Source organism: Halorussus amylolyticus (genome assembly GCF_004143485.2).
GTDB lineage: Archaea > Halobacteriota > Halobacteria > Halobacteriales > Haladaptataceae > Halorussus > Halorussus amylolyticus.
Genome location: NZ_ML974131.1, coordinates 117,867 through 175,537, shown reverse-complemented (window position 1 = coordinate 175,537; position 57,671 = coordinate 117,867). Strand labels below are relative to the sequence as shown.

Below are 57,671 nucleotides of genomic sequence, written 5' to 3'. Positions count from 1 at the left end.
TCCTCAGACCTTCTCCCGCAGGTTTTCCGGGTTTCCAGAGAAACCCATATGACCCGAATCGAAGCTTACAATCCGGGTGGCCGAATCGGACCCCGACGCCGTCCCCGGGTTTTAAAACGTTTCAGGCTTACTAGCACTAGAGACAGCCCGACCACGGTTTTCGTGACCCGGGAGGTGAAAGCTCATGGCACAGAGTCGTGACCAAATCGAAGACATCGTCGTCATCCCCGAAGCTACAGAACACTACTTAAATCAGCGACAGCTGGCGGACTACCGGGATCATCGCGTCCAGCTCATCAAGTGGCTGTGCCATCTCGGCAAGGATCCGGAGAAAGCCGAGGGCTACGCCTACGATACGGCCCGGCAACGCGCATACAAGATCGACCGGTTCCTTCGCTGGCTCTGGGACCACGAGGACGGCTACACATTACATGCGACCACCGACCACGCAGACGCCTACACCAAGGAGTTGGTCTACGAGGACCACTCGGAAACCTACAAAGCAGGCATTCAGAAGGCGATCAAGACCCTGTTCAAGTTCTTGACCCACGAGAAGGGCCGCGACATCGACTGGGAGCCAGAGATCAAGTTCACCAACGGCGGATCGCAGACCCACCAGGTCCGCGACTTCCTCACCGGGGATGAGCGTCGGAAGATCAAGCAGGCCGTCCTCGAGCACGGGTCGATTCCGCACTACAACAGCGTTGATCCGCTAGAGCGCGACCGGTGGAAGGCGTACCTCGCGCAGCGCTTCGAGAAACCCAAAGACAAGGTGACCAAGGACGATTGGAGGAAAGCGAACGGCTGGAAGTACACCTCGATTGTCTACGCCTCGATGGACGCCGGGTTCCGACCGAAGGAGGTGGGCCGGGCGAAGGTCAGTTGGCTTGACTTGGAGAACAATCTCTTCCGCATTCCAAAAGAGGAGTCGACGAAGAACCACGAAAACTGGCACGTCGCGATGAGTGACCGGACCGCGAACATCCTCCGGAAGTGGCTTTCGGAGCGCGAGTGCTACGAGAAGTACCGGCGGACGGATGCGCTCTGGCTGACGCGCTACAGCAATCCCTATGGGTCGGAGTCGCTGAATCGTTTGCTCGAAAAACTCTGTGAAACCGCCGACATCCCCACGAAGAACCGCGACATTTCGTGGTACAGCATCCGGCACAGCGTTGGTACCCAGATGAGCCGAGATCAAGGACCAGCAGCGGTACAGCAGCAACTCCGGCAGCGCTCGAAGGAGATGGCAGTGCGATACGACCAGGCACCAGTCGAGGACCGACAGAAGACCGTAAACAAGTGGGATTAGCAGTAGTGATAGCATAGATTCTTTATCCAATCAGGCTCCGTAATTATAGATAACGGCCCCATAAACGTCCGAACAGAGATTGAATGACTCCAAAAACTCGCATTAACAAGTTCAGCTATTGCATCGATTAGTCCAGTCCTCTTGACTTACACAGAACTATTCCGGGGCTATCGCACTCAACGTCGCCAGAGACAGCTTCGAAGAGCAGCATGATCAACCCTCTGACTCGACGGATCCGGCGGTCAGAATCTTGATGCAGTGGTTATCAGCATCTTCAAGTTTGGACTTGAACACGACTGAAGTAGGAACAGAGAGCCACCTTCATTGTGGACTAAGCTTGTACTTTTTTTCGCGCCGGCGGAATGCTTCATCTCCTCCTTCTAGAATATCCTTCGCTTCCGATCGAATATCCGGATTTTCAAGTGCACCAGCCTCGTATTCAATCTGCCCATCCGAGAAGGACGATATTATGACCTGTTCGGAATCAGTATTGACCACTAGATTTGCGTCGTGAGTTGCAATGAATATCTGGCGGTTGGATTTTGCTTTACGAATTGCATCAATCAGTTCATCGTAGATGAATCGGTTATCCAGATTATCCTCAGGTGAGTCAATTATCAATGGGTTCTCGCCCTCGGCAAGATATATCTTCAGCAATACCGTCCCTTTCTGCCCTCGCGAGAGTTGACTCATCGGCGTTCCCTGATAATAGATCTCCTCCGAAAGGGTCAGGCAGTCGTCGTAGAGAAGCCCATCAAACTCGATTGGTTCAACCTCGGATCGCATATCTTCTCGTAGATATTCCATTGTTTCAATATACTCAAACACGGCAGATTCGAGGTCATCGGGACGCTCGCCACTAATGATATTGCGCAACTTGTAGAGTCCTTCTTTCACATCGTCATCATTTACCGATCGTAGGTCGAGCAATTCGGTAAATTCATCAACTCTATCACCAGTTAGCTCTATTTTCGGCTTGAACTCGACATCACCTAGAATATCACCATCATCATCAGCAAACTCGTCTGTAATGGTTCCGTAGTTTGCCCGCTGTTGGAAATAAGCAGCTACATACTTGACAAATGTGTCTTTCCGGTCACGTCGGATTTCAGTAACGGCATCTACTGTTTCCTCAAGTTCTGTAATAGTATTTTCAATTGACTCTATGTCATCCTCAATCCGCCTTTGTTCTTCACGAAGCTCCGAGAGCTGATCCTCAGCCTCAGTCGAATCCTCCATCTGGTCTCTAATTTCCGCTCGAGCTTTGGAGATCGATTGTTGTTTGTTCTCAACCTCTTCGAGCAACGTTTCAAGCGCTGTTTCTTGTCCGTTCAGGTCGATCTTTTCTAGGTTCGGTTGGAGTTCAAACTCACTACATTTTGAGTCGATCTTGTCCACTCGGTCATTGAACGAATTGATGGACTCAAGATCGGTAAGTGCCTCTTTGACCAATTCTTCAAGATCACCCAACTGCTCAGCTTGATCTCGGAGTGCGTCTATTTTGTCTTGCAATTCCTCTACCTCTGTTTCTTCTAGTTCGGCTTCATGCTTCTCCTTGAACTCTTGGATCTCTGACTCTTTGTTTTCTAATTCTGTTTGTGCCTGCTTGAGGCTAGCTCGTTCATCACTAAGATTCGATCGTACTTCCGGCGGGTTGATATTGTGAAGTTTCGAGTTCAGCCGTCGCAGTTCGTCAGTTAATTCGTTGATGAGCACCCAGTGGGACTGGAATTCGTCGATAGCATCGGAGGACTCACCGTCGACAGCACTTGTAACGAGATCCTTGATTTGCTTATGCAATCTATCCCCTTTCTCACAATACTCAACAATTTTTCCTTGTGGGATGTATGATATATCGGGACCCTCGATGAAATCGGGATTTTCAGTTACAGCCTGTTTCGTGAACGGGTCGACATCCTCGAATGTAATCTCCGTTTCAACTCTTGGATCAGAGTCCTCGATTCTCCCTATAAATGAATTGTCGTCATTCACGGCGGTATTTCGCCGATCCTGAAAACAGTTCGCTATAAGATCCAATAAGGCCGTTTTCCCGGATCCCTGGCTTCCTATAACGGTGATTAGATTTGCATTGAACGGGAGTTCATTCTCGCCGATCGACAGTTGTTGGTTGACATAACCATCCCTAATGGACAGTGAACGAATCGTTTGAATCTGAGTGAAAGATTGCGGCGTTGATGCCCCAATCTCCAACCGATCTCGCGGCTCAAATACAACTTGCTTTAATCCTTCAAAATCATGATCGGATTTTAGCCAACAATACCGATCTTGGTCAGGCTCACAAAGTGATTCGAAATCATGGGTATCAGACCCTGAAAAAACGGGTTTCAGTGACCCAAACTCATCTTCAAAGTCATCCGGTGAAAGGTCTTTTCGTCCGGTAGCCCACCTGAGGTCGTCCGGTGCGTTCGAAAAGAGGCCATGACTTTTCGTGAGAAGTTGGCGTTTTTTCTCTGCATCTTGGCCATCCCAGTTGATGTCACCCCACTCGGCTCCGGACAGCAGGATGAGATACTTCCCCTCAAATATTTTAGTTGATTCTAATTCGTTAATAATCTGGTCCAGCTTCACTCTCGCGTACTTACAACCGGCGACATAGTCTGAGCAGTCATCACCATGATAGTCCCTTGCAATGCGACCTAAGCGTCGCAAGGATTCCGGTCGCAACGTCCTCTCATTGGATTGGTCAATCTGGATTTTGAGGTTCCGAAGGAATTCATTTCGAATATCATCTACTGATAGGTCTTCCGAGAAGACGACATGGAGATTGATTCGCTTCCCATCACCTGTGATAGTATCCAGCCGAAATTCGATATTCGGGAGAATCAAATCAAAATTGTCCAGATATCCATTCTCCCGTAATTCGTTGATAAGTTCATAGCCTTCAAGTGAGAAATAGTCAGTTATACCTAAACAGTCAACATGGTCAATGCCTTCCAATTTGTTTATATATTTTTCCCAGAGCTCCGGATCAAGTCTATCTGGTGTCTCGATATCTTGGAGTTCTGGTATTGGATCGACTGCCTCTCGTTCCTCATCGGTAATGCCAAAAGACGATTCAAATGACAATGGGGTGTGAACGTGTAAATCCCATTTTCCCCACTCGGAACCGCGGTCAAGACTCATATGAACAGTTTTCAAGCGGGGGTAATTACTATCTTTCTATCACCCACGAATGGTAATATTGATATAAACCAATTATATTCGAACGCCAAGGAACGTAAATGGTCGTTGCTAGTCGCTGGATGGACTTGGTGGAAAGAACCTGAATGAATCAGTTCGTCTTTTGTCCCATAGTATAGAATTTAGGTCCATTATTATTCCTTCGTGGAACCATGCTACTAACTACTGTTAGGGACTAAGCCCGACCACCGATTCCACCAGGTCAAAAGTCGTAGACAGCGTATAGTCGCTGGCCATTCAAAGCTGATTCAGACCCGTATCCGAACCCAATCGACGACGCTTCTAACCTATTTCAAAACAGGGTCAGACCAGACGGCTCTGAACCATCGTGATCTGGTGGACAATCAATTATTTGGAGGTATAGTCATACGCGTCACGAAGCATTTCCAGTGCCAACTCAGCCAACTCCTCGATCATGGCCAGCTCCGAATCGGCGAGCGTGAACATCCGTGCGTGGCCATCCCGAGCGATTACAGCAGTCCCATCACCAAATACCACGACTCCGGGTCGATCTCTTGGCAAGTCTACTCCCTGCTTCAACGATAATGTTTGAGTCTCCTCGTCCCAATCGCACAGGGTGAATGGGTCTTCCCCCTGTTCACGTGCGTCGGCACTCGGCCACGCTGGAAAACTATCATAGATGACTCGGGCCCCGTAGAGATCCGTCCAAGTATCCGGGTCAAAGCTGGTATCTTCGTCGGTATGGTTTGCGGTTCCCTGGAGGTAGCCCTCGATTCGCCCGCGAACATGGAAGCTATCTGATTCCGTGTAGTCGGTCATCACACCTGGGTTGACGCTAGCAGAACTTAAAGCGAAGCACCGATTCTGCACAGCAACAGGTTGCCCAGCGAAAGTTGAACAGTCGCTTTCCAATCCGTGCAGCTACAGACAGTAGGAGAGCTGTGTTCACCGACCGCTCGATTCTAGGTATTTCTCACCGTCCGGCGTGAGTGAAACGGGTTTCACGTCGAAGACACGTTTCTGCCTGCCCGTGACGCGCTCCACCGTCACCGGGTCGCTCACCTGAATCAGTCCGAAGCGTTTGAGCTTGTCAAAGCTGTAATTAACTTTGTGGGTCGGGAGGCCAGTTGCCGACGTAATCTTGTGTGTATCGTCCTTATCTTCCCTGATACAGGTTAGAATAGTTCGGTCGATGTCTCGAAGCGCGTCGTCCGCCATCTCGGACTCATCAGAATCCATTGATTTGGAATCGGCCTCATCGTAGAGGGAGGCCCCATCTTCAAAAATTTCCAAGATCCGATACTCAGCATCCGCCACTCTGTCAATCTCGGTAAAGGACTCTTCGCCATCGCCGGTATAGTAACTGAACCGTCCCTGCTCGTCTTCGAACTGGGTACCGTGTCGGTTGACGGGATCAGCGACAATCTGCTGTAGCTTCGTCGCATTTCCTTCTTCAACAACGAAGATGCATTCACGATTCTGGTCGACCGCTCGCTGTAGATTCCGAAGGACTTTCGCCGGTTTGGAGAGGGTGGCGTGCTCGGCTTCCAAGTGCGCGATCTCACCGGTCGGAAGATGTACACGACCATCCGGTTTGTCGTCGCCCGCGTCTTGATGCAGCAGTTGAACGCGGAGGCCTCGATCCTCCAACTCGTTTCTCGCAACGGAGAGAAGCCGGGTATGTTCTTCCTTGCCAGCGTTCACTCCCTTCCCGAGTGTGGGTTGTTGTCCGAGACCGGTTTCTGTGGCAACTGTCGCCTTGTCTTTCAAATGATCGAGATCGGAGTAATCGGGAGTCCATGGCGGATACGTATCGACGATGGTAGCAGGGTTCCGCCTTTGTGTCCCCGGTTGCTGGATGACAGCCCGGAAGTCACCTAACCGGGTCAGCTGGTCCCGATCGATCCCGTGAAGCATCCGGGCCAGTTTCGACAGGTCTTCTGAACCAGATGGGTCGAACACGAGCTTGGTCCGGCAGTTGTTCTTGACCGCGTCCCGCATCGATTTGGGGAGCTGAGAGAGATACTGCGTGGTCAGCCAGCAACCTAACTGGTATTCGCGTGCTTTGCTCAAGATCTCCGCGAAGTGCGGTCCCTCACTGGGAAACGTCTGCAGTTCGTCGACGAAGAGGTAGAACGGTGAACAGTCCCGGTTGTGGTTGTACCGTGACTGTGCGGCGGCCCAGAGCTTGGTGATCACGAGAGAGGCCAGCAGCTCTGCGACGATGCTTCCAACCGCTCCTTCGCGGACATCCAGCACCAGGATCTTCTGCTGATTCAAGACGGCTTGGAAGTCGATATCGCTGGTCTCGGCGGCGATGACCTGTCTCACGACCGGATTCTCTGTGAAGTCGTTTAATCGGCGGACCACGGGTTCAAGCTCCTTGTCCGACAACCTGTTTTTGATGTTAACTAGTTGCGACCGGAGCTCCGGATCACGCGTGTGGTCAATCAAGTTAGCGAGCTGGGTAGTGTCGGTGACGCAGTGCTTGATATCCAGAAGCGTGTACCGGGTCTGATGGTCGATGTTGGCGTTGATCCCGGCGCGAAGCAGTGTGGCAAGGACCCGTCCGAATCGGTCACCCCAGTTGCTGCTCCGGCGCTTGAACAACTGAATCAGGTTGGAAACGATTATCTCGACCTGATTGGCTTTCTCGGCGGTTGACGCGGACGCGTCGACGGACGGTTCGAGGACATTGATTCCGGTGACAGGGTCTTCGACCGGGTTGACGTAGATCAGGTCGTCATACCGGTTTTCCGGGAGCTTGGCCAAGAACTCGTCTAAGAGATTGCCTTTGGAGTTGAGGACCGCCAGTCCGTGGCCTTTGTAGACGTCTTGAAGCGCGACGTGGCTCAACTGCTTCGACTTCCCGGCTCCCGTTGCCCCGGTGGTCACCGCGTGCTTCACGCGGTGCTCATCCCGAATTGAGACGTGCTCCTCCACGCCGAGGATGCTGGTCCGCGAGCCCAAGTGCGTTTTTGAGGACCCGGTGGAGTTCGTGATCAGGTTCTGGGTTTCGTTCGGTGTCATGCGTTCTCGAGATTCTCCTGGTCGCGGTCCGGAATGGAGACCAGTCCGGCAAGCTCGTCGACTGTAGCGTGGAAGCGAAGGCTGTACCCTCCAAAGACGCGGTCGCGAATCGCCCGAACGAACTCGAGAAACCGCTTTTGGCGCAGCCCCCGGATCGTATCAATATCGAAGTACTGTCCGCTCACCGGATTCTCGAACACGTTGAACGCACCGGCGATCTCCTTGACCCGGCTCGCCGTGTACTCCCCAGCCCCGATCACTGCAAATCGGATGCATACCTGATACCGTCGCTGGTCGATTTTCGTCTCGACCGCATCAGCCTGGTTCCGCTTCCGCGGTGTCGCGGACTGACTGTCTCGCATCCGTGAGGTCTCCGACCGCAGATGATCCACTGTTTTGTAGGCGTCGCGCTTCCGCCACCACTCACGAATCGACCGCCCCACAACCGGGCGCAGCAGAACTTGAACCACGACTCGTGTATCCCGCATAGCGTGGCGGTGAAGCGCAGCCACGAGGCTGTTGCTTGGCGGCGGGTCGAACTCCGTAGCGAGCGGATATCGATCACGTCTCCCCGTTGTAAGGATCGCACCTCCGATTGAGTCACCTGGCTTCACCGGTAACTGAGGCGTTCCGGATGTAAAGCCAATCTCAGGAATCTCGTTCGAGAGGTGTGTCCGGACCTTGCGTTCCAACCGGGCGTTCGGGACGCAAAACTGGAGCCGGAGCCGGTCGGTCCGTGGCCGGAAGAGTTCGTACGCTACCCATGGCGATGTGTTTCGAACGCCGAGGAATCCGGTTTGGACTTCGAGAATCCCGCGGAGAAACCGTTCAACGGTTGGCGGCACGTCACCGGTACTCGGTGGCTGCACTTCGACAGCGTACACCGGGTTCGCTGGGGTCGCTAAGTCTTCTGCTTGGTCCTCGTCCACCTCCGTATACGCTGGTATGAGCCGGGTCATTCTCCCACCGCTACCGACTCGGGCTGGTTTGGCTCCCCGTCGAAGATGCGGTGCTCAAGCGCGGTCGACCCTATCTTGAGCTTCGTGTGGACGACGTTGGAGACGTGGAGATAGGCTTCACTGTGGCTAGCCTCTGCCCCGCTTTTCAAGCCCTGAATGTCCAGCTCCTCCTGTCGAGAAAGGATCGGGGAGTCCGGCGGCTCTTCATGCCCGAAAAAGAGCTTGCCGGGCACATGATCGAGGATGTCCCGCCCTTTGGAGGAATCGGCGAAATGCGACCAGCTCTGCGTCACTAAGTGGACCGCGACATTGATGTCCCGAGCTTCGAGCACGAACTGATTCAGGACATGGCGTCCCGCATCGTCCTTGAGCAGCAGTCGTGCCTCGTCAATCACCACGATAGTTCGCATTTGGTTCTTCGAGGTCGCGGCGTAGATCTGGCGAACGAGATCAACCAATGCCGCCACGTTCTCGAACTCGCCGCGCTCCTCAACCTCGAAACCGAGGACCTGGCTATCGAACTCGTACTCCTTGCCGTGGACAACGGATCGATGCTCACCGCCGAGTGCTTCGATCGTCTGACGGTACTCCTGCTTCGGATCCACGACGATGAGCAGGAGATTGGGATACACAAGCACCGACCGCAAGCACTCTAAATGAGCCGAATAGCTCTTGCCAGATCCAAGGGTTCCCATCACGGCCATCGAATGAGAGTCCCACCCGAACCGATCAACCAGAATAGGGGTTCCATCTACCGCGTCAACCCCGTACAGCACACCCGTGGTCTCTCCAACTGGCTGATTACCGAAAGGCAGCCCCATCGCGGCCGAGAGCGATGGCATCAGCAGCGTCTCATCGAGCGGATCACCATACAACGGCGAGTCGGTGTAGTACGCGTAGTCGTTCCGAAGCCCCGGCTCTTGGAACGAGAGCTGAAGGGCCCCGAGTTGGGTGGTCACCCGATCAAAGGTGGCGTCCGCTGTCTCGGGGGTTGAGCCGTGAGCCGTGACGTAGACCCCGTAGTTGAGCGGTGTACAGTCGTGCCTCGCCAGCATATCGAGGAACCACTCGGTGTCATCCAGGGACCGTTCAAGCTTGTTGATTCCCTTATGGCCCTGCGAAAGGAACGCAGCGATCTCAGCGTCCATCATTTCCGAGTGTCGTCGTAGCTTCCGGACCGCCGCTCCGATATCCATCGGCCGAAACACCTGGAGCACATCAACGAGACCGTCAACCCGAAGGAGGAAGCGCGGCCAGCCGAACTCAATCTCCGAGGGATACTCATCAACCGTCACCAGCCGCCGGTATTCATCGAAGCCGTCCGTTGCTGTGGCGCAGTACTGCTCTGAAGGCTTCGGAACCGGGTTACCAACCTGTCGTCCGAACTGCGCGAGTGCCTCCCCTTTGAGCTGCGAGACGGCAAACGCACCGCCAGACAGCGCTGATCTCACCTCTTGAACTCGGCGATGAAGCTCCTTCCCGGTGCTCTCGTGGGTGCCAGCAACGACGCGAATAATAACGAAGTGGTCAGTCCGGACGAATCCGTCTGCGGCGACACGCTGGCAGTACTCCGTGTACTCGTCTCGAAGCCTGGAATGGCTGGGCTTGCTAGCAACCCGCTCAACGTAGTCGTCCAGATCTGCCGGTGACTGACGCGAGTAGATGTAGATGGGATACGAGATGGTATCGAGAACCGTTTGGTAGACCTGATGAAGCGCTTCCTGGTCCTGGTCCGTCTTCAAGTCGAGATTGACCGGGGATACTCGCAGCACAGCTAGCGCAGCATTTCGATCAACGACAATGGCTGGCTGCCGGATCGTGAGCGCTGGCGGATCGATGGTCCGCTTCATTGCTGGTCCTCCCCGCGGACAATCCACCGGAGGAGATGGTAGAGGTGGACCTCGAGCGGTTGGCCATTTGGACGCACACCGAACCAGATCAACCCGAGGAGCCCGCCGACGAAACTCGCGCCCAGCGTCACCGCGGCTGACTGTCCCACGGTCATCCAGGCCAGCACGGTGCCCGGAAGGCCAAGCCGGAGCAGGTCTTTCCACGTGAACCAGCCGAAGTACTTGATGGATCGGTCCGGATTGCTTGACATTCGTTTTCGCATCGGTCACCACCTCCCGCCGCGATCACGGTCGCGACGTCGCTGATTACGCCGTTGGCGACGCAGCTCCTCATCGCTCAGTCCACCGCTGCTTCCCCCATTTCCACCAGGCGGCCATCTCCGTCGCCACGACCCTTGAATACGACCTGCGAGCCCACGGCCGCCAACAATGCCCTGCGAGACAGCGATCAACTGGTACGGAATATATAACATCAAGCTGAAAGATGCAACTCCCCAGATCCAATCCGGGAACGGTCCCTCCAACAGTGCGAGACTGAATCGGAGGACGAGCGCATCTGCCGGCGCAGTAGCAAGCAGGGCAAACCATGCCGACGAGAACGACCGGGCGTACGGCCGCGTTGCCGGCAATGCCCAACCAATTGCAACTAAGGGAGATACTGCTGCTATAAAAAGCAGGTACACATTTCTGAATACAAATAGTATCACCAAGGCAGCCAACAGAAAAGCGTTTATCACCACCACCAGTCCAAGCCCGGCTGTCAACCCTGCTAACTCTTCAATACTAACCGAACCACTTGGCCGGAACACCTCTACAAGTGCGTTGGCGATGTCCGCAGGGATTTGTAAGAGTGGCAAGGCAATCACCGCGCCCCCGAGTCCGACGACGAGAATTGGGACGACTTGGCGGGGCTCTCCGAATGAGAAACCGAATCCCTCAGTAACCTGAGACACCCCGGCGAGGACGACAATCACTACTGTGGCAGGCAGGGCTACCATCAGTGTCAGTCGGTGAATTGACGTGACCGGGGGATTCGGATGAATCGTCGCGGCTTGAAACAGGACGTCGACGAAGACGTTGATCATTTCCTCTGCCAGGTTCCGAAACGGGCCGAATATCTGAAGAGGAAGACTGATACCCAGGTCATCACCGGTTTGGGTCAAGAAGGTATCCGGGAGGAACACTAGGACACCGAGACTGACGAAGGATAGTTTCCGGGACACCGTTAGACACCTCCGGTACAGACATTAAGCGGGATCAGCAGGAACGCGATGATGAACGGTCCAGTCCAAATTAATCCAATAGCCATCAACACTCGTTGCACCCGGTGAATGGCTTGCCGTTTCGCATCCTCACTGCCCCACAACGTTTGGACTCCCGCATACGTGAGGGCGGCCGCAGCAAGCAGCCCGCCGACGCTGAATATCAGTACCACCACCTGGTGAATCAGCAGGTAAATCGGTTCCAGCGTTGATTGCCCGTTACAACCGACGATTCCGTGAATTGCTAGGGCCGGTTGGACTGTACTCGTGAGCAGGACCGCAATTGCGGACAGCCTTGCCAGTATTCGTGTTGTATGTTCGGTCATCGGTATTCTCTCTTAGGCAAGCCCCGTTGGTAGTCGAGGTTTCAGGGCTCCCCTACGCCGAGTTCAGGTGGCGAATAACAATAGTCGCTTTCGCACTCCTATACGAAAATGCCACAATCGATGACAGAACAAGGGAATGGAAATATCACATATCATATTGAACCAGTACATAAGAAGGATGATAGAAAGAGCGGCATATACTACACCGTTGGTCTACCTTCCCGAATTACCGAGCTTGATTTGGGCCCCAAATCAAATATATGGATCGATAAGCGTAACGTCGGAAAAGATTCTGCATACATCTACGGAGAGCCGACCAAAAAAGATGGATCCTATCTCCTGGGATACTATTCAATTCGTGGAACAAAGGAAAGTCCAGCACTCACCATTCCTAGTCGGTGGGAGGACGATATCCTCAAAAATCCATCGTTTCCGTTAGTAGCTGAAATTAACCCTAGCGCCAATCAGTTCCGGATATACAATGTGGATGATTTCTTCGACTATCGATATCCTGAACTCAAGGACGATGGGGGAGCGGATCAGGGTGAGCCGGTTGTCTTCGGTACTACTCTCGGCACCGCCCAACCATCGAAAGTCATTGATCTGGCTTCAAACACTCCCTATCCCGGACAGCGTGTCAATGTAGTTCCAGTATCTCCGGATTTTCCACCGTTACTAGAAGAAGCTCAAGAGGGTTCAAAGGACTCTATTACTGTCAATACGGACGATGTAGAATCCATTACGCAAACGCATTCCCTGCCGCCGAAGCCTATTGAGAAATTTTGGGTACTGTGGGATCCAACTTGTACTCTAAAAGAAGTAACAACCAAGCTCCACAAACCTGGATACAAAAGAGAGGATGCTGACACTAAGTTCACAAACATCTCGGCAGGAGCCCAAACAGTAATACTCCCGAAAAAGGGCGGGTTCAAGTTTTGGGCAAGCGATGGAACAAATATAGGAAATACATGGATGAAACATCTTGGCCAGTACTTAACTGGAGATAGGATACAGCACGGGACGAAGGTTAATTCTGAATGGCAAGCCAGACACTACGATAGTTCTGAGACGGACCGTTCTTGTGTTACAATATATCTGCCTCTTCCATCGATCAAAAGAAAGGACCCGAAAGTGTGGTGGTCTTAGCATATACTCTACACTATATTATTATTTAATCACGGAGCGTGATTTTACCAGTAGGGGGTGGCCGGCATCGAATTCTTCACTAGAGATTACAAGGAAGAGCTAGTCAAAGGGTTAAAATCCGGCGGGGAAGCGGTTACAGCGGAAGGTTACAAATTACACGGCTACCATTTCAGAGCCTCACGGAATGACGACTTTCAAAGCACTGATGTTGATCCTAAACCTGCCTTAGAGAATCTTCTGGCAGAAATGCACGGAGAAAACTTTCTAGGACCAATGCATGGTGAACCGATCACAGCCCTTTTTGAATACGGACCTCAGGACGGTCATGAGTTATTGACCAACCAGATACTTCGGCAGGTAGAAGGACAGTTAGATATTGAGCCCACAGATTCCCCAGTTCATCCTGGCTTGCTCGAAGTTGTGTACCGCGTCCGTACAGACGGCAACTATTTCGAACTAGATTACCGAGGAGGAAGAGACAGCAGAGAAACAATCAGCGATATCAGGCGAATTCTTGAAGACGAAGGATTTGATGTCATCTGACGGCTCTGATACCAATGAAGATATGTATCTAATTGCATCCACCGCTCCCAACTCATTCCTATCAGATCTTAATCTACGTAAATAACTCTCGGCATCAATTTCCATCTGAAACCCGGTCTTCGGAAACCGGTTTGAGACTTCTTGATAAAAGCCAGCCCGGCGAATTGCGATGGTCGCAGATTATGAAGACGAGGAACCGCTGGCAGTCTGGGAAGCACTGCTGCTCCCGAACTGGCGGTGGGAAGCCTATGGAAAAATAGATGAAAACCTGTACTATGGCCGGGTTCGAAGCCCGAGCACCTTTGATCGGTGGGAATACGGCTGCTTCAGCACTGAGCAACTGGAAACCGTCGGCGGATACAGGGTGGACACCGATCTCGGTGACGAGACACTGTTTCCGGACGGTGGCTACGACCTGACCCGGGTGATCGAAACCGAGTTTACAGTGCTTCAAAAGTCAGGTGATGGCATATTCGGGAGATAGCTGACCTGCTGGAGTACGCAACCAGACTGGACGCAAATGACGGCTCCGAGCTCTATGGTGACCGGAGACGAGACACGGTGTACTGCTGGTTTAACCCGGATAGTGGCGACGCGGTTTACCGGGCGGATAGCGCTGACACAGACCTGTTTTTCAGTTCAGTCGGTGACGCAGAACGATTCCTGAAGCAGCAAGCCGTCCAAGATGCGGAGAAGGACTACACCAAGATGTGCCTGTACGAAGTCAACGTTCAACGGGTCGAGTACGCAATAACCGTGTTAATGGACCAGTCCGGAATCGATGATTTCCAGTAGAAAACACATCGGAGCGCCCCAAGTGTAGCGAGGCGCTCACGTATTCATAAAGCCCTCACGTTCGACAAGCTCCAAAGGGTGAATCCAAGTGTCAATAAACGAACTAGCGGAAGCCGAAGCTCTTCTCGCCGAAGTTGGTTCCTGGTCAGAGGAGGAGGTCCAGTCGCTTCCACGGTTCTACCGAGAGGCTGCTGAACGGTATCGCAAGCTAGTGAATCAGGGCGACAGAGAAGCCACGTAAGTCTTCACCTCGGTCGACAGGTTGTGGAGAACCTTGCTATGCGGTATCCGGACTACGAAGACCTCCTGGCAGACTCACGGCCCAGCCGTAGCAATCCCTCGGCTGGCCAGCAGGACCTCGTTTTTGACGGCCCAGAATTGGAAGCATTGCTGACTGAATCGCATGAACAGGAACAAAATCGGATCGAAACCGAACTCACCCAGGTGGAAACCCGGCTCCAACACCGAACCGAGATCCATGACCAAACCATTGCTGAACTCAAGACGGCAATCCAAGAGGAACAGGACCGGTTAGAACGGTTACAACGGCCGTCCATTCCCATAGACCGACTCACTGATCAGAAGCGCCGAGTCAGAGAGCTTGAACAACAGCTCCAAGAGGCCAAACGAACCCACTGGCGTGACCGTGACCAGCTTGAACGAGAACGACGGCACCTCCACCGAGAACTCCGTGAACTAACCGAGACTGATCTCTCAGCGTTCTTCTGATGAGGAATCACTGGATGGGGTGTCCTCGTCCCAGTCCACGAGCTGAAGTTCCCTGGTTTTGCCTTTCCGACCGCCGTAGTGGTAGGTTGCTTCGATTAAGCCCAGGAGTTCGAGATGGGTTAGGAAATCGCTGATCCGGCGCTCGCTTAGCGGTTCGACACCGGTGTCAGCGCACCGGTCGCGGTAGGCCTCGTACACAGCCCCTGAGATAACCGGATTCCGGTCGCGGTCCAGCAACTCAATCGTGTCGTAGAGCCGCCTGTGATGCGGTGTGAAATCCGCCAGCAGTTCGGTGACGTACGCCGCATACCCTGTGGACTGAACCTCGTCGACCAGACTCCGCGTCACTGCGTCGTCGGCTGCCTCCGCGGCTGTTCGAAGCCAGCATAGCCCGATGGCGATGTTCGAGGTGGTTGCTGCGATCCGGGAGAGCGCGGTCCTCTCCACCGACTGCGGTTCCAGCGCGCGCCGGGCGCGGTCAGCAAGGATCTGCCGGACTTGGCTCGGCGTGTACGGGTTGAGCGTCAGGACCCGAGGCTGAAACGAGCTGTAGGTCCGATCATCGACCTCGGGTTCGAGACTTCGGTGAGTCGCTGACACCGTAATCACGGCCGTGTTCTCCAATCGGGTCAGGAAGTACAGCAGATCATCGCCATCGTTCAACAACAAGAACTCGACTTCATCAATGACGACCACGGTTTCCAGATTCACTGCGTCTCGAAGTCGGCGCTGCAGGTCAGCGATGTGGTGACCGGTTCCGACGTGTTCGCCGGTCAGCTGCTGGAGGAGTCGCTCAAGTACTTTATACTGCGTATCGTGCGGTCGCCCGGAGACGTAACATGTGGTCACTGTCGATGGAAACGTCGTGAGAAACTGCTTGACCAAGTGGGTTTTCCCCGTGCCACGAGGCCCGTAGAGATGGACGTGCTGAAGCCGGGTCTCGGTGTCCGCCGCAAACGCTTCGGATAGCGTTTCCTGTTCGGGTTCTCGATCAATAAGTTGGGCCGGGAGGTAGGTCCGGGTCAACGGGTCAGGAGTATCGATGATATCGGTCATAGGCGTAGCTTGGGGCGTGAGACTCACACGGATTTTCGGACCCCGGCCTTCAGTTGGGAGAACGCACGATGACGACAGGTGAACCGGAGCCCCTCATTCACGACGTATGATTAGCGCTGAAGCCATTCGAACACCTGTACACTGCGGCACATACGAAACACCATCCCGGACTCCGCTTTTGAATCCTCACTGATAGACAACGATGGTGAGCGTGATCCACCGATGTTCGACAACAACACCTCCCCTCGTAGTGGCATCATTCATGCGGAGCGCTACCTGAACGGTGAAGCCAGTCTTCCGCCAGTCGGTCGCGACAGCGAAGTCCATTCAATCCGGGACGGTATCCGACCGCTCACCAAACGTGATACACCTGAAACCTTGCTCATCCACGGTCCACCCGGCACCGGCAAAACCGTCTGCGTCAACCACGTCCTCGACGCCCTCACGGAGGAAACCAGCGTGAAAACGATCCGGATCAACTGCTGGCAGTACTCCACGCGCCCCGCGCTGCTCACCGAACTCCTCATCCAGCTCGGCTACCCCGCTCCACGGAAAGGCAAGCCGGTCGACGAACTGCTCTCTAAACTCCGTGAATGGCTCGAGAAAAACCGGAGCATCGCAGTCTCGCTCGATGAGTTCGACCAGCTCCGAGATAAAACTGAGGTTGCCTACGATCTCCATATGCTCAGCCAGCAAACCGGGAACAAACTCGGACTCGTGATGATCTCGAATTTACCGCCTGACGCACTCGTGCTTGACTCCCGGAGCTGGAGCCGGCTCAACTGCAGACCCATCGAGTTCGAGCCCTACACTGCTGACCAACTTCAGCAGATCCTTGAGAAGGCTGTCGAACAGGCATTCAAACCCGGGACAGTCGACAGCGACGTGGTTGAAGCCATCGCGGAGCAAGTCGCAGAGACCAGTGGAGACTGCCGGGAAGCACTCGAACAGCTTCTCCAAGCTGGCCGCCGAGCGATGCGACACGGTGTACGCGAGGTTACGGAGCGAGATCTCGCCAATGGAGATCGGTGAACTGTCTAAAAATTGTCTACAGAGAAGTATTCTCCGTTTATCGAAGCCCTCAATTAGTGACTGTTTTAGCGACCCTGCTGGATACGAGGCGCATATCGGGTAGAGAAAGCAGTCGTCACTGACTCACAGGAGAATGGTACTTCGAGAGAGGCATACTATTTTGTCACTACCGGGACTGGAGGGTACTATGACGGGATTTTTGATTCAGGCGAGTGGCCATCCCATCGAGGAACAGGCTGCTCCGGCCTATATTGCGGGCGCAAATGGTCCACGATTCTGTGATGAACCCCTTCGTCACGGAGAGTATTTCAATGCGAGTCCGTTCTGGAAGCGAGAGGGATTCGGGAGATACGACGCCTGGCAGACGCTTACCTCTGGTGACGAGGGCCTGCTCTATTGTACAAGTAGTGTCGACGAACATGGCGCATGCCTGAGTCACCTCCTGACCGTCAATGAGGTACACCGCGATGACGAGGAGGGTGCTCGCCTTGAATTTTCGGCGGTCCGGGAACTCATCCCAAAAGTCCCCTACAGCGATATCCAAACAGAAATCGCCGTAGGCCGACTATCAGAACAAATGAAGTATTGTGGGCAAGAAGGCTTCAACATCACGCTGATTCCGGAATCAGATGTCAGTCGAGTTCTTGAGCTTACGATGCCGGAAGATGCGAACAGCACCGTGACTACTTCTCATCCGAATGAGTCACTCGAAGAAATTGCGGAGGACTATTTCGGCAGTTCGTAACCGCCGGTCCACAATCTTTGAGTATAGACCTCAGCCCGTGGTCATCTCAACGGGGTTCTACAGGGTCGCTTTCCCTTCCTTTGTCAACTCAAGTGAACCGAGGTGTCCCGTCGGCTACTACTCTTTTCAAAACCGGAACTACTGGTATAAGGTGAATTGCCAGATGGAGCAAACCTACACGTTCGACGATTTAGACGGACTTTACGAAACCGCGGAAAACCTTCCTCAGGTTGAGCGCCACGATGTCTACGGCCGAAACGAGGAGCTTGACGAATGGAAACGGGTGCCCTGGAGAGACAGCCTCTGGACGGACACCGGCGAACTCGCCGGCGAGGTCTCCACGTTTGAGGACTTCTACAACGTGATCCAGTATGGCGAGATCCTGGATGCGGTCGGCCGCCAGTTGGAGCACCACCATGTTGAGCCGGAGGGCCGTGTCTCGCTCTCACCGAACAGCCACAAGATGACGGCGAAAATCGGGTTAGACGATGTTATTGAGCCGCGAGACGGAGACGAGGTGGCGTTACAGCTTCACACGCGCAGCGGTCACAGCGGCTACCACGGATTGACGTACAGCCTCGGGGCCGAGCGCCTGGTCTGTAGCAACGGGATGACCAGCTTCATCACGGAACAAAGCTTTGAGCAGACCCACAGCGAACCGTTCAAACCACAGCTAGCCTACCACGCCGTCGACTCGATGATTAATGGTGCGGACACCGTGGAGAACCGGCTGAAAGAAGCCCAGGAAGAACGGTTGCTAAACCAGGATGAGGCGCTGCTAGTGCTTCACGACCTCGGCTTGGACCGGTACTTGGAGAATCCGACCGCGGACCTGGTGAACGCGCTGTACACGGAGGTCGAGGATCCGGAGAATCCATCGCTCTACGAAACCTACAACGCCGCGACCTACGCCTTGACGCATCTCTCAACCGATGTTCCGGAGTACGTCTTGGACGACGGTCTTGATCGTGCCGCAACGCTTCTCGATCAGGAAAACCGTGTCCCCGACTCAGCGGAACTTGGAAGAAACGTGGTGGAAAACCGGGTTCAACACTTGGTGGATGCGGACAATCCCGACGAGGAGGAGTACTGGGAAGGAGAGACAGACAGCCTTCGGGACCTCATGGAGAAACACGAGATACAGGCTTGAATTCCTTGTCGAATCCAGGCACGCAAACCACAATCATCCAGGTGATTACAGAATCGATCCGGACAGCGTGATAGACGACTATCTCGAGGAGAAGGAGTACGTCGAAACCAGGAAGCCCGACTGGCTCTTTGTTGACGCAAGGGACCGCTTAAAATACGGGTTGTTCAACTACTTCCCTGAAGCGCATTACAAAGCCGCTATCGACAACGCATTTGAACAGAGCGCCGAGGAGAAGGTGCGAGATAGCGGACCAGACCAGTCCCACGATGAATAAGAATAGAGCGGGGGACGTGTTCTTGGCAGCCCTCGATTCCTTGTTTTTCATCGGAATCCCGGTGTTTGCCAGGGTAGTAGAATGGTTCTCACTCATTCTTTGAGTGTATGGGTCGATCTGCCGGGAAGCGACTTTTCGATTTTGCGGACCAGAATGAGGTTCTTGATGATCCAACGGTTCAGCGACTGATCTTGGCGTCAGCGGCTTCAGAAAACGAATATCTCTCGAATCTTGTTGAGAAGACCATCATTGGAAAGACGGTCCAGCAGCAGCAACAGCCATTTGATTCCCGATCTACTGATGGAACTCTGGAGATCGGTGAGACTGCTACAGGTAATCAGGTCCAGCTTTCAGCAGAGGATTTAACGAAACACCTGTTGGCGGTCGGGCAGTCCGGCGCAGGGAAGACCACGCTGTTCTACACGTTGGTGTCACAGCTAGAGGTTCCGTTCTGGAGTTTCGACGTGAAACAGGACTACCGCCACCTCATCAGCGAACTCGATGGCCTGCTGGTGTTTCCGTGGACCGAGTTCGAGTTCAATCCGTTGGTGCCGCCACCTGCTGTGCCTCCCCGTCGATGGGCGCAGGTCTTCAGCGAGATCTTCGGCCACGCAACCTCATTGCTCTCCGGGTCGAAGAATTACTTGTTCAAGTCGATTATCGAACTCTACCGGTTGTACGACTTGTTCGACGAGTGTTCGCCGCCGTATCCGAGCCTGCATGAGTTGGAAGCGGTGTTGGCGTCGGACAACATCAGCTATGTCCGGAAAACTGCGAACTACCGTGATACTGTTCTGAACCGTGTGGAGGCGATGAACCTCGGTGCAGGGACGATCTTCGACTGTAGTGAAGGATACAGCCTGGAAGGGTTGTTACAGCGTGATGTGGTCTTCGAGTTTGACGGATTGAACAGGGATGTCCAGAACTTTTTGATGGAGGTTTTGTTGGCTTGGGTCTACGAGTACCGATTGGCGCAGACAGACCGCGATACAGGGCTGAACCACGTCTTTGTTCTCGATGAGGGCAAACAGGTATTCAGTGTCTATAAAGAGCGTCAGGACGCTGCTGGTATTCCTGCTATCGATGACCTTACTGCAAGACTCCGTGAGTTCGGAGAAGCCCTGATTGTGGGCGATCAGGAAGCCTCGAAATTGACGGACTCGATCAAGGCGAACACATACACGAAACTACTGTTACCGACCGGTGACCGGAAACAGTTCGAGGCGATAGCCGAATCACTACATCTCTCGAATCGACAGAAATCAGTGGCACAGCAACTAGACGTGGGTGAAGCGGTTCTCCAGACTGGAAACAATGATCCTGTCCATGTAGCTCTCCACGGGTTCGAGTTAGCGAAGCAGGTTACGGATGCAGAGCTCCAACAGATGCAGGGCCGGTACTGGACTGAGTTATCGTCGACGTCTCGACAACGACCATCAGGGTTCGAAGACTTAGTCGGTCTCCAGAATAGGGACGAGGAGGTGATTAGCGACCCAAGTCAAACGTTTTCACTCTCGGAGGAGGCCGAGCAACTGCTTAGAGATGTTGTTGAGTATCCGTTCGTAGGGTTGACTGAACGGTATGACCAGTTCTCAAGTCCGCATATAGGATACGATGCGAAGACCGAGCTGGCTGACAACGGAATTGTGGAGGAAAAAAGGGTTCAAACTAGGCCCAAGTCATCGAAGCTTCTCGAGCTAACCAAACGCGGATACTCGTACGTTGAGGACAACTTGGAGTGTGATCCGGAGCAGAAAGGACGTGGGGGAATCGTTCACCGGTACTGGCAGCACCAGGTAAAGAAAACGTTTGAGGACGCTGGTTGGCCCGCCGAGCTGGAACTGTTTGATGCGGATGTCTACGTCAATACTGGTGAACTGGAGATCGTCGTGGAAGTTGCGATGCAGAACACCAGCCGAGAACGGGAACACATCGAGAATCACTTAGAGACCGGGTTCGATGCGATCTGGGTGGTGTGCCGGAACCAAGACATCCGGGAAGGATTGGAAGACCGTGTTTCTAAAGCGGGGTTGGACACCCAACCGGTCGTGTTTCGTGAAACCCGTGATTTCGAAGAGAACTAAGGTCTCATCGATAACCCCTTGGCGAGATTTCTCTCTGTCTACCCTTCAAAACCCTGCTGCAACCGAAATCAGGTCCAGATCCGGGTTAAGCCGCTGTGAATTCAATGGGGAATTGTTAAAATCCGAAACCCTTGCTATTTCCCGTGTTTCCCCCGATTTTGAGCGCAGTACAGGTAGGTTGGTGGGTGTTTACCCTGTTTCCCGAAATCGGAACATAGTGTCTGGTAACTCGCTTACCATCGAGGAAACAGAAGTTTTGGAATCCCTCGGTTGGATTAGAGCTGACTCCGGTTTCTGTTGCTAAGTCAAAGTACTATGAAGAAGCAATCGAAGTAGCGTCATCGGCTGCGCGAGTTACCCGACCAAACCCCGCGAACGCAACGACAGAGAGAGACAGACCGCGGAACGCCACGAGAAGGACCCATCATGGACTCGGTTAACCCGCCAGCACTCTTTCACAAATTTAAATATTGGTGACCAAACTTGTCTTGCAAACCCAACCGAAACGAGGAGAGCCGGAAAGCACGATAGACAGTTGCTCTCGACCATTTATTCCGTGCCCGGCGGCCGCATCCAACTAACCGTTCATTGCGGAGCATCTGAACCGGGGTGGTCAGCGGGCAACCGAAACGATGTGTCTCCGGTCTCTCTTCTCGACTCACGATGTGAACTTACACACAATGTCTACATCACAGTATGTCAATGTCTCACGAACCCTTCAAAACCTCGAAGAAAGCAGTCTCCACCCGGAGAACGTTCAATCGATTCGGGAGTTCATCGATCATTGCGCAGCGGAAGGACTCAGCGATGTCCGCCAGCAACGCCATGCGCAGTCTCTGAAAACGCTGTTGAAGAAGTATGCACCTGCGGACTTTCGGCTCCAGGGAGCAAGCGAACCGGAGCTCAAACAGCTGATGGCCGGGTTGAACCGGAGTGACTACGCTGAAGCTACGAAGCGGACCATGCGTGGCACCGTCAAGAAGTTCTACAAGATACAGAACGGCGGCCATGAGCACCCGGACAAGGTCAACTTCATCTCATTAAAGAAAAAGAAACCAACCCAGGTCACCCGTGAAGACCTCTATACCGATGATGAACTCAAGCGATTGTTCCAGAGTTTCTCCAATACCCGTGATCGAGCGTTTACGATGATGCTGTACGAATCAGCGGCCCGCCCTGGCGAGATGCTTTCTCGAAGCATCGCTGACTTCACATCAAACGAGAAAGGCGACTTCATCTTCCTGGAAGGAATGAAAGACACGCCAGACCGGACAAACCAGTTAGTGCGATCTGGTCGAACCCTGCGCGAATGGCTGGCCCAGCACCCATTAGGAGGTGAACTCGGTGACATCAACGATTCAAGTGCGCCGCTCTGGATAAAAACAGAACAACAACGATGCAAACACTGTGAGAGAAAACGTTATGACCATGATGGAAGCTGTCACTACGAACCCGACTTGGCAGACCCGTTGAAGTACGACGGATTCATGCGCCGATTCAAAGATGCGTGTGAACGAGCGAATATCCCGGAGAACAAGCGCAAACCCTACAATCTGCGGCACACCCGATTGACCGAGGTGGCGACTTTCATGGGGTACGAGCAATTGAACAAGTTCGCAGGTTGGGTACCAGGCAGTAGTCGCGCTAAAGTGTACGTCCATCTGAACAACGACGATGTCAACCAAGCGATTCGTGACCAGTACGGACTCACCAGGAAGAAAACCGACGAGAAATCAGCCAACTGTCCGTTCTGTGGGACAGAGAACCAACAAGGCCACAGTGAATGCCGGAACTGCGGAAGACCACTCAGCCTAAAACAGAAAACCCAACAGAAAGAGAAACAGCAGATACTGGAGCGGTTAGCCGAGCTTGAGGAGCAGGGCGTGTTGGAGAAGCTATGTGAGTTAGAAGGGTGATTTCCCCTTGACTATCTAAGTGTTAGTCACTAGGAGTGGTTTGTGTCTCTATGAGTGACCCGTCCTGTGGACGTACGAGGACCCGTACGTGTGCCCAGCAGAGCTGTTCGAATGGGTGGCCGGGGATCAGGCACTCTGGGTGTTCGCTGGCGGGAGGCCACCCGGATGCCCTGGCCGAGGCACAGAACGTGAAGGGGAGAGCCGTCTACGACGACTTTGGGCACTCCCGCCGGCGGGCGGACTTCTCGTGGAGGTTTTTCTGCCAGAGGTTAAATTCTACCTCCGTTGTCTGAAAGTCGGGCGTGGTACACCTGGCAGTGGGTGTCGGCAGAAAGGGCGGGATCGATTTCGTGAGCGTCCGATTCCGCAGCCGGTTCGATATCTTCATCAAGCGCACCTATGAGTTGATAGAGCCGCTTCCATGCTGATTGGTCATCATATTGATCCGCATCCGGATCCGATGTCTGGAAGATGGCTTCCGAAGCAATAATAATTAATTTCCGCTTCATCCGACTTGCCCCGACATTGAAACGGTACGGACTCAGCAGGAAGTCGCTTAGCATATTCACGTACCCAGCGTCGCTTGCGACCATTGATAACAGAATCAGATCACGTTCACCACCCTGGAACTTCTCGACCGTTTGTGCCTGAACAGCATTATCGAGTTGCCCTTGTAAGCGATCCCGCTGGGATGTAAACGGAACAACGACTCCGGCAGAAATCTCATCATTCTCTAAGTTCTCATCTTCTGGCGCAACCAAGTCAAAGTCTGCCAGTACTTCTTCCGCTATCGTAGCCTCAAGTTCACTTAATCGCTCATCCCGAGAACCCGAATGGACTAATACGGAAACCCACTCGTTTGGATCGATAAGCTCCTCAATTACCTCGTGAGAAGCATCGACAGTAGGTATTGGATCACGATCGTTCCGGCCCGTTAACTGGATACCATCATCATCATAGAAGAGTTCCGTCAGGAGATCCGCAACAGGCTGAGGGAGTCGATAGGTTTCTTCGAGCGGATACATCGGAAGCACTGCGTCTTCTTGTTGGTCGTTCGTGAGACCAACATCCAACTCCGGGGATTCTCGTTCAATGAAGTCGATTTCTTCGATATCCCCTTTCAGGAACCGTATATAATCGAGGGCAGACAGAAACGGAATCGTCTCCTCAATCGTCTCACGCGTTTCACTTTCCCAACCATGATGCTGGATGGGTTGCATCTGGCGATGGTCACCAGCAAGAAGCAGTTGGCCTTCTTCCCGAAGGAACGCGCCAACGAGGAAGAGTTGCGGAAGATCCATCATGCTCGCTTCATCAACGACCGTGAAATCGAAAATGTCTCCCTCTCCTTCTTCTAGAAGATTCCAGACACCCTCAGGATGATCCTGATCGTCTACGTCAACCAGCAACCGGGCGACCTTATCAACGACCCCTCGGATGGAGGTTGGCGGACCACAGATAAGAAACTGGGTCGGATCCGCGTCTTCAGAGGGATCAAGGACATATTCCTGGTAAAGGGTGCGAAGACGGTCAGCCCCCTCGTCCTGATGATATGCGATATGTTCGACTAACTGGTCATCATCACGTTCATCATAGGGGACCGCATTATCAGGGATGTCACTTGGGCGAGCGCGGATGATTTTCATCCGGTCAAAACAACCATCGTCTTGACAGTCACTAGCCACGGCCGCAATCTTGGAGAAGGCTTCATCGACCGCATCATGCGACAACGCTGAGATTCCACCAATAAACGACCGCCCCTCCTGTGCTAGGGCAAATGCTCGGCCCAAAACGGCCGGAGTGGTAGTGTAACTAGTCTTGCCCGTCCCAGGAGGCCCCTGCACTACAGCCAAATGTCTGTTTGTCTCTCGGATTACACGGCGCTGATGAAAATTCGGCTCGAAATCGATGGAATCCGCGTCCACAAAAAACCGGTCGACAAAACTCTCAGGGTCTTCGATTTCTTCGGTTCCCTCGTCTAATTCTTCCGGATCGTGAGCGACGAGATCGGCATTACAGAAGTTGGTCTCCATCTCGTCTCGATCCCCCGATAATAGGTCGTCCAACCAGTGAAGCACATGATTATCATCACTTAGATTTAACGCTCGTGAGCAATGATAGCTGGTCACGTTATCTAATGCGCGATCGAGAACAAACGTAGCCCCCTCGTCCACAACGACTTGGTTTTGACCTCCGCCCTCCTCCATATCAATGAAACGAAGTTCACGGTCCGTACCGCCCTCTATTGGGTCGTAATGGTAGTCGCGGTCTTCGATACTAGGGTCAACAGCGGCTAACTGTGGGTGGCCCGCGGGTAGATACCTATGATGGCCGTTCATGAAGTCATGTTTGGGCATAGGCCAATTCCACTCATCTGAATTCCAGGGGGCAGCAACGCTGATCGTGTCGTCCGTGATATCTGTGATATGGACGAGGGGCATTCGGCCGATGTCAGTTGCCCGGTTAATCCCAATTTCAACGGGTGGATTTTGCGTATCATCAACAGGGGTCATGACCACCCAATCGCCTTCCGAAAAACTAGTCTCGGTTAGCGTATCGTCACCCCCACCGGTATAAGCGATTTCTCCTTCGATCGTATAGGTCCCGTCGTTGTCCTCTGGCGGTGAGGTACAGGTAAACAGGATTGACTGATCCTCTTGAATTCGGTACGGGATTGACTGTCGCCAATCCCGTACCAGCTGCCGTTCTTTCGAACCATGTTCTAAATCCAGATACTCCCGAGCCGTGATTTCCAACAGCGAGTCATCGAATCCTTGTGAGAGAAGGTCGTCAAGCGGTAAGGGTTGTTTCGGCGTCCCTGCGCTTTTATGCCATTCGATAATCGATGCCTCAATATGTTCCACCGCCTCAGCTAATTTCTCGGCTAAAGCACGGAGATGGCGTTGGTTGATACGAATACTGTTTGGGTCGCCACGGAGATACCGGAACCGCCGAACCAGTTCTCGTTGCCGTGCTAATTTATCTTCGTCATCGAAGGCGGCGGGATCAATAGTATCCTGGGTCAGTTCATCAAAACTGGCCCAGATGTATTCCAGTGGAATTGCGTCAGCATGTCGATGGGCAAAGGGGAATTGATCAGCATAATTGTTACTGGTGTCTGTCTGAACAAGGCCATCTTCAACGGCGAGTGGCTCTCGTGCGCCCTCATCATAGTCGACTGCATTATCAAAGAAATGCTCTCTAAAAACGAAGTGTACTGGAGCTAGATCTCCCTCAAATTCGTGCATCCATTCAAATCTCCGGTCATCTTCCCAGTTACGGTAGGTTGGAGGGCCATCATGTTTGGCAGGATCTGGACGTTCGAATTGTTCTACTGTTTGCACTGTCCCGAAGCCCAGGAATCGCAGGAGATGACGAGAAACAAAATCTTCATGGAGAACGGAGACCATTTCCTGGTCGATATTACGCTCACCAATCTCGCCTCGCAATCCAAGGAGTGTTCGAAGCGCTTCAAACTCCTCCCCTTCATCAAAATGCCGCTTCGTAGCCCGAGTGAGAGCATCCCGTTGTCCAGGAGAATAGAAATAGAGATGAACGAAACCAGGATTATCGAGATTATCTCCAAAATCGCCGAGGTCAGCAGGTGCAACTTCCTGAATTGCATCGACGAGCCCCAACTTCTCATCCGTTCCGCGGAGGAACTGCCGTAATAGGTTCGCTTCGACTTCGTCTTTCGCATTCTCCAGTTCGTCGTAACTCCACTCCTCCTCAGGGTCAGCCCCAGGCAGTGAGTCTGAAATCGCTGAAATCCACCGTCGTTCTCCCGTATCGTGATTTGTAACGTGGCCCCCTAGTAGAACCAACCGATCTCGTATATTGTCTTCCTGAACAAATAGATAAACTCGTATCAGTGATTCGTCGGCATAAAACGTAAGGGAATCCGGAAGCGGTGAGTCTTCGACCCTTCCTTTCGGTAAATTAAATCCGCTGTCAGGGATGTATGTCCTTTCTGCTGGTCGATTTGGAGAGTTTTCCGTAGAAAATACGTCGGCTGCAATGCAATATCGTTCAAGATCTTTTATACCGATTTCATCACGGACTTGCTCAAACTGGGGTACATCCTGCACCCAGACCTGATCATCTGTCCGATCCGAAGGGCTCATGTGCTCATCGTATTCTACAAGGCTTCCCAAATCACCGAGCGTTTCAATCCCAACCTCTGCGAGGTCTTCTTGGGTCCCCTCCGGAAAGCCGAGGAGTTCTAATCCGTCTTCCTCTACTGCACGGGTATAACAGACATCGTGGAACGAGCATCCTGCACAGCGGCGAGACATTCGGTTGAACATTTCCCAGGGCTCAACACGGGTGGCATTCGACGGATCGAACTCGCCGTCTCCACTATCGAAGACAATTGAATCGACCCGCCCCCCAGATCGAAGAAGTAATTCAATGTCAGTTTCTGTCGGTTCAAGATCAAAAGGCTCGATATTCCGATACCCAATGCGGTCAATGGCGTTATCACGGTGAACGACACGGCTCTCGATAGCAACGGAAGACTCAATGTCGGCATCAGCCTCGATCGCGTTTTTGATTATTTTGCTATAACAGGCAGCCTGAATCCGGTGGTGAGTTTGTTCTTCTGGTGAGGCTTTGACTTCCAAGATATCAACAATCACAGCACCTGATTCATCTGTCCCCATTCTAGGCGGCCGGACGACGATTATATCTGCTTTCCCCGAAATTGACCACGAACCAGCCTTCCCCAATAAAGTTGGTTGGAAACAAACAATTGGATCGAAGTCCTCCGATTCTATCACATATTTTATTTGATTCAGTAGCGTATCGAGTGCGGATTCCCATGTATCCGGTTCACCCTCTTCATCCGAAGGGGCGTCTTCTTCCCAAGTCTGGTCAGGGGAAACGCTTTCCGGCGCGTCGTCCTCCGGCGTGATTACTTTCTCCGTAAGTTCCTGCTCTAGAAGTGCACATAATTGGTCTGCTTCAAATCGAGTTCCTGTTTCCGAATAAAGAGGACTCAGGATAGATTCCTCGAATCGTTCATCATCCCCCAATAAATCTTCAGCGAGATACTTCCAACCCAAATACTGGTCGCAACGTTCAAGCTTCACAAACGAACCGAGCGCAGTCGGACTAATTGGACCTATTTCTCTCCGCAAATCACTGGCATTTGGCATAACCCCCAATAGCTTGTTGAGTAACTTAGTTCTAGTCCATCTCGTAATGATAACATATAATTTGGGTGGGAGGTCCCTGAATCACTTGTATTCGCGTTCTGACCCGTGAATACGAACTGTCCTAATAGCCAGCTTCTATCTTTTTATGTGACCAGATCGTCGTATCGCTTCGCGGCTCTCGAACTCGATTTCGACGTCGATTGTGTCCGAGTCGGGCCGGACGCGAACATGTGGATGAATTAGTCACGGTCTGGGATGGTCACAGGTTCCTCGACGCCGACCGTACTGATCTGCGTCCCGAGCCATTACTTCCCGGTCCTCTCTGGCAAGCCGATGGAGGATGCATCGGGTGTCATCACCGTGCATACGAATAGCGAGCGGGGTCAATGAGCAAACGTCCCACTGTGCAGTGACAGGCTGGAAACAGAGTACCGGTCTTATGGCATCACTCCGGGAAACTGTGGCAGGATGATTTGACCGTGGTCGGGGCGGCGGAAGGTTGAATAACTCGTTGAGAGACGTGGAACACGATGCTTTCAGAGAAGGTCCGTTCAGTGCCAACCGAGACGCCTGGTGTGTACTGTCTGTTTGATCTGGACGGTGTGCCAGCGTATGCTGGGCAGAGCAGTAAACTCCGGAGTCGGTTGCGACAGCATTTCGTCCGGCAGGACTCGAGTGTCGTGAGCTACGGCCGACTGGATATCTGGGATATCGCGTATATCGAGTGGTGGGGGACGTCAGAGCGAGACAGTGCCGAGCAGGCACTGCTCACCCACCATACGCCATACCTTAATTTCGACCATGAAATTGAGGATGTCCCGACTGCGTCGACGATCAACGTGGACGACCCGGACGGCGAAATTCAGCTAGTTTCGGAGGATGAACGCGAGTTCCGGTCAGAACCGTACAATCGGACAAAGCAGAAGCTTGACCACCTCTCGCGCATGGTGGACAAGATTAAGCTAGCTGGGCACAGTGACGATACGAAGCGGACATTGTACGAACATCATCGGATTTTGCAGGAAAACATCACCGAGTTCCTCGGCGTTGAAGACTTTGAACAGCGAGAGGTTAGTGGCTGGAACAAAAAGTAACAGCAGCATTGTTGTCAATCAACAAATAGGGTGATGTACTCTTCATCTGGTAACCTTTTTGTACCCGTTACAATGAGCAAAGCACATAATGGCTTGCCGAGTAAGTCGTTATCAAATAGATGACTGAGTTCTCTATTCTTCAGGACGGGGATGACGGGTATGGTCGGCTGGGGAGGCTTTCGGTCAGGAATGGAGCAGTGCAGACCCCGGCTCTGTTTCCCGTGATCAATCTCATCGGTGGAACCACGTTGGATTCGGGAAGTTCGTGGCGACATTTCCGGGATAACATCCTTGACGAGGACGATCTCCAGGGAATAATGTTCCAGGCGATGAGTTTCTTGGACTACGGGCTTACCGCCGATAACCTCGCTGACTGGCGGGAGAAGACATTTCGGGAGCATTTCGAGGACCGTGTTGATGTGAACGCCCCGATCTTCATCGATTCTGGCGGGTTCAAGCTGATGAACTCGAAGACGTTTGGCGACCCGCCAGCCGAAGGCGACGAGCAGAATGATTGGCGCCTTTACACGAATCCGGACAGTATCCTCAAACTGCAAGCCGACTTTGGCGCAGACATTATCGCAACTTTGGATTATCCGATTCCTCCGGATCTCAACGTCGACGAACAGGAAGATCGGATGGAACAAAGTATCGAGAGCGCCGTTCGCTGCCTCAAGCTAATCGAGAACCCGGACGAGATTGAGATCCGTAGCGAGGCAGACAAGAAGAGCGTCCAGAATCTCAAGGCACAGAAACAGCAGGATGAACCCGCTGTTTTCGTCGCGATCCACGGCCACGATTACGATACTATCCATTGGTATGTCATGAATTTCTTGGAGCGGATCGAAGAAGAGGGGGTAGAACAACCGTTCCAAGGATTCGCCATCGGTTCCTTAGTCCCACTGCGGAGTAAAGTAGATGTTCTCGTCGATATCGTTCAGGGTGCGATTGACGCGATTTCCGAGGAGCGGCGAGACGAGATTGCCCTCCACGTATTTGGCGTCGGTGGCAAACAGGCGTCTCTTCTATCTTTACTAGGGGTTGATACGTTCGACTGCTCCTCCCATATGCAGACAGCACAGTACGCTAAGTATCTCATTCCCGGTGAATGGAACCATCTCAAGCTCTCCGAGCTTACAACGTATACCGGAGATAATACGTTTCCCTGTGATATTCCGGATTGTCCGCTTTGCAGTGACGATGGACCAGCAACCGATGAAGAAGGGCACCCACTTACACCTGACAAACTCAACGAGTACCTGCAACGCGAACCAACCTATGGCGTAGACGGGTTCACGAAAAGCAAATACTACGGCTGGCTTGCCCGGCACAACTTCGAAGTCTACAATCGGGAAATCCGCGAAGTACAACAGGCAATAGCGGACGGACGATTGCTGGACTATGTCATCGAGTTCGCGCAACAGGACGCTGATATCCGTCGGGGGCTGAAGAAAGCGCAAGTCCGAGATTCGCAGCTCCAACGGGATATTGAAGCACGCGATGCGTACGAACTACTTCCGGGTCCGGACGTCGCGAGTGATCAAGCCAAGCTTTCGGACTTCAATGTGGGTATCGATGAGATAGAGGACCAACGGACGATTTCGCTGGAACACAGCCCGAGTGATTTCAATGTTCTAACGCGGAACTACACACCGCCGGAAAGAGAATATCTCTTGGTTCTTCCGTGTAGCAAAACGAAGCCATACGCAGAGTCACAGACGCAGCGAGCGGTACTCAACAAACTGACGCCGATTCGGGAGTCGGTTCATAAGGTAACCGTATCCGGCATGTATGGACCGGTACCGGAAGAGTTCGAAGAAGAGCCAGCGATAAAAGAGTACGAATACGTCCTCTCTGCGGAAGACGAAAAGCAGGTCCAACTCGTGACTGAACGACTCACAGAGTATCTCAACGTCTTCGGTGGACAGTACGATGAAATCGTCGGCTATGCCACGAGCAAGAACTATCGGCAAGTTATCGAGGATGCGTTCACCGAACATAGGGCTGGAACTGTCTTCCCCCGTGATCCGCGTGCCCGGCGGTTCCGGGAGCACTTCCGGAACGCAAACATCCGTGAACTCACGGATCATATGAACGTCTCAGTCGATGCAACGCTTGGCGACTTAGAGTAGTTCCAACTTCTTCGCGGCTCCGGCAGACCAAAAGAACCAAGATGAAGTGACCGAAAGAGGAACCTATGCCAACCCTCTTAGTCCAGGGGTGCTCTAAGTCCAAAAAACCGACATCTGAACCGGTTGAGGCGTTTGAGTTGTACTCTGGATACTACTACAAAATTATCAAGAAAGCGATTCGACAAGGTGAGTTCGACGAGGACATCGATATCTGCATCCTCTCAGCTGAATACGGATTGTTGGACACAAATGACAAAGTATTATCATATGATAGGAAGATGAGTCGGGAACGGGCAGACGAGCTTCAGTCGGACGTGGTCCCGGAACTGGAAACACGGGTCCAAAACGGTGGGTACGAGACGGTGATTCTGAACCTCGGAAAGACGTATCGCCGTGCTGTCGCTGGTATTGATTCCCGTGTCGATGCTACCGTCAAAACACTTGGTGGTAGTCTTGGAGAGCGTGGGCATGAATTAAAGAACATCATCCGTGGCAACACGGACCGTCTCGCCGGTGAAGCATGAGCCAGTTCGCCAATACTGCTTCGTCGGTCTCATTCGACATCACGGAAACCGCCGGCAAAGCACGAGCAGGCGTATTGTCCGCAGGGACGGCCACCATCGAGACGCCGAACCTCTTCCCCGTCGTGAATTTCTATGGTGGTGGCCGGGCAGAAAGCATGTTCGGGGGGAGCACCCACCGGACAATCAAGGAACTGATGATCGGTGCTGACCGGGTTGATAGCGTTGATTGCAGCGATTACTTCGACGCTGCGATGATGACGGTGTCGTCCCTCACCGAGTACGGAATCAGCCGAAACGTATTGCGGGACTATCTTTCGGAGCCGATCAAAGCCCGGCCTGTCTTCGACAAGTTCAACGGGATGCTCTTCATCGATTCTGGTGGGTTCCAGATTCTCCAGCGCGGAGGGCTTGACGGGAGTGACTTTCAGATTGACATGGACCAAGATGCGGTCTTCGACATGCAACAAAAGATGGGTGGAGACATCCTCGTGAATCTGGACCGGCCGATTTCACCGGAAGATACCTATGAAGACCGTGTCGCAAAGGCTCAACAGACGGGGCAGGACGCGCTCCAGTTTGCGGATCTTGCCGCCGACCATCCGGGTGCCCGATATCTCACCTTCCACGGCTACGATTACTCAATGATCGATACGTTCGTGTCGACGATGCAGGACGAGTTCGGCGATCAGTCCATACACGAGCTGTTCGACGGTATCGCGCTCGGTGGCTTGGTCCCGAAAAAAGACGACCGGGACGCGTTGATTGACGCGGTACTCGGCTGTAAAGAGGTAATGGCGGAGAACGGGATTGCGGACCTCCCGCTCCACGTGTTAGGCATCTCGAACGGAGCGATTCCCTTGTTGGCTGCACTCGGCGTCGACACGTTCGATTCGTCATCGTATCTGCAGAGTGGCATCAACGGGAAATACGCCACATCACTGACGAAGTTCATCAATGTCGACGATGCAGATTTCGGCCAGTGTAACTGTCCGGTCTGCAGTTCGGATGAGCTAGTGAGCCGGATGCAGGGGAATGCCCAGTATCGGAAGGACATCATGGGTCCTGTCGCCGTGCACAATTACATTGTCCAACAGCGCGCCGTCGAGCGCATCCGTGAACTGATCCAGCAGGGTGAGACGGATCCGCTGATTGATTACATCGATGCCACGGTCGGCCGAGAAGACTCGACACGGAGGCATGCGCATCGCGTCGTGAACGAATCACTTGGAGGGTACTTCTAACATGAAACAGCAACCGAAGGTCAACGAGGTTAACGAATTTCTGGAAATCGCGAGCGACTTTGAAGATCCGCTCGAAGTCATCCGCGAATCACTGTCAAACGCATACGACGCCAATGCGTCCCACGTCGAATTCACCATCAGGGAACGGCCCCACGGGTCCGATATCGTGATCGAGGACGACGGTGGCGGGATGAGCCGCCAGGACCTGGAATCGTTCTTCGACTTGGGGAACTCCCGCAAAGAGGATGCCATCGGTTACAAAGGCCACGGGACAAAGATCTTCTACAAAAGTGATGAAATCGTCGTGAACACGTCGAGGGACGGCACGACGCTCCACGCGGAAATGAAGGACCCGTGGCGCAAGCTCAACAACAAGGAACTCCCGGAATACACTGTTACGGAAACCCCGTCACGTAAGGGTAGAGACGGTACGCTTATCAGAATCAGTGGATTCCGCTCCGGCCAAGGGTTAGGCCCCGAATCACTGACCTACAATAAGATAGAACACTATCTGAAGTGGAAGACCATCGCTGGCTCGACTGCGCACTTCTTCGAGGATAACCATCACGACATGAAAATCGAGGTCGATCTCGATGAGGAGATCGATGATACCAAAGGCAAACTCGAAATAGACTCAAACTTCACTTTCCCGGACGAGCAACTTGAGCCCGGAGATGGTGACTTCCCGGCAGAACGGATGTGCAAACATTTCCCGTCGGAGGGTGGCCGTGTTATCGAGGTTGAACACGAAGGCGGGACGTCCGAAGTGGAGATCGTCGGTATGGTCGCTGGCAAGGAGGCGCGGAATGAACTTGCGACGTACGGAAAGCATTCGGCCCAGTTCGGTGTCTGGCTTGCCAAGGACCACATCAAAGTGGAGCAGTTGAACGAGGCGGTACCGGACAACGTTGAACATACCCACTTGATGTTCATCGTGAACTGCCAAGACATCGAACTCTCTGCCAACAGGGGGAAAATCCGGAATAAGAGCAGTAACGTCTACCAACGGTTGGTTGAAGAGGTCCGGCATTATCTCTCGAAGGTGTGCAGTCATCCGTGGTTCCTTGAATATATGGAGGCGCGCCGGCAGGGTGAGCTCAACCGGAAAGCGCAGTCGCAGTCGGACTCGGTGGCACAACGGCGTGAGCGGCTTGCGAAGCGAACCGATTTCGTCCCGGAGAACCGTGCAGAGCTCGTCCTCGCGCTAGAACGATCAAACCGGAAATCTGGGGTGAAAGAAATCGAAGTTGCAGATTACCGGCCGAACGACGAAGTGGCATCTTTCATCCGGGACGGTGATGACCTCAAACCGACGTCCGTCTATCTCCAGGTTGAGGACCACTTTGCCGACGACAAGCCACTCGAAACTATCGATACGGTTCTCGCATGGGAGTGGGGGGACCGGGACTCCCTGCGGGAATACGCCCGGCAAGGCTACCACGATGGAATGCTTTCCGTGGACTTTGCTGAGCAGAAACTGGAGTATGAGAAGGATGGGGAGCGGAAGCAGGTGGATGTCGTACTTGTGAGCAAGCGGTTGCGGCAGGAAAAACCGCTGGCGGAGATACAATAGCCAAAATCGCCACCCAATACCTTGGTGGCGCTGGTCGATGTAGATTTCCGCTATCTTTCACGAACTTAGGTCAGGTGCTGTACGGTATATGAGTACAGAATTGGTTTCACTCTTGTTCAAGCGTTGCGCTACCACCGACGTGCCAACTCCGCTCGACTTGAAAGCCTTCCAAGAGTCTGCCGTCGGGGACCCGATCAATCCATATCGAGTCGTGAGTGTTCGCCGAAATTTTAATGTATACCCATACAACCTGGATTCAACGATAATCCCGTGAAAATCCGCCGCTCAGATTACCGATTAGCTTGACTCGGTGAGATTCAGATATTCCTCTAATTTTGCACTGCCCCCTGCGTGCCAGCTCTGTCGCGGTCGAATCTTGACAGGTACAATTTTTTCCGAATCGTCGTTCATCACGTAGGCGTAGCCAGGGTCTTTAGGAATCTGTTCCATGTAGTGACTTATTTGACGGGTGTTGTGCAGCTCTGAGATACGGTCACCGACTGCTTCAGAGTCTTTACCTGCAGTAAGTCGATGGATGATAAGGGTGTCACACTGGGAGAGAATCCGCGAGTCGAGAGCGCCTGGCTGTTGGGTCGCCATGACGAGTGAAAGCCCTGGACGGCGGCCCTGTCGTACCCATTCGACCAGTGGTTCTGTGCTCGGCTCCTTTGAACCGGATGGGGCAAAGAGATGTGCCTCATCGAGGAAGAGCCAGATAAGGGGGAATTCGCTTTCTGAGAATTGGCCTTTAATCCGGCTGACTTCCTCGCGGCTCCGCTCGAAACTCCGCTGGTTGTACATTTTCCGGACCAAAATGCCGGTAAGCATGGTCCGGACGTTCCATGGAAGCGCCCCCGCACCGCTCAGGTCGAGGATGACAAAGTCGCCACCTGTGACAATTTCATCGATACGGCTTCCTGAGGCGCTAAAGATCCCCCATGACTTTGCTTTCTCTAGCCGTCGGAGAAGTGCTTCTTTGACATTGGAGCTTTCATCTGATTCTTCGATTTTCTGCGTGAGATCGCCCAGGCCATAGAAGGAGCCAAACTCATCTTCAGTCAGCTCAATAACCTCAGAGAGTAATCCCGCCTGGGCCTGTGTCTCATCAATGTCGAGAAGATATAACCAATCATCCACTGAGAGTTCTGATGGGTAGAGCTCAAAGCCTTCATGGAAATACTCGCTGACGTCTTCGTATTTTTCCTCCAGTCCGGCGGGGTAGTAGACCGTGACCGGAAAGTCATCTGGTGAAATATCCCAGTCAGCGAGCAGGTCAGGTTCTCTTGTTTCGACCTGGAGACTCCAATAGATCCCCATCGCATCGACGACAAGGCCTGTGAGATTATCCCTCGCTGCGCGGGGAAGCTGCATCAGCTCCTCCATGAGGACACCGAGCGTATGGGATTTCCCGGTCCCACGCTTCCCACACACGGTGATCATGTGGGGCGCGTTGAAATCTAGATGAACCTGTTCTTGAAGAAGTTCATCGGATTCAAACTGGCGGCCGATATATCCAGCTAACTCTTCATTGTCACCGCCAATGATCATTGATCCACCTCAGCTGGTTGTTCAAGCTCTTCATCGTCCTGCTCGTCGTCCTCCATGCGTTGAAGCACGCGTTGCGCCACAAAGAAGGCTTGGAGTTGCTCATGAGTCGTTCCTTCTAGTAGCTGTTTGAACTCCTCATCACTTAACTGGTTGATCACCTCAGGGACATCGGTATCGGTTGCACGAGCTATGTCCTCTCCGTCAATGTCCTCAACGAAGTCGGGGATTCGACTGATGACCGTATCGTTCTCTAAGAGATCTTCTTTGATCTGCTGTTCCAGTTCTTGCCACCGCCGCCAGTTTTGGCTAAACGTTTCTGCTTCCGGGAGCTCATCGTTAGAGACATCCAACGCATTGTAGCACTGGTCAAGATTGCTGCGAGCACTTCCAAGTCGACCAGGTTCACTGAGGAACTCTCTTTGCAGATCGTTCGCCCACTGCTGATCATCTTCCACCTGTTCGTGATACTGTGATCGAAGCGCCTCTATCCGTGTATCTACTGTTTCAATATCTTCTTCGAGCTGTTTTTCTAGTTCATCGTAATCGGCCGCCTCATCGTCTTCGTCTGACGTATCTGGAACAAGGTTATTGATTGTCTGTTTGAGGCCAGGCAGTACATCGTCGACAGTCGTCTCCGAACTATCGTCGAAGAGTGCTCCAAGATCCTCTTGAATCGTGGCATTCGCAATAGTATTGCGAGGATCACTGGATTCGGTATGCGACGCCACCTTTGTCATGATCGGGATATCAGGATTCTCTAACTCAGACCGATCAAAATCGTCAGGGAACGCAGTTAGTACATCAAGGTGGTCGTGGAGCTTTTTCCGTGTTCGAATAGCTGACTGCGCGTCTTCGAGTTCACTGAGCAGGGTACGTAACGGCTGCTCAATCAAATACAAGAGGTGCTTGTCATCATCGGGTAGTTCTTCAGCAAGGATGCTCAGATATTGCGAAACCGGGGTATCCTCATATGCATCGTCCGACCGCACGTCATCGATACGGTCAATGATCTCTTCGTAGTCCCCCTCCCAGGGCACGACGTGTTCTTCTTCAATACGACTGAGGTGGGCGATTTGATCGTCTGGTGAAATTTCGCCTAGTTTTGTTTGGAGATCATCGATATTCGATTCCGCGTCGTTTTCAGCTGCTTTGTCGAGGACTACTTTCTCAATCGTGCCTTGGAGGCCGTCACGAACGTCTTCATATTTAGCTTCAGCATCTAATGGCGGTTCAACGGTGATCTCTGCTGCTTGGTCAACATCGTCGTTGATCCTCCACCGGCCTTGTTCCAGTACATCCCCTATAGCGAGGACGAGATAGATGCCGACCTCTGCATAACTCTGGAGACGACTGAGATCACGGACACCGAAGATCGTCTCAACAACATCGGCATACGTCACTGCTTCATCGTCCTCGGTCTGGTCAACATTCTGTGCGATCCGCGTCATGATCGCATCCATGCGATCCGTATAGTCTGGTTGTAACGTATCGCCGTTCACGAACTGCTCTTCACTCAATTTGTTATCGACAAACGACCTGAATTCCTCTGGCGATTGTCTAGCGCGGCTTATGCCAGCATCAGGGCCTTCCTCTAACATAGCCTCATCATAGTAGAGTGAGTTCCCAAAGTCACCGTAGTGGCGGACTGCGTAGACGGCATCTCTAAGCTCACCGGCGTTGTAGTCCTGATATTCGAACCCGAGCGTCCGGTAGCAGAATTGCTTGCTTCGGGTTGCGGTACGACTCAGTCCGGAGAGATCGAAGAGACTTCGTTGGACGACCTGTTGCCGAAGTCGTTCGGACAGGGAGTCTTCAAGCAACTCATTCTGCAACCCTAGCTTCAAAAAGAGCGTGTAGGCCTCAAATTCAGAATACTCGTCGTATTCTTCCTTGATCGCATCAAGAAGTTCGACATAATGATCCTCAGTGAAATGCGTCTCAAATTCGTCCTCGAAGAAGGAGACGAAGTTCTCCTCAATTTCAGGTGCATTGAGTGACAGAGGCTCACAATCCACGGTTTCACAGCTCACCTCAACAGGGAGCTCATTGTCATCTTCGGCAGGCGTGAAGGCCAAAACCATCTCAAGCTGCGGTTCGTCTTCGATGGTTTTCTCATCTAACGATGGAGGCACTGATTCGCCGAATGAAATATAGAGCGTCTCTAGGAAATTCCCGCGATCCGGATTGTATATCAGGTAGTCGTCTTCCTCTGCTGTGGTCACTTCCCCGCCCGTTTCCGAATCCAGGAACTGACTCCATAGTGAAAGCAAGGACTTGGACGACAATTGATGATCTTCGACATCCAGCTGGACTTGCTGTTCCAACGAACGCGTGATTTCTCCTTTCGATGTCTCGATAAACCGTTCTCGATTGAAGAGCAAACGATCAGACTCCAATGAGTAATAATCTCGTGCAGATGCAGTTTCCCATACCTCAGCTACCTCGTCCTCATCAGTAAGGGGCACCCCTGCTGACTCGGCGATTTCAATAGTCCCATCCAAAGTAAAATACTGCTGATCTTCGTCGATCGAAGGATCAGGGGACTCTTTGAGCATCCCCGCTTTTGTAAGAATCTTTATAACGTTCGTGTGGTAATCGGATGCCTGCTGATAGTCACTTTCAATAGTTGTAACAACACGCTCTGAGCCAGGGAAGTTTTGGAGATTGACAATGTTGTTCCGAGCCGAATTTCTAACTGTGTCCCCGTTTTGATAGAGGAATTCCATATCGATGATACGGTCACTCTCACAGTCCCATTCCCGAAGTAACTCCACAAGAATATCCTTCACGTCACGGAACGACTGGACAACCTCGATATCTCCCAGCTCCACTGTATCGACGAAGCTAACGACGAACCGAACTGTGTTTTGTGTAAATGGATAGATGTAGTCGTCAGAATCTTCATCAGCGCTACTTAACGTGGCGAGCCACTCCTCCGTAGCCGAGTAATCAGGAAGAATCTGCTGGGCGTACATCCGGTAGAGTTTGTTAAATAGATCGACCGTTTCATCGAATGTCAGGTCGATAGGATAATGGATGGCATCTTGAGCACGTTCAAGATCGTCGCGCTCGATACCAAGGTATTCTCCCATTCTATCGAACTTGAACGTGTTTGCAAAGAGAATATACGGAACTTCCGAGTCTGGATCTACTGCATTTCGAAGAAGAATTTGGCTGATTCTGAGCGTGCGGGGATCAAATTCATCGTCCGGCCTATTTTGACGCTCCCGGTGAAGCTGCTCGAATTCATCAACATAAATTCCGGGAACATGGCCCTCAATGTCCTCGTACTTGGAAGTGAACCATTCAATTGTTTTAACAGCCTCTCCAGTCTGTAATTCCTTGATCAATTCAGCAAGTTCCTCAAGAGACTGGGGATCTCTCCAAGTGTCAATGTACTCGTCCTGAATCTCTTCTCTAAGAGCATGGAACGTCAATCGTCGGCGGTTATCAGTATACGCTTCTAACAAATCCTCCTCACTAATTGAGGAGCCGGCTTCAACAAGCCCCTGATAAATCGATTGCAGGAAGTCAGCCGGTGTCAGGTTTTTATGAACACTGACCTCAATGCAGTCAATCTCTTTGCGTCCATATTGGATCTGCTCGAAGTCCTCGCCATCAAATGTAGCAGGCCCTTCACACAGTGACTGAATAGCATAGCGAAGCAGCGTCTTACCCGACCCGTATGCACCACTCAAAACAACGCCACTAGCCTCTTCATCAGCGAGTTGCTCTGTGATCCCGTTCAGCACCTGCCGTCGCGTCTTCGTAATGATGACTGGCGATCCATCTTGACGAAAAGCCTCAAGCGTGGGAAGATCTTGTTCTTCACATAGCTGGTCAGCTTCATCCTGAAAGCCGTCAATCGTCGTAACCTGGAGAAGTCGGAGAGTATTCTCTTTTGCTTGGGCTTTAGTCATTGTCTATGGTATATCGGACGAGTTCTCGTTTGAGGTTGTTAGTATTATCGATGAGGTAAACTGTCCCTGGCGCTACGTTGTCCTCGCTCAACTGAGATTTGTCAGCCACAAACACAATACTAGGAGCATCAGTAGTATCCCTTTCGGACGGTCGAAGTAACCGTACTTGATACGATGGGAAGAGCTCTCGTAACTCTCCAATTAGGTCGAAGACTGTGTACTCGTCATCAACCGAATCAAAGCCAATAATTGCCATCCTCTCGTGCCGGTCATGCACATGTGCTTCTACACGCTCGCTCAGGTCTGTCGGATTCATATTAGCCTTTAGACGTTATCCAATTAGTTCCTTCCGCTCGTTGATGCTCGATACGACGATTCTCTTCAAGTGTTGTTATAGCCTGCTCGACCCGGCTTTTGGTCCACCCAAGCTCATCTTGAAGATAGTCTCTAAACTCATCGCTGGCCATTCTACCATTATGCTGTTGGAGAACCCCGATAGCCATCTCTTCATCATTACGCCGAAGCTTAGCAAATCTCTCGGGGTCAATAACCCATGTTCGTCCCTCCTTTCGTATGATACCAAACTCTTTCAGAAAATTAGCTGTGAGACTCGCTGAATAACTATTTGGCTCTGTCAGCATCGATTCAAACTTACTATTCCGGGAGGTACCTATCTCTAACCGGCCATTCTCAACTCGCCGGCTTATCGCTTCTAGAATCTCGTGATAATCGGTGATTTGTGTCCGTGAGCGTTCTTCCAGCAGATCAAATAATTCCTGCTCAAAATCCCGAGCATTGACTAACCGCTCACCATTCTCCGTAAGCTCATATTTGCCTTCGTCATTAGGCACAATCGCCTGCAACCACCGTTCTTCAGAAGAAAGAAACTTGAACGCTGGATATTCATCATCCTGTTGAATATAGACCTGGCTACCGTGTTCACCGTTGATCCGCTCCATTTCGGCTAGAAGCTCTTCCTTTGACATCGGCCCTCCAAACCGGATCGCCTCCACGATTTCCCGCACCGACTTCAGTAGATGTGATTTCCCCATCCGAGGGAACGACTTATTCGTCATTATTCACCTCATATCGGAGAACTGGAATAACCATCTCACTGGCCGATGTTCCGCCATGGAAACCGTGCGCCCCACTATTCTGATTTTTCCAGTTATAACGAGATACCAAGCCGATCTGTGGCGTATCGAAAATACCCTGCTGGTTTGGTCGCATCACATCAAGTCCTGGCGTTGATTCGAACTCAGATAACAGGGTAGAGGGATCATCATCAGTCCATGCCCAGACAAATTTCGCTCCAGAAGCAAGATATGGGCTTGCAGATTTATCACTGTCAGTTGTCATGGTTTCGGCTTCATCTGGTGGATATATACCGATTACGTCATCATCCTCATCGGTAACTGCTTGATAGCACGATACATTCTCAGTGAGAAGCCCATTTTTGAATTCGTCTGGGCTCTGCGATTCGAGCAACTCTGTCTCTTCTCGTGTAATTCCCCCGTGGTCTGCAGTCACAATTATTTCGGCGCGATCACTAAGTGCGTCCTTGGCTACTGATTGACACCGTTGGACGAGATTGGCGAGAAAGTCTGCTAACTTACGATAATAGTTATCGAACTCAGAGCTCGATAGCTCGTCATGGAGGAAGCTGTCAAACTCCGGAACGTAAATCACGAAATCAGACTCGAACGCTTCGCGGGCTTCAGGGCGCAGTTCTCCATCTAAGGCTTGTTGGTACCGTTCAAGTTCATTCCGTAAGGTCTTTTCAAACTCTGTTGGGAATTCGTCAAGCCCCTCATATTGGATTGCTTCTCGCCGCATGTTCTGACAGACAGCATCAGAAAACATCGTGATACCACTATCCCCGTAATCAGGTGATTGGAAAAGCTGGAAGGCATTGACACACTCGCGGTTGACAAAGTCTAAATCTGCCTCAGTCACAGTCTGACGCGTCATCAGAAGACTCCGCCCGTCATTTTTCACTTGCCGGGCAAAGATACCCGTTTCCCGTGGTCGAAGACCCGTGTAAAACGTCGTCATAGCTGACGGCGTATATGACGGGATATTCGAGTACCCAATATCAACCGTATCGGGATCAATACTTGGTCGATCTGTAAACTGAAGCATCCGATAGTCGGTATACCCGAAGCTGTCGACTAGAATTATTATTCGCGTATGCTCAGCAGGCGACAGCAGATTAGAGAGATGAATAAACTGATCATCTTGCTCAATCGTATCGTAGTTCTCGACGATCAGATCCGAGAACTCATCGTATTTCGTAGCGAACGTTGTTGCCAACGCATCATCAGCGACGTCGATATCCTCACCGATCTGTCGCTCTTCAACCACCTGGGTCCAGACGAACTCACACCAATCGCTCAGAAATTGGTCTAAATCTTCAAAGGAAACAGGTTGTGACTCAATATCAGCCTGCCGTTGGTTCCGTTCTTGCTGGACAGTTGCTTGATCAAGCGCCTGATTCACCGGTGTGAGTGTCCGGTATGGTTCGAACTGATGTCGCGCTCGCGGTAGTGCCTCTAACGTGTCTACAAAGAGCTCCTCCCATAGCTCCAGGTTATCAAAGAAGGCTGTCTCCAGCTCCTGACCAATTAGAGATGCTTCAGAAACACCCTGGAGGAAAACACAAATGGTACTCTGGATGATACTCGTCGCCGTATCCTCATCCATACTATCAAATTGATCAGCATAGTTGTCGAACCGCGTACGCGCCGTATCAGCAAACCGTTGACGTGCATCTGTGGGGAGATGCGTAAGCAACACCCCAAAATACGGTTCAAGTACCTCGATATCTTCCAATGGCTGTCCAGCACTCAGTGACTCACCGTTCGTCAAACGTTCAAATTCCAGCTGGACTTCCTCAAGCCGCGTACGATCCAGCTCAATCGGTGACAGTGGCTCCAATTCCGAGTTGTACTGTGTAGATCGTCGGACGATCCGTTCTAAGAGCAGCGTACTGAACAGATCAATACAGCCCGGATCTCGAGTTGCCAACCGGTGTAACTGGCGGTCGACAACCGGGGCCTTTGTCGTCGGCTCTTCTTGCCATGCCTCATCTCCATATACCTGTGCAAACCGTGCTTCGATAATACGTCGCTGCGATTGTTCTGGCAACCCATCAAATAGGTCTATATTCTCAATCCCCAGAACGTCAAGATACTGCTGCCGTAGTGGTGCAGCCGCCTCAAATAAAGATTTGAATGGAATATACAGTGACTCCCAATTTGACGTCCGCCGCAAGGGGTCAGGATCAATCTGGACATCGAAGCTGATCGACAGCGTGAGGCCGAGTAAGAACTCATCGATTGATGGAGCCTCGTCTTCTTCGTATGCAAGATTCGATATGTTATACACCGATTGTCTATCGGTGAAATCAGCAAGCTGATGCTCTAAAACAGTATAGGGAACGAGGTCGGCACCCGGAATATGCGTGTTTGTCATCGTATATGGGCAAAAGAACAGTACTCTAGCCTCACCATCGTACTCAAGAAGAAACTCCATCCCATCGTACACTGTTTCACGGACTTCGCGGGTGGATGTCGGCATCTCATACACCTGCACTGGATTAAAATTTTCGGTCAAGCTCTCTAGGATCTGTTCACCCGCTGGGATAGGATACTGTGTAGGGATAAGAATGATCTTGCCCTCCCCGTCGCGTAATACCGCTTCAAACCGATTCAACTCTTGTAGATGCGAAAAATCAAAAGAGTCCCGAAAGCGCTCTTCGAGATATGTGAGCATAGTCATGCGGTAGGTAAGAACAGTCCTTGAAAGTTTGCATTGAATGGCACCTCCTAACAGATGAACATGTTCAAACCTCCGCATCGGCATTGAACCACGCTACACGAGCCCAAAATGAGCTGCAGGGACCAGACCACTGACGAGCGAATCCGCTCAAATTACCCGTGTAAGCCATGCACTCACAGCGCGCTTTTTTATATACTCGACGGTCGTAGTTCGCGACGGGAATCCCCCGACGGCTGACGCGGGAAAATACGAGACAGTGCGCTGGTGCGAGTCGGCCCACCCTGCACCCAAGTCTACGACGGGTCGACTCCTTTGGGTGCGGACAGGCTTTATGACAACTCATAAACATAACACCTTCTCAAACTCATAGCCCGGTTCAATTCTGACCGATGTCCTTTACCACGTGACGACCGACCTCGCGGATGCGACCCAGCCAATCGTATCTGTTATTATCCTCTTAGACGTATCGAACGTCCAGCGGACGAAAGACTATTTTGTATCTAAGCTGGGAAAATAAAGGTTGTTATGTGAGTCTATATACGGCGTTGGACCGAGTCAAGGCCCTACGAAGTCATTTCGGATGGCTCTCCTCGGACATGAGCACTACCCGAGACGATCAAGCGTTCGACAGCGCAGATTGTGCGTATCGACGAGATCGGTTCCGACCTCGTCCTTTGCTGTGAAGTAAAGGATTTGCCAGCCGTTTTCAGCGAGTTCGCGAAGGACGTCAAATCCGTCCTGAAGCCGGGTCCGATCTGCCGGGAGGAAGGCGTCGTCCATGATAAAAAACCCTGGTTCTGAACTCAGCAGTTGCTCTGCAAGTCCGACTCTGGCCGCAAGATAGAGTTGCTCCGTCGTCCCGTGGCTCAGTTGCTGCGGTGTGAGGACCTCGTTGCTGTTGCGTTGCACCTGTAGCACCTGTTCTACTGCATCGTAGGTAACGCCGGTGTAGCGGTCATCCGTAATCCTCCGGAAGACGTCTGCCGCTCGACTGTCCTCTCCGAAGAGGTCAGTGATTTTCTGTTCTTCCTCCATCTGTATCTCGTCGAAGATATCAAGCGCTTCCCGTGCGATATCTGCATCACGCTCAATCCGATTCACGAGCTGATCCAGGTCGTGAGCGACCTCCTGCAGTCCCTCGACCGAGCGTGATTGAAGTGTTACCGATGTATCGAGGAATGGACGGGCCGAAATGGCCTGAATCCGGTCGTCGAACTCTCGAAGACGTCGCTCGTGAGCCTCGAGTTGGTCCTTCAGGTTGTCACGGCGTTGTTGCAGTTGCTCGTATTCCTCACGGAGGTCGGCTAATTCGGTCGAGTCGTACTCATCCGCGGTCACACTCTCATCGAGTTCGGAGGCCATCGCATCCAGCTCCGACTCCCAATACCGGATCTTGGCGTCCTCGGTCGGGTCATCGCCAGGGGGTATGCCGAGCGCATCTGTGAGGCTCTGAGCGGCTTGAGCACGCTTCCGTTCGAGTTCTGCAGACGTGTTCACCCGCTCACGGTATTCTTCAATATTAGCGACATCAGCCTGCTGGAGCAATTCCTGTTTCTCCTCACGGTTCGCTTGGCGGTCCTGCCGTTCGGTTTGCAGCGCCTCGTCACATTCCGTGATGAGTTTCTCCTTTACCTCGATTTTCTGCCCAAGTTCATCGCGACGATTCTGAAGACTCTCCAATTCGTCGTGAAACGCTCTCACTGCCGTCCCAATCTCGGCAACTGCGCTGACGTCAAGGCCCGCGTCTCGTGCCTGCTGGAGTACCTGTTTGCGTTCCCGCTCAGCGGCAGTTATCGACCGATGCTGGAGGCCGTACCACCCCGCACCGACGCCACCGATTACTGTGAGTAGCACACCTGCGACAGTACTTCCGAGAATGGCCGCGACGCCACCTAACCCGATCCCGGCAAGGGCAACGTACCGCGCGAAAGCCATCCCACGCGATGCGCCGATTGACTCGCCGTGCGTGTCTCGGAACGAATCGAGTGCCTGCTTGACGCTGTCGACGTCATCGGTTCGCTTTTCCAGCGGCGTTACCTCAGCGTCGACGGATTCTTTCTCGGTTTCAAACTGTGTGCGCTCCTCGCGTAGGGCACTGCGTTTGTCTTCAAGATCGTTGATCTCGTCGTCGGCTTCAGCAATCTCACGGTCGAACTCTTCCAGCTGCTCGAGGGTCGATTGCGAGACCTCGTCGTCGAGTTGTTCTGTCGCTTCTGTGTATGTTTCGAGCCGCTCTGTGAGCGTCGAATGCGTATCCCACGTCTCGGCGGCTTCTTGGACGGTGAGGGCGCTTTCACACTGCTGAAGCTCAGTTTTGACCGCGACGAACTCTCGCTCGGTAGCTGCGATATCGTTTGTTTGGGCCTCGGTGACGTAGTCACGAATGTCCGTTGCGAGGTCGGTAGCGTTGTCCCGGACGTCTGCGGCATCATCACGGGACCGTGCCGACGAGAGGCCCCGTCCTTCGACGCTGGTCAGTCGACCTGTATCCACTAGGTTAGACTGGATTGTGTCGATTTCGTTCGTGTGGAGGTCACCGATCTGCTGGGTGACAGAATCGTAGAACTCGTGTTCGTCCTGGAGCCGTAGATCACTGTCCCGGACGACGAAGATATTCCGCAGGTGTCGGGGCGAGAGATCAGCAATATCTCTCAGAACAGTGTCATCTCCGAGCTTCTGTTCGGTGCCGTTCGTCTCGACCACGACGTGTCCGGTCGGAGATTCGTCAACGCGAGACACGTGGGGGAGTGTCGAATCGATATCTGGTGCGAGTAGTTTCAGGACGGCCTCCAGTAGTAGTGTTTTCCCAGATTCGTTCGGGCCGTAGAACACCTCAAAGTTGTCCTTACACTCGTGCGCCAGCCGGGGGAGTGGGCCATACCGATCAACGTGGATGTCGGTTAGTTTCATGTAAGCTTGCCCTCCGCGGACAGGTCAGCGAACACTGCCAGGGTTTCTTCCCAGATTTCGTCCTGGAAGCTCTCGACGTCGTAGTCATCGCGCTCTTCGACTGCGTTTAGTTGGTCCCGCTCCTCGAGGCGCTGTTGAAACGTCTCGAACAGCGGATGCGATAGGATATGTTCAACTGTCCGGGTCGTGTTTTCGACGGGCACGTCGCCACTAACGTCGGTGAGCATGTCGTTGAACGCTCTTTCCCCCATCTCAGTGTATCCGTCAACGGTAATCTCCAGTGCGACCTGCTGTTCGTCCCAGTTGGCCACCTGTGAGCGAATCTCCTCGATGACGGTGTCTTCTCTCCCGGGGGTTACGCGGAGGTCGAGTGAGTCGTAGTGGAACGAATCAAGATGCTGTAGTTGGACGTCCTGTGCGGCGTCAGTGTCGATGACGACGCTTGTTCGTCGCCCGGTTTCTTTGCGTGTGACTGACGCTGGCGTTCCTGGGTAGACGAACGTGCCGCCGTTCGAGAGTTCGGTGTGATGCTGGGAGTGATAGTGCCCGGCGAGGTAGTAGTCGAACTCCAGTTCGGCGAGCTGTTCTTTTGTGATCGGAAAATACCGTTGCTCGCCTTCGTCACCGACGCCGCCTTGGATCGGTGCTTCGAGACTGCAGTGCAGCAGGAGAACCTCTGTGCCGTCGAAGGGCTCGCGATTCTGGAGGTCGATGAGTAAGTCGTCAGTGGCTTGTGGTGTATATGGAAGGTACGTGACGCGCAATTCGTCATCGACGACGAAATGGTCAAATGGCGTCTCGGTCGCTGGTATGAATTGCTCGCCGAAAAAGAGATTGCTGTGGAATGCATCAGCGTCGTGATTCCCTGGAATGGTCAAGATGGGATACAGGCGGTCAGAAAACAGTTCCCGGAGCGTCTCTCTGAGTTGTTCAGCCGCACCCTCGCTATCGAACAGATCCCCGCCAATCGCGACCAGATCAACGTCTTTGGCGTCTGCTCGTGAGAGAACTGTGTCCAACGCTGCCTCTCGCTCGTCGGCGTCAGGTGCCAGATGGACGTCGGCTGTGTGCAGAACCCGCACCATTATTTATACTCTACCATCTGCATCCATATTCCAGGACCTAAATAGTCGTTAGGGTGATACTCGTTTTTGTCTCAGGTGCAATGCCATTGGAAAATCAGCTGGTAGATTAAATGGTTACGATAGAAACAACTAGGGATATTTAATATGTATGGTGGATAGGTAGTGAAGAGTAATGGCTGCATCGGAACCCTTGGGACTACTGAGAATCAAAAATATAAATACAATTATAATTCCTGGGGATTTCTCTGGAACACTTCTTAGTAAATATCGATACGGCAGCTAACGAGGGCTAAAGAAAAGAATGGACAAATAGAAATTAAACTTGATAGTGCTGTGTGAACGAGTATTATGCGGATGGAGATCAACGATCCAAAGCCTATGGCCAAGGAAATATGCTTTGAATTGGATCTCTCGGTTGTAGTTCTAGTGAAAGCAGAGAAGTTGATTGACTGTAGCGCGGAACAAGGCTTGCTATCTGGAAGATCTCCTAGTGGTGTTGCCGCAGGAGCAGTTTATGCAGCTTCTCTTCTGACAAATCGTAAAAGAACGCAAAGTGAGATATCTAATGTAAGTGAAGTAAGTGATGCCACTATTCGAAAGCGGTACCAAGAACTTCTTGAGGCATATGGAATTGTCGGGGACTGGTCGCCGCATCTTGATAAAACCCGAATAGGTTCCGTTAGATGGTGATAACTATTCTATCGTCGCTCTCTTCGTTTCTCAATCAATAAGTGATAGATCTGGTGTTTGTCGAGGTGGGTGTGAAGCTGATTATCCACATCTTCAATTTAGGTAACACATCTGTCTGTCATCTGAAGCACCTCCTCTGGATCATCCGTTCCGAATAGTTCAATCGATTCGTGGACAAAGTCACCCCGGACGTCGCGGACTTGATTCAGAGCCCACTCCGTCTCCTTATCAAGCAACCCGTTCTCACTCAGTAATCGCTTGTAGAAGCGACACCAACGCCGTAGCCATCTTCGAGTTGGGCTGAGAACGCAACCGATTATACCCCCGTGGATAAGGTGGGAGCTTATTCAGCCGGTATTTTTTCGTAGAATCTCGGAACGCAATTTCCACGAGTAGGGAGTCTCCGCCGGTACAGTAGCCATCTTCGACCTAGCACCTACTTCAATTATTTCGGTGGAAAATGGCGCCATACAGAACAATATAGTCTGGTAACAGGAAAATCCGGGATTTGTCTAAGATTCTGGCTTCAAATCAGAGATCGATCGCTGCAAATGAACTCGGCTTGAGCGAATAAGCTGGGAGTTCACGGCGCGGGTCTTTATAAAATCGGGGATAGTACTACGAGCCGAGGAGCTCGGAACCGCCAACACGGGAGAATGCCAGACGGAACGGCGATGTTGGGGAGGTTGCGTGTGAAAAGTTGCTGGAAGGATGATGGTTTGCGGGGTGGGTGACAGGAAATTTCGCACGTGTGACACGAGGTGCTTCCCAAGCTCATAGCCCGGGTTCGACTCCCGGTCGGCGCATCCTGCTACACTTTCAAATCGCACGAGAGCGATTATTGCGGTAGTTCGTACCCACCGTCCACCAATCCCAACACCTCGTCAGTTTCCACCTCACCGAACTTCATCGGCCGCCGCCACCACGGACCCTTCCCCGAGTCACTCGACAGTTCAGTCACGACCCAATTAGCCTCGGACCCCTTCTCGGCGGCACTCAGCGGAACCGCAGTTTCGTAGAGACCCGACTCCGCTTCGTCACCCGACAGCAACACCGCGGCGTCGAACGCCGCGCGCTTGCAGTGGGCGTTGGTCTCGAACGCCGAGCGAGCGTCCTCGGATAAGCTCGCGTACTCCGAACCCGCCACGGGGTCGCGTGCGAGGCGGAACTGGCCGACGAGGTACGCGCCCCAGTCGGGCGAAATCCACGGCTTCTCGGGTTCCCCGTGAGTCGTCAGGGTGGCGTAGAACAGCGCGTAGTCGCCCGCCTCCAACTCCAGCAGCGGTCGGGCTTTCACGCCGTGCGGGTCGCCGTAGGTGTACGCCTCGCACTCGGGATACTCCGCGAACTCGGGGTCGAGGTGGACCGGCGACTCGACAGCGCTCGCGGGAATTTCGGTGTCGAGGTCCAAATCGGCGTACGTCGGCACGTCGGCCGAGTCGCGTATCGGTTCGGTCTCGGGGATGGGAACGAACTCGAACGAACCGTCGGGGCGAATCGGACCTCTGACCCCCGGCGCGTTCGTGTTGGCTCCCACGTTGATTGCGACGGCGCGGGCCATACCCTCTCTCGGTGGTTCGACGCCAAAAAGCCGTGCTTCCGCGTGCGAGTCACCGCGGAGTCATCGGATTCACGCAGTTGCGACAGTAGGTGTAGCCGGTCTCGTTCTCGATGCCACACTGCGGGCACATCACGACCGAGGGGTCGCCGCTCCGACGCGAGTCGTCGAACTCGGCGAACTCCTCGACCGTCGCGAGTTCGCCGTTCGGTAGCGTGGACCGAGTCAGCGCGCCGTCACCGTCGCCGTGCAGATACCGGTAGACGAACAACTGGAGGAGCGTGAACAGCAGCACGCAGAGGACTATCCATCCCCACACGCCCATATCGTGGTATACGGTGTCATGGTACTTTGGTCTTCCGTCGGCGAGTCCGTCCAGTCGAGCACGAACGAGACGAGTTCGCAGCAGCGCGTCCCGACACGACCACAGCCGTCCGAGACGACCACAGCTTTCACGCTCGGCTTCCTACGCCGACGCATGACCGAGCCGTTGCGAACCGAACTCGACTCCGAGGTGGTCGCCGTCATCGAGCAAATCGAAGCCCAGGGCGTTCCGGAGTGGTCGGCCATGTCCGTCGATTCGGCCCGACGCGTCGAGGACGACGTGTTCTCCGGGGGCGACCCGCCCGACGTGAATTTCGTCCGCGACCTCTCGATTCCGGGACCTGGCGGGAGTCTTCCCCTCCGAATCTATCGCCACAGTGACGCCGAGGGCACCGACGATTTCGCCGAGAATCCGGTCCCAGTCCTCGTCTACTACCACGGCGGCGGGTGGGTCCTCGGCACGCTCGACTCCATCGACGGCGTGTGTCGGCGACTCGCGCGGAGGGGCGAGTGTGCGGTCGTCTCCGTGGACTACCGACTCGCGCCCGAACATCCCTTCCCGGCCGCACTCGACGACGCCGTCACCGCGCTCCGGTGGGTCGCGGAAAACGCTCAGGCGTTCGGGGGCGACCCCGGCCGACTCGCCGTTGGCGGCACCAGCGCGGGCGGAAATCTGGCGGCCGCGACCGCGCTCCGGGCGCGAACCGAGGAATTGGACCTCGACCGCCAGTTCCTGTTCTACCCGATTACGGACCACGCCTTCGACACCGACTCGTACGCCGAGAACGCCGACGGGCCGCTCCTGACGCGCGCCGACATGGAGTGGTTCTGGGACCAGTACCTTCGGAGCGAAGTGGACGGCGCGAACCCCTACGCGTCCCCGCTCCGCATGCCGGACCTCTCGGGAGTCGCTCCGGCGACGGTGCTCACGGCCGGGTTCGACCCCCTGCGCGACGAGGGTATCGCCTATGCCGAGCGACTCGTCGAGGCTGGCGTCGAGGTTCGCCACGACCACTACCCCGAGATGCCCCACGGCTTCCTCAGCACGAGCGAGGCGGTGACTGCGGCGGACGAGGCGCTGGACGAACTCGGTGCGGAGCTACGGTCGCTGTGAAATCGGAGACGGTCGCTACGATTCGTCGTCCATAATCGGTTTGCCCTCCTCGGTGGGCGGCGCGACGAAATCCACGAACTCCTCGACAGTCGGCTCTTCGACGCGGACCCGGACGTGGATGTCGCCGAGTTCGTCGGGCGCGCCGACTGCGAAGTTGACCACGCCCTGAAACGCGGCCTGCTTTTTGAGGTCGAACGAGAAGGTGTCGCCCCGGCGGTTCTCGAAGAACTCGCCGCGCGCGGTGTCGAGAATCTCCTGCCGGTGGAGGAGTTCCGAGAGGTGGTCGAGCGAGTGGGCTTCCGCGAGGAGTTCACCATGGCGCTCCTCGACCTCCGCGCCGGGGAAGATGTTCGTGACGGCGTCGGCGACTCTGTCGCCGAGTTCGGTGTCCTCGACCGGCGCGGTAATCTGAACGTCGATGCTGTAAATCATGCGGTCTCCACCCGTTCGAGCGCCTCGACGCCCTCGGTCAGGAGCGCGCGAATCTTCTCGTGGAACGCCGCGAGCGTGCCCGTGTTTCGAATCGTCGCGTCCGCGCGTTCGATGGCGGCGTCCATGCCGAATCCGCGCTCGCGCTCGTCGCGCTCGCGGAGCGATTCGCTGTCGTCGGTGCTGTCCCGACCGCGTTCGGAGACGCGCTCGGCTCGAACCTCGAACGGCGCTTCGATGCTGACCAGCGAGAACGAGTCGCCGAACGCCTCCTCGAACCGCTCGACTTCCACGCCCGCTCGGATGCCGTCCACCAGCACGGTGTCGCTGTCTTCGAGCGCCTCCTCGATGACGGGAAGCGACCGCTGTGCGATGGCGTCCAAACCGTTCTCCTCGCGGAGCGCCGACGCGATTTCGCCGTGGTGCTCGGCGGGGTCGAGACCCCGGTCTCGGCACTCCTGGCGGATGACATCGCCCATCGTCACGACCGGAATCCCGAGTTCCTCGGCGACCGAGGCGGCTTCGCCTTTGCCGCTCCCCGGTAGCCCCACGGTTCCGATTACTCTCATTGGGTTTGGATACTGGCGAAGCGCGCTTAAGCGCTGTGTTCCTCGGAGCATGCGAGTGGTCTCGAAACCTAAGCTCTTTTGGCACCGAGGGGTTTAGGTGTGGTCGAGGGCACGTAGCTCAGTCTGGATAGAGCGTCGGACTTCTATCCCGGTCGGTTCGCTCCGAACGGGGAAGACATCCGACGGTCGTGGGTTCGAATCCCATCGTGCCCGTGCAACGAGTCGCAGAGCGACGAGTGAACCGGCGCGAAAGGGGATTCGAACCCTGCAAGTCGCATGCCCGGAACGGCCGGTGCGAGGCGCGAAGCGCCTCGACAAGCGAGCGGTGAAACCGCGAGCAAGCGCCGCACGCCCCGACCGTCTTGCTCCGGTTCGAATCCCATCGTGCCCGCTGATTCTGCCGCGAGCAATCGGCGAGCAGTTCATCTGCTCGCCACACCGCGAGCGGCGAAGCGAGTCGCTCGTGGGATTCGAAGTAGGCGAGTCGCACGCCCACGAGCGAAGCGAGTCGGAACGTCTCGACGTAGTTCGAATCCCATCGTGCCCGTCAACCTTTTCCTGCGCTCGTCGCGCCGAAGGCGCTCCTCGCTGGCAAAAGGTTGATCAAAAGCCAGCGTCACCTCCTCTCTCGCGACCGAGGCGACTTCGTCGCCTCGCCGCTCGTTCGAAGGTTCCTCGGCCCGCTCGCTCACATACGTTCGCTCGCGGTACAGACGCTGGTACGCTCGGTGGAAATACGAGACGCACGAACGGCGTGAGGTTCGCTTCTTCCGAAATCAGAAAGCTTACCGTCCGCCCGTGGGACGGCCCGCCCATGTCCAGCCCTCCGGACTCCCGCTACCGATTCACCACCGCCACGCTCAGTTGGGCGCGCGACGAACACGCCACGCTCGGCGAATGGTCCGCCCGCCGGGCCGACCCCCACCGAGTTCGGGCCGCGCTACTGACGCGGTGGCTCGGCGCGCTCCGGGACCGACTCACCCCCTGAGTCAGAGCAGTTCGCCGATGTCGTCGATGCCGAACCGACAGAACGGACACCGATAGCTCGTCCGAAAGTCGTTCTGGTGCGCTACGGTCCGCGTTTCGAGTTCGTGCATCGCGATGCTACGTCCGCAATCGGGACACGAGACCTTCGTCACGGAACATCTGTCTCTCACCCGACTACTTAAAGTGCCGTGTAAAATAGTGGACGAATTCGGGGGAGAACTGCGAACCGGAAGACGAATCGGCGTCCTCGAAGGGGAATGCACACGACCACCTTTTTACGTCGGCGACGGTCCCCTCCCTCGCTTCGCTCGGTCGCGCCCGCCTCCTCGCAAAATCCGGACCAGAAACGACCGCTCAGCCCTCGAAACCGTCCTCGAATCGGAAGGTACCGTTTCGCTGTACCACTTCCCCATCGACTTCGATGACCGAGTCCTCGGCCATGTCCACAATCATATCGACGTGGACCGCCGAGTCGTTGCCCGACTCGCCCTCGGGCAGACACTCGTCGTAGGCCCGGCCGACCGCAAGGTGGACCGTGTCGCCCATCTTCTCATCGAACAGCATGTTGTAGGTGAAGCGGTCGATGTCGCGGTTCATCCCGATGCCGAGTTCGCCGAGTCGGCGCGCGCCGTCGTCGGTGTTCAGCACGTCGGTCAGCACGTCCTCGTTCTTGGCGGCGGCGTGTTCGACCACCTCGCCGCCCTCGAATCGGAGGTAGGCGTCCTCGACCTCGTGGCCCTGATGGACCAACGGCTTGTCGAACAGCACCTCGCCCTCGACCGAATCCGCGACGGGCGCGGTGAACACCTCACCGCCGGGGAGGTTGTTCTTCCCGCGGTCGTTGATGGTGGTCATCCCCTCGATGCTCATCGTGAGGTCGGTGGTGTCGCCGCTCCGGATGTGGACCTCCTCGCCCGCGTCGAGGATTTCGACCATCTGTTGTTGGTGTTCGTACTGGGCCTGCCAGTCCTTGCCGATGGCCGACCAGACGAAGTCCTCGTACTCCTCGGTGCTCATCTCGGCGTTCTGGGCGTTCGCGGGCGCGGGGAACTGGGTCAGCACCCACGTCGTGTCGAGGATTTCCTCGCGGACGGGGGCGTGGGCCTTCCGGAACGCCGACATCGTCTCGCCCGAGACGCCAGCGATGTCCGCGACGTTGTGGTCTGCTCGGACGTGAATCCACACGTCGGAGGCCTCGACCAGCGCGAGTTCGTGGTCGGGCAGGTCGAGGGCGTCGGATTCGATTCCTCGGAGGAACGCCGCGCGAGTCCGGTCGGTTCGGTACGAGACGTGGAAGGGGAACGCGCCGCGCTCGCCGATGACTTCACAGAGCGCGAGCGTCAGCGGTTCGGCCGCCGACGAGGCGCTGACGACGACGTTGTCGCCCGCCTCGATTTCGGCGGAGTGGTCGACGAGAATCTCGGCGTGTTCGCGGATTCGAGAGTCCATGCTGGCAAGTGTTGCCGATGGGGGCAAACCGCTTTCGGTCTCGAATCGACGGGCGAAGTCGCGGCGTTTGCAGGCATCACGGAGTATTTCACGCGGCGCGCGCAAGGGACGGCCATGATAGACCTACGGAGCGACACCGTGACCACGCCCGACGACGCGATGCGCGAGGCCGCCGGGGACGCCGAAGTCGGCGACGACGTGTACGGCGAGGACCCGACCGTCAACGAACTCGAAGCCCGTGCCGCCGACCTCGTGGGGATGGAAGACGCCCTCTACGTGCCGACCGGCACGATGGGCAATCAGATAGCGGTTCGGACCCACACCGACCGCGGGCAGGAGATTCTGGTCGAGCGCGAGAGCCACGTCATCAAGTGGGAACTCGGCGGTCTCGCCCAACTCTCGAACCTCCAAGTTCGGACCCTCGACGGCGGCGCGCGCGGGATTCCGACGCCCGAGCAGGTCCGCGACGGCTTCGTCGAGGAGGACCTCCACCGACCCGGTACGGGTCTCCTCTCGCTCGAAAACAGCCACAACAGCAAGGGCGGAGTCGCCATCTCGCCCGAGAAAATCGACGCCGCCGCCGAGGCGGCCCACGACGACGGGGTTCCGGTCCACCTCGACGGCGCGCGAGTCTGCAACGCCGCGGTCGCTCACGACGTGTCTCCGGCCCGGATGGTCGAGAACGTCGATTCGGTGATGTTCTGTCTCTCGAAGGGCCTCGGTGCGCCGGTCGGGTCGATGGTCGCGGGAAGCGAGGAGTTCATCGCTCGCGCCCGGCGCGTCCGAAAACTGTTCGGCGGCGGGATGCGCCAGGCCGGAGTCATCGCCGCGCCCGGCCTGCTCGCGCTCGAAAACGTCGAGCGACTCGCCGACGACCACGACAACGCCCGCACCCTCGCCGAGCGACTCGCCGAAATCGAAGGGCTCGACGTGCAGGACCCCGAGACGAACATCGTCCTCGTGAACACCGAGGGCGCGGACCTCACCGCCGACGGCTTCCTCGACGCCTGCGAAGATGCTGGTGTTCTCGGAACGCCGTTCGACACTCACGTCGCGCGTTTCTGCACTCACTGGGACGTGGACCACGAGGATGTGGTAGCGGCGGCCGAGCGCGTGGGCGAAGCGGTCGAGAGCTAACTCGGCCGCACCCGAACGCCGGTCTCTCGACCTCGGTTCGGTCTACTGCCGCCCTCCCTCGACGCCCTCGCGGAACCCGGTGACGGTTCGGCGAATGAACAGATACATGAACAGCACGAACCCGAGCAGGAGGGCCACGAACGCGACCACGAGCGGGTTGTTGTAGATGAACTCCATACGCGTGTGATTCGGTCGCGCGACCAAATTCGTTTCGACGCACCCACGAGTGAAGCGTTCGGTTCGCGACCCCGGCGCTCGTCGCGCCCGGCGTGACGTATCTGAACTCCGACCGACAGAAAGGTGAAAACATTCATACTACGGGCATGAATACGCCGACACATGGCTGACCTCCTGCCCTCCACCTCCGACGCGACCGCGCCTCAGACCGCGGAACCGCGGGTCATCGGCGTCGATAGTGACGACGCCGACGACCTGCTCGGTGCACTCTCGTCCTCGACCGCACGGGAACTGCTGGCCGCGCTCCACGACGACCCCGCGACCCCCTCCGCGCTCGCAGAGTCGGTAGACACCTCGCTCCAGAACGCCCAGTACCACCTCGGGAAACTGGAGGACGCCGACGTGATTCAGGTCGTAGACACCATCTACTCGGAGAAGGGTCGCGAGATGAAGGTGTACGCGCCGACCGACCAGCCGTTGGTCGTGTTCGCCGGAAACGAGGAGAAGACCACCGGCCTGAAGGCGGCGCTCTCGCGACTCATCGGCGCGTTCGGCGCGCTCGGCGTCCTGAGCCTCGCGATTCAGCTCGCGTTCGGCGACGGACTCCCGTTCGTCGGCCAGACCGGCGGCGACGCAGAAACCTCGGACACCTCGGGAGAACTGGGCGTCCAGTCGGCCGACACCGCCCAGCAGACCGCCGAGGCCGCGAGCAACGCGATTCCGCCGGGCGTCCTCTTTTTCGCTGGCGGCGCGCTCGTCCTCGCGCTCGGATTCGCGTGGTGGTACTACGCGAATCGCGGGAACTGAGACCTATTCGGGCATCGTGTGGGGGTTCGCTCGCCCGGGCGGGCGAGCGGAACCCCGCCCGGGCCGATAAAGAAACAGGAATTTTGTGCTTAAGGGGAG

42 protein-coding genes and 1 tRNA gene are annotated in these 57,671 nt (G+C 54.2%); 21 read left to right on the top strand and 22 right to left on the bottom strand.

Going from position 1 to position 57,671, the window contains the following annotated elements:
* Positions 1 to 184 precede the first annotated feature (184 nt).
* The gene (locus tag EKH81_RS04740; protein ID WP_132056718.1) at positions 185 to 1,309 is read left to right on the top strand and encodes a tyrosine-type recombinase/integrase; all 1,125 of its coding nucleotides are present in this window, start codon (positions 185 to 187) and stop codon (positions 1,307 to 1,309) included.
* Between the two features lie 321 nt (positions 1,310 to 1,630).
* On the opposite strand, the gene EKH81_RS04735 is transcribed toward EKH81_RS04740, so the two are convergent.
* The 8 genes from EKH81_RS04735 to EKH81_RS19815 form a co-directional block, all read right to left on the bottom strand.
* Positions 1,631 to 4,453 (bottom strand): TrlF family AAA-like ATPase, encoded by a 2,823-nt coding sequence (locus EKH81_RS04735; RefSeq protein WP_132056716.1) that lies wholly within the window; start codon positions 4,451 to 4,453, stop codon positions 1,631 to 1,633.
* A 405-nt stretch (positions 4,454 to 4,858) separates the two neighbouring features.
* Positions 4,859 to 5,290, bottom strand: a complete 432-nt coding sequence (locus EKH81_RS04730; protein WP_132056714.1) for a hypothetical protein — start codon at positions 5,288 to 5,290, stop codon at positions 4,859 to 4,861.
* Between the two features lie 126 nt (positions 5,291 to 5,416).
* Positions 5,417 to 7,501 carry a type IV secretory system conjugative DNA transfer family protein gene (locus EKH81_RS04725; RefSeq protein ID WP_132056712.1) on the bottom strand — a complete coding sequence of 695 codons (2,085 nt, stop codon included), beginning with the start codon at positions 7,499 to 7,501 and terminating at the stop codon, positions 5,417 to 5,419.
* Positions 7,498 to 8,430 (bottom strand): DUF8128 domain-containing protein, encoded by a 933-nt coding sequence (locus EKH81_RS04720; protein ID WP_162224494.1) that lies wholly within the window; start codon positions 8,428 to 8,430, stop codon positions 7,498 to 7,500. The genes EKH81_RS04725 and EKH81_RS04720 overlap by 4 nt, the downstream gene beginning before the upstream one ends.
* A gap of 26 nt (positions 8,431 to 8,456) precedes the next feature.
* On the bottom strand, positions 8,457 to 10,310 hold the full coding sequence (locus EKH81_RS04715; protein ID WP_132056708.1) for a TraC-like domain-containing protein: 1,854 nt from the start codon (positions 10,308 to 10,310) through the stop codon (positions 8,457 to 8,459).
* Entirely contained in the window at positions 10,307 to 10,573 is a 267-nt protein-coding gene (locus EKH81_RS04710; protein ID WP_202935062.1) for a hypothetical protein, read from the bottom strand. Before EKH81_RS04710 ends, EKH81_RS04715 begins: the two co-directional genes overlap by 4 nt.
* 3 nt (positions 10,574 to 10,576) lie before the next feature.
* Positions 10,577 to 11,533, bottom strand: a complete 957-nt coding sequence (locus EKH81_RS04705; RefSeq protein WP_132056706.1) for a TrbL/VirB6 family protein — start codon at positions 11,531 to 11,533, stop codon at positions 10,577 to 10,579.
* 2 nt (positions 11,534 to 11,535) lie between these two features.
* Positions 11,536 to 11,898 (bottom strand): hypothetical protein, encoded by a 363-nt coding sequence (locus EKH81_RS19815; RefSeq protein ID WP_368407696.1) that lies wholly within the window; start codon positions 11,896 to 11,898, stop codon positions 11,536 to 11,538.
* A 120-nt stretch (positions 11,899 to 12,018) separates the two neighbouring features.
* Between EKH81_RS19815 and EKH81_RS04700 the strand changes: the two genes are divergently transcribed.
* The 3 genes from EKH81_RS04700 to EKH81_RS04690 all read left to right on the top strand — a co-directional run bounded on the left by EKH81_RS04700 (position 12,019) and on the right by EKH81_RS04690 (position 14,071).
* Entirely contained in the window at positions 12,019 to 13,044 is a 1,026-nt protein-coding gene (locus EKH81_RS04700) for a hypothetical protein (protein WP_132056704.1), read from the top strand.
* A 57-nt stretch (positions 13,045 to 13,101) separates the two neighbouring features.
* Positions 13,102 to 13,587, top strand: coding sequence for a hypothetical protein (locus tag EKH81_RS04695; RefSeq protein WP_132056702.1), 486 nt, complete (start codon positions 13,102 to 13,104; stop codon positions 13,585 to 13,587).
* A 169-nt stretch (positions 13,588 to 13,756) separates the two neighbouring features.
* A complete protein-coding gene (locus tag EKH81_RS04690; protein WP_132056700.1) occupies positions 13,757 to 14,071 on the top strand; it encodes a hypothetical protein in 315 nt (104 codons plus the stop codon).
* 1,025 nt (positions 14,072 to 15,096) lie between these two features.
* On the opposite strand, the gene EKH81_RS04685 is transcribed toward EKH81_RS04690, so the two are convergent.
* Positions 15,097 to 16,167 (bottom strand): Cdc6/Cdc18 family protein, encoded by a 1,071-nt coding sequence (locus tag EKH81_RS04685; RefSeq protein ID WP_132056696.1) that lies wholly within the window; start codon positions 16,165 to 16,167, stop codon positions 15,097 to 15,099.
* A gap of 222 nt (positions 16,168 to 16,389) precedes the next feature.
* Between EKH81_RS04685 and EKH81_RS04680 the strand changes: the two genes are divergently transcribed.
* The 6 genes from EKH81_RS04680 to EKH81_RS04655 all read left to right on the top strand — a co-directional run bounded on the left by EKH81_RS04680 (position 16,390) and on the right by EKH81_RS04655 (position 23,368).
* Positions 16,390 to 17,199, top strand: coding sequence for a Cdc6/Cdc18 family protein (locus EKH81_RS04680; protein ID WP_132056694.1), 810 nt, complete (start codon positions 16,390 to 16,392; stop codon positions 17,197 to 17,199).
* 187 nt (positions 17,200 to 17,386) lie between these two features.
* Complete coding sequence (locus EKH81_RS04675; protein ID WP_132056692.1) at positions 17,387 to 17,944, top strand: hypothetical protein; 558 nt, start codon at positions 17,387 to 17,389, stop codon at positions 17,942 to 17,944.
* Positions 17,945 to 17,981: 37 nt separating this feature from the next.
* Complete coding sequence (locus EKH81_RS04670) at positions 17,982 to 19,094, top strand: DUF932 domain-containing protein (protein ID WP_238392120.1); 1,113 nt, start codon at positions 17,982 to 17,984, stop codon at positions 19,092 to 19,094.
* Positions 19,095 to 19,161: 67 nt separating this feature from the next.
* Positions 19,162 to 19,368 carry a hypothetical protein gene (locus EKH81_RS04665; RefSeq protein WP_132056690.1) on the top strand — a complete coding sequence of 69 codons (207 nt, stop codon included), beginning with the start codon at positions 19,162 to 19,164 and terminating at the stop codon, positions 19,366 to 19,368.
* 107 nt (positions 19,369 to 19,475) lie between these two features.
* Positions 19,476 to 21,452: an ATP-binding protein gene (locus EKH81_RS04660; protein WP_238392119.1), complete on the top strand. Its 1,977-nt coding sequence runs from the start codon at positions 19,476 to 19,478 to the stop codon at positions 21,450 to 21,452.
* A 680-nt stretch (positions 21,453 to 22,132) separates the two neighbouring features.
* Positions 22,133 to 23,368 carry a tyrosine-type recombinase/integrase gene (locus EKH81_RS04655; protein ID WP_132056688.1) on the top strand — a complete coding sequence of 412 codons (1,236 nt, stop codon included), beginning with the start codon at positions 22,133 to 22,135 and terminating at the stop codon, positions 23,366 to 23,368.
* A gap of 269 nt (positions 23,369 to 23,637) precedes the next feature.
* Here EKH81_RS04655 and EKH81_RS04650 read toward each other — a convergent pair whose 3' ends face one another.
* A complete protein-coding gene (locus EKH81_RS04650; protein WP_132056686.1) occupies positions 23,638 to 28,524 on the bottom strand; it encodes an AAA domain-containing protein in 4,887 nt (1,628 codons plus the stop codon).
* A 530-nt stretch (positions 28,525 to 29,054) separates the two neighbouring features.
* Between EKH81_RS04650 and EKH81_RS04645 the strand changes: the two genes are divergently transcribed.
* From EKH81_RS04645 to EKH81_RS04625, 5 genes are all read left to right on the top strand, one after another.
* A complete protein-coding gene (locus tag EKH81_RS04645) occupies positions 29,055 to 29,618 on the top strand; it encodes a GIY-YIG nuclease family protein (protein ID WP_132056684.1) in 564 nt (187 codons plus the stop codon).
* Between the two features lie 119 nt (positions 29,619 to 29,737).
* Entirely contained in the window at positions 29,738 to 31,750 is a 2,013-nt protein-coding gene (locus EKH81_RS04640) for a tRNA-guanine transglycosylase (protein ID WP_162224493.1), read from the top strand.
* Between the two features lie 65 nt (positions 31,751 to 31,815).
* The gene (locus tag EKH81_RS04635; protein ID WP_132056682.1) at positions 31,816 to 32,274 is read left to right on the top strand and encodes a DUF6884 domain-containing protein; all 459 of its coding nucleotides are present in this window, start codon (positions 31,816 to 31,818) and stop codon (positions 32,272 to 32,274) included.
* Positions 32,271 to 33,515, top strand: coding sequence for a tRNA-guanine transglycosylase (locus EKH81_RS04630; protein ID WP_202935061.1), 1,245 nt, complete (start codon positions 32,271 to 32,273; stop codon positions 33,513 to 33,515). The genes EKH81_RS04635 and EKH81_RS04630 overlap by 4 nt, the downstream gene beginning before the upstream one ends.
* Before the next feature lies 1 nt (position 33,516).
* Positions 33,517 to 35,088 (top strand): ATP-binding protein, encoded by a 1,572-nt coding sequence (locus EKH81_RS04625; protein WP_132056680.1) that lies wholly within the window; start codon positions 33,517 to 33,519, stop codon positions 35,086 to 35,088.
* A gap of 297 nt (positions 35,089 to 35,385) precedes the next feature.
* Here the strand turns inward: EKH81_RS04625 and EKH81_RS04620 are convergent, their stop codons facing one another.
* The 6 genes from EKH81_RS04620 to EKH81_RS04595 all read right to left on the bottom strand — a co-directional run bounded on the left by EKH81_RS04620 (position 35,386) and on the right by EKH81_RS04595 (position 48,331).
* Positions 35,386 to 36,636, bottom strand: coding sequence for an ATP-binding protein (locus tag EKH81_RS04620; protein ID WP_132056678.1), 1,251 nt, complete (start codon positions 36,634 to 36,636; stop codon positions 35,386 to 35,388).
* Positions 36,633 to 40,556 carry a ring-infected erythrocyte surface antigen domain-containing protein gene (locus EKH81_RS04615; RefSeq protein WP_132056675.1) on the bottom strand — a complete coding sequence of 1,308 codons (3,924 nt, stop codon included), beginning with the start codon at positions 40,554 to 40,556 and terminating at the stop codon, positions 36,633 to 36,635. Before EKH81_RS04615 ends, EKH81_RS04620 begins: the two co-directional genes overlap by 4 nt.
* Positions 40,557 to 40,873: 317 nt before the next feature.
* Positions 40,874 to 41,542, bottom strand: coding sequence for a helix-turn-helix transcriptional regulator (locus EKH81_RS04610; protein WP_132056673.1), 669 nt, complete (start codon positions 41,540 to 41,542; stop codon positions 40,874 to 40,876).
* A gap of 79 nt (positions 41,543 to 41,621) precedes the next feature.
* Positions 41,622 to 44,330 carry an alkaline phosphatase family protein gene (locus tag EKH81_RS04605; protein WP_202935060.1) on the bottom strand — a complete coding sequence of 903 codons (2,709 nt, stop codon included), beginning with the start codon at positions 44,328 to 44,330 and terminating at the stop codon, positions 41,622 to 41,624.
* Between the two features lie 609 nt (positions 44,331 to 44,939).
* Positions 44,940 to 47,246: an ATP-binding protein gene (locus tag EKH81_RS04600; protein ID WP_132056669.1), complete on the bottom strand. Its 2,307-nt coding sequence runs from the start codon at positions 47,244 to 47,246 to the stop codon at positions 44,940 to 44,942.
* Positions 47,243 to 48,331: a metallophosphoesterase family protein gene (locus EKH81_RS04595; protein ID WP_132056668.1), complete on the bottom strand. Its 1,089-nt coding sequence runs from the start codon at positions 48,329 to 48,331 to the stop codon at positions 47,243 to 47,245. The genes EKH81_RS04600 and EKH81_RS04595 overlap by 4 nt, the downstream gene beginning before the upstream one ends.
* Positions 48,332 to 48,685: 354 nt before the next feature.
* Here EKH81_RS04595 and EKH81_RS04590 point away from each other — a divergent pair, with 354 nt between their 5' ends.
* Positions 48,686 to 49,021 carry a cyclin family protein gene (locus EKH81_RS04590; RefSeq protein ID WP_238392118.1) on the top strand — a complete coding sequence of 112 codons (336 nt, stop codon included), beginning with the start codon at positions 48,686 to 48,688 and terminating at the stop codon, positions 49,019 to 49,021.
* A gap of 838 nt (positions 49,022 to 49,859) precedes the next feature.
* On the opposite strand, the gene EKH81_RS04585 is transcribed toward EKH81_RS04590, so the two are convergent.
* Complete coding sequence (locus tag EKH81_RS04585; protein ID WP_132056665.1) at positions 49,860 to 50,582, bottom strand: Nmad3 family putative nucleotide modification protein; 723 nt, start codon at positions 50,580 to 50,582, stop codon at positions 49,860 to 49,862.
* Positions 50,583 to 50,631: 49 nt separating this feature from the next.
* A complete protein-coding gene (locus EKH81_RS04580; RefSeq protein WP_132056663.1) occupies positions 50,632 to 50,904 on the bottom strand; it encodes a DUF7577 domain-containing protein in 273 nt (90 codons plus the stop codon).
* A 153-nt stretch (positions 50,905 to 51,057) separates the two neighbouring features.
* On the opposite strand from EKH81_RS04580, the gene EKH81_RS04575 reads away from it, so the two are divergent.
* Positions 51,058 to 52,017, top strand: coding sequence for an alpha/beta hydrolase (locus EKH81_RS04575; protein ID WP_132056661.1), 960 nt, complete (start codon positions 51,058 to 51,060; stop codon positions 52,015 to 52,017).
* A gap of 15 nt (positions 52,018 to 52,032) precedes the next feature.
* Here EKH81_RS04575 and EKH81_RS04570 read toward each other — a convergent pair whose 3' ends face one another.
* Together EKH81_RS04570 and EKH81_RS04565 are read right to left on the bottom strand one after the other, a co-directional pair.
* The gene (locus EKH81_RS04570) at positions 52,033 to 52,449 is read right to left on the bottom strand and encodes an RNA-binding domain-containing protein (protein ID WP_132056659.1); all 417 of its coding nucleotides are present in this window, start codon (positions 52,447 to 52,449) and stop codon (positions 52,033 to 52,035) included.
* Positions 52,446 to 53,015 carry an AAA family ATPase gene (locus tag EKH81_RS04565; protein ID WP_132056657.1) on the bottom strand — a complete coding sequence of 190 codons (570 nt, stop codon included), beginning with the start codon at positions 53,013 to 53,015 and terminating at the stop codon, positions 52,446 to 52,448. The genes EKH81_RS04570 and EKH81_RS04565 overlap by 4 nt, the downstream gene beginning before the upstream one ends.
* Before the next feature lie 107 nt (positions 53,016 to 53,122).
* On the opposite strand from EKH81_RS04565, the gene EKH81_RS04560 reads away from it, so the two are divergent.
* Positions 53,123 to 53,228, top strand: a tRNA-Arg gene (locus EKH81_RS04560).
* A gap of 601 nt (positions 53,229 to 53,829) precedes the next feature.
* Positions 53,830 to 54,003 (top strand): hypothetical protein, encoded by a 174-nt coding sequence (locus EKH81_RS04555; RefSeq protein ID WP_162224491.1) that lies wholly within the window; start codon positions 53,830 to 53,832, stop codon positions 54,001 to 54,003.
* A 353-nt stretch (positions 54,004 to 54,356) separates the two neighbouring features.
* Here the strand turns inward: EKH81_RS04555 and EKH81_RS04550 are convergent, their stop codons facing one another.
* Entirely contained in the window at positions 54,357 to 55,451 is a 1,095-nt protein-coding gene (locus EKH81_RS04550) for an aminopeptidase (RefSeq protein ID WP_132056655.1), read from the bottom strand.
* 114 nt (positions 55,452 to 55,565) lie between these two features.
* Here EKH81_RS04550 and EKH81_RS04545 point away from each other — a divergent pair, with 114 nt between their 5' ends.
* A complete protein-coding gene (locus tag EKH81_RS04545) occupies positions 55,566 to 56,588 on the top strand; it encodes a threonine aldolase family protein (protein WP_132056653.1) in 1,023 nt (340 codons plus the stop codon).
* Between the two features lie 42 nt (positions 56,589 to 56,630).
* On the opposite strand, the gene EKH81_RS19730 is transcribed toward EKH81_RS04545, so the two are convergent.
* On the bottom strand, positions 56,631 to 56,765 hold the full coding sequence (locus EKH81_RS19730; RefSeq protein WP_274380479.1) for a DUF7859 family protein: 135 nt from the start codon (positions 56,763 to 56,765) through the stop codon (positions 56,631 to 56,633).
* A gap of 162 nt (positions 56,766 to 56,927) precedes the next feature.
* On the opposite strand from EKH81_RS19730, the gene EKH81_RS04540 reads away from it, so the two are divergent.
* Positions 56,928 to 57,572: an ArsR/SmtB family transcription factor gene (locus tag EKH81_RS04540; protein WP_132056651.1), complete on the top strand. Its 645-nt coding sequence runs from the start codon at positions 56,928 to 56,930 to the stop codon at positions 57,570 to 57,572.
* Positions 57,573 to 57,671: the final 99 nt, after the last annotated feature.

Coding starts and splice junctions, on each gene's coding strand:
- EKH81_RS04650 (WP_132056686.1), bottom strand. CDS start 28,524: ATGCCAAATGCCAGTGATTTGCGGAGAGAAATAGGTCCAATTAGTCCG.
- EKH81_RS04660 (WP_238392119.1), top strand. CDS start 19,476: ATGGGTCGATCTGCCGGGAAGCGACTTTTCGATTTTGCGGACCAGAAT.
- EKH81_RS04620 (WP_132056678.1), bottom strand. CDS start 36,636: ATGATCATTGGCGGTGACAATGAAGAGTTAGCTGGATATATCGGCCGC.
- EKH81_RS04540 (WP_132056651.1), top strand. CDS start 56,928: ATGGCTGACCTCCTGCCCTCCACCTCCGACGCGACCGCGCCTCAGACC.
- EKH81_RS04545 (WP_132056653.1), top strand. CDS start 55,566: ATGATAGACCTACGGAGCGACACCGTGACCACGCCCGACGACGCGATG.
- EKH81_RS04580 (WP_132056663.1), bottom strand. CDS start 50,904: ATGGGCGTGTGGGGATGGATAGTCCTCTGCGTGCTGCTGTTCACGCTC.
- EKH81_RS04680 (WP_132056694.1), top strand. CDS start 16,390: ATGTTCGACAACAACACCTCCCCTCGTAGTGGCATCATTCATGCGGAG.
- EKH81_RS04555 (WP_162224491.1), top strand. CDS start 53,830: ATGTCCAGCCCTCCGGACTCCCGCTACCGATTCACCACCGCCACGCTC.
- EKH81_RS04590 (WP_238392118.1), top strand. CDS start 48,686: ATGGAGATCAACGATCCAAAGCCTATGGCCAAGGAAATATGCTTTGAA.
- EKH81_RS04635 (WP_132056682.1), top strand. CDS start 31,816: ATGCCAACCCTCTTAGTCCAGGGGTGCTCTAAGTCCAAAAAACCGACA.
- EKH81_RS04740 (WP_132056718.1), top strand. CDS start 185: ATGGCACAGAGTCGTGACCAAATCGAAGACATCGTCGTCATCCCCGAA.
- EKH81_RS04675 (WP_132056692.1), top strand. CDS start 17,387: ATGACGGGATTTTTGATTCAGGCGAGTGGCCATCCCATCGAGGAACAG.
- EKH81_RS04640 (WP_162224493.1), top strand. CDS start 29,738: ATGACTGAGTTCTCTATTCTTCAGGACGGGGATGACGGGTATGGTCGG.
- EKH81_RS04685 (WP_132056696.1), bottom strand. CDS start 16,167: ATGACCGATATCATCGATACTCCTGACCCGTTGACCCGGACCTACCTC.
- EKH81_RS04630 (WP_202935061.1), top strand. CDS start 32,271: ATGAGCCAGTTCGCCAATACTGCTTCGTCGGTCTCATTCGACATCACG.
- EKH81_RS04600 (WP_132056669.1), bottom strand. CDS start 47,246: ATGAAACTAACCGACATCCACGTTGATCGGTATGGCCCACTCCCCCGG.
- EKH81_RS19815 (WP_368407696.1), bottom strand. CDS start 11,898: ATGACCGAACATACAACACGAATACTGGCAAGGCTGTCCGCAATTGCG.
- EKH81_RS04575 (WP_132056661.1), top strand. CDS start 51,058: ATGACCGAGCCGTTGCGAACCGAACTCGACTCCGAGGTGGTCGCCGTC.
- EKH81_RS04725 (WP_132056712.1), bottom strand. CDS start 7,501: ATGACACCGAACGAAACCCAGAACCTGATCACGAACTCCACCGGGTCC.
- EKH81_RS19730 (WP_274380479.1), bottom strand. CDS start 56,765: ATGGAGTTCATCTACAACAACCCGCTCGTGGTCGCGTTCGTGGCCCTC.
- EKH81_RS04615 (WP_132056675.1), bottom strand. CDS start 40,556: ATGACTAAAGCCCAAGCAAAAGAGAATACTCTCCGACTTCTCCAGGTT.
- EKH81_RS04570 (WP_132056659.1), bottom strand. CDS start 52,449: ATGATTTACAGCATCGACGTTCAGATTACCGCGCCGGTCGAGGACACC.
- EKH81_RS04710 (WP_202935062.1), bottom strand. CDS start 10,573: ATGCGAAAACGAATGTCAAGCAATCCGGACCGATCCATCAAGTACTTC.
- EKH81_RS04735 (WP_132056716.1), bottom strand. CDS start 4,453: ATGAGTCTTGACCGCGGTTCCGAGTGGGGAAAATGGGATTTACACGTT.
- EKH81_RS04715 (WP_132056708.1), bottom strand. CDS start 10,310: ATGAAGCGGACCATCGATCCGCCAGCGCTCACGATCCGGCAGCCAGCC.
- EKH81_RS04730 (WP_132056714.1), bottom strand. CDS start 5,290: ATGACCGACTACACGGAATCAGATAGCTTCCATGTTCGCGGGCGAATC.
- EKH81_RS04610 (WP_132056673.1), bottom strand. CDS start 41,542: ATGTCAAAGGAAGAGCTTCTAGCCGAAATGGAGCGGATCAACGGTGAA.
- EKH81_RS04605 (WP_202935060.1), bottom strand. CDS start 44,330: ATGCTCACATATCTCGAAGAGCGCTTTCGGGACTCTTTTGATTTTTCG.
- EKH81_RS04645 (WP_132056684.1), top strand. CDS start 29,055: ATGCTTTCAGAGAAGGTCCGTTCAGTGCCAACCGAGACGCCTGGTGTG.
- EKH81_RS04595 (WP_132056668.1), bottom strand. CDS start 48,331: ATGGTGCGGGTTCTGCACACAGCCGACGTCCATCTGGCACCTGACGCC.
- EKH81_RS04550 (WP_132056655.1), bottom strand. CDS start 55,451: ATGGACTCTCGAATCCGCGAACACGCCGAGATTCTCGTCGACCACTCC.
- EKH81_RS04700 (WP_132056704.1), top strand. CDS start 12,019: ATGACAGAACAAGGGAATGGAAATATCACATATCATATTGAACCAGTA.
- EKH81_RS04655 (WP_132056688.1), top strand. CDS start 22,133: ATGTCTACATCACAGTATGTCAATGTCTCACGAACCCTTCAAAACCTC.
- EKH81_RS04565 (WP_132056657.1), bottom strand. CDS start 53,015: ATGAGAGTAATCGGAACCGTGGGGCTACCGGGGAGCGGCAAAGGCGAA.
- EKH81_RS04625 (WP_132056680.1), top strand. CDS start 33,517: ATGAAACAGCAACCGAAGGTCAACGAGGTTAACGAATTTCTGGAAATC.
- EKH81_RS04690 (WP_132056700.1), top strand. CDS start 13,757: ATGGTCGCAGATTATGAAGACGAGGAACCGCTGGCAGTCTGGGAAGCA.
- EKH81_RS04585 (WP_132056665.1), bottom strand. CDS start 50,582: ATGGCCCGCGCCGTCGCAATCAACGTGGGAGCCAACACGAACGCGCCG.